Below are 57,447 nucleotides of genomic sequence, written 5' to 3'. Positions count from 1 at the left end.
GGCGACATCGGCCCACGGCCTGCCACTGTCTCGCCCGCCGCCCGGTCGTCATGGCCGCAATGGCCCTCACCGCAGCAAGCGCTCGGTCTGGTCGGCGCTTTCCTGCTCGGCGCCTGCCTGTGCGGCGGAGCCGGGCTCGTGATCGGCGGCATCGCGGGCACCTACAGCTCCGACCACGGGCCTGGCCGCGACGGCTATTACCGCCGCGACGACTACTACCGCAGAGACGGCGACTTCCGTCCGCTTCCGCTTCCGCCGACGCCGGCCGCCAACACACCGGCCGCCCCGTCGCCATCGGTGAGCCCGACGCCTTCGGTGAGCCCGAAGCCAACGCCCAGCCGCGTAGCGTCGGCGAGCCCGTCGCCGTCACCCAGCCCGTCCTGAGCACTTGCGCGCTGCACGGTCTTCGCGGACTATCTGAGGATTGACATATCTGCGCGGGGAGGCCCTCATGCCAGCAAATGTTCTGCACCAGCCAAGAGTCGCGTTCGACGCGGCCCGCACGTTAGTAGATGTCTGCGCTGCTGACGACATCTTTGCCTGGTACGGAGATCAGCTCGCCGCCGTGCTCGGACCGTCCTACCAGCGCGACCTGCTCGCCACCCGCACCGAGCTCACGCGCTCGCAGCGGGTAGACATTCGCAACATCGAAACGGGGAAATGGCGGGTAAAGCTCGAGGACGTACTTCGCACCAGGGCAGATATCGCCGAAAGGCTCCATCACCTCACACAGTCCGCCACCACGCGACTCGCGCGTGAATGAGCTAGCTGGCACAACGAAATTTGTAGTTTCGTGGATCAAACCCTAATGAGTGCAACGCCTGTCAGGATCGTGGCTATCTCTAGCCTGCCAATCGACAGTCGTGTAGCGTCCTGGCGTTGTGAGCCCTATCGATTCCAGGTATTCACCGGACCCGGAAACAGGTCCTGGCAGACACCGTCGGCGAATGCGGTGGGCTGCACCGATCGCGATAGTGGCCGGGTTGGCGATGGTGCTGGCAGCCGGCATCGGCGCGGCGAATCTGGACTCGCTTCAGTCCACTGGCGAACAACCGTCAGACTCGGCCATCACGGCGACGGAAGCAATGGAAACACCAGGTGGCGAGCCCAGCGAGACACCTGTCGCCTCCGCTGGCCCGTCCGGGACGCCGCTGGCGACGCAGACTCCCTCCTGCGCCTTCGCGGTCAGCGCAGGGGTGTGCCCGATCGCGCCGCCGATGGCCGCGGCGGCCGGAAAGAAGTGGAAGATAAGCCTTGCCGAGGAGTTCTCGGGCACCTCCTACGACAAGACCAAGCTCTCGCCGTGTTTTGACTGGAACAACGGCGATTGCACATCGACCTTCAACAACGGCCGTGAGCACTACCAGCCGTCCCAGGTCGTGGTCTCCAACGGCACCGCGAAGCTGATCGCCGCCCCACTCAACCCGCCCTTCGCCTCGAAGTCCTGCCAGAACGGGTCCTGCACCTACAAGGCCGGGATGCTGTCGACCGCTCGGGCGAGGGCGAACGATGGGCCTTACCTGTTCTCCTTCACCTACGGCTATGTCGAGTCGCGGTTCAAATTCCCAGCCACGCAAGGGTTCTTCACCGCTTTCTGGATGCTGCCGACCGACCGCACCTACACCTATCGCTCAGAGATCGACATTCTCGAGCTGCTCGGCGATGATCCAACCACGATGTTCATGACCTACCACTACAACAACCGCACGGAATCGCATCACGTCAACAGCGGCAAGTTCAAGAACGGCGCGTGCGCGACCAAGGACTACTCGAAGCAGTTCGTCCGGATGGGCATGGACTGGCAGCCCGATCACATCGCGTGGTACATCGACGGCGTCAAGTGTGCTCAGTTCACCGGCGCCGCGAATATCGAGAACGGGCCGATGCAGCTCATCCTGCACATGATGGTGGACAACGACTGGCAGCGCCGGTGGAACGTCGGCCTCACCGATCCGACCCTCACCCGCCAGCTCGAGGTCGACTACATCCGCGTCTACCAGCAGGAATAGGTGGCGACGTCACTGACCGAGCAGCTGCGTCAGGCCTCGCCCCAGCTCGTGTTGTGCACCCGGCCGTAACCGGTAGTACACGTAATAACTCTGCCGATGGCAGTCCACCCAGCCGGCCTCCAGCAGCAGTTTGAGGTGCTTGGAAATGGCGGCATCGGTGAGCTTGATGAGTCCCGCCAGCTCCTGCGTCGAGCGCGGCCGCTCGGCAAGCAGTTGCAGGATCTGCAATCTGGTCGGATCACCGGCCGAGCGCAGGAACCGCAGCACCTCGAAGGGCGGCGAGGGCGGCTGGCCCTCCTCGTGCACCTGCGGCAGCGAGTAAATGATCGTCAGCGTCTGGCGCTCCTGCCGCTGCGCCAGCGCCACCAGCTCCGGCCAGACAAAGTGGGAGGGCATCAGTACCACAGAATCATCTCCTGCCAAGGCGAGACGGAGCTCTGGCCGATCGGTCTTGCCGGGCGGGCGCATCAGATATTCGCCGTTGTTGCAGGTGATGTGTGGCGATACCCGGTCCAGAGGCAGACCGGCGGCCACCGCTTGATCGAGACGCGCCTGCATCCCGGGCCACTGCGGGGCGAGGCACACGTTCCAATAGTCGTCGAGGAAATCCGCGAACCCGTCGCGGAAACCGGCCGGGTCCTTGATGAGGGCACGAAGCTGCGGGTGATCGGGCAGTCGCGACAATGCCAGGCGATCACCGAGTCCATTTCGCAGCAGCGCCGCGTGGGCAAGCTCCTCGGCGAAGTCTTGCGCCGGCGCCCGCCGCAACGCGGCCAGATCATCGGCCCAGGTCGCCGGGCGCTCCAGCCACACCTGGCGCAGGGCCAGCGGACGATCCTTTGACCAGAAGGCGAATCGGTCGGCCTGCCGCTTCAACGCCGATGACATGCGGGCGCGGGTGCGCAGCGCCCACGAGACATGCAACGGATGACGCTTGACCGCCTGCAGCACATGCAGGCTGCGCAGCACCTCCTGCCCTGGTGAATAGCAGTGGCGCACTTCGGTTTCGGCCGCCAGCCGCACCCGCATTGCCATGGCCCGATGTCCGTTCAGCTGTCCGGCTAAGAAGTTTCTTCAGGCACCACGGTAAACGTACGTTCGCGCTCATGACTATCGACCGGCGCACGCTACTCCTAGCTCTACCAGCGGTTTTGGCGGGATGCACCACTCCTGTGAGTTCGCTGCCAGACTCCTGGGCATTCCTTGGCACCTTCTCCGGTACGGTGCTGGTGGCCCGGCCGCAAGAGGCCGTCCTCAAACGGGCCTACGGCCTGGCCGACCGCGCCCGCAACGCCCCGAACACCGTCGACACCAAATTCAACATCGCCTCGATGGGCAAGATGTTCACCGGGGTGGCCGTCGCTCAGCTCACCCAGTCCTTTGGCGACAGCGCCGCGCGCTACGTCCCCGGGCTCGCCCCGGAGATCACCCTCCATCATCTGCTGACCCACACCTCAGGGCTGGCCGAGGCGCTGGGACCGGAATTGCCCACGGTCGCCCAAATCGTGGCCCAGCGGCCGGTGTCCAAACCGGGTAGCAGCTTCGCCTACAGCAACGCGGGATTCATCGTGCTGGGAGCGGTGATCGAGAAGATCAGCGGGATGCCTTATGCCGCTTATGTTCGCTCGCATGTGCTGGAACCCGCCGGGATGACCGCCACCGGCATCGAGGCTTACCGGCCGCGGGACGTCGCCGGGATGGCGCTCGGCTACCTGCCCGACGGCGGTGACAGCGGCGATCGTGTGCACGTGGCGAACCCGTCCGGTGGCGCCTACTCCACCGTGTCCGACATGTATTCCTTCGCCACCGCACTTCAATCGGGCAAGCTGCTGCCTGCGCCGCTCGTCGAAATGGTCACGGCCGGAAAGGTGGACGCCAACCGGCCGGGCGGGCCGCCGATGGACAGGTACGCCTACGGATTCAGCGATCAGACCGTCAACGGCATCCGGATAGTCGGCCACAACGGGGGCACTCCCGGTTATGAAGCACAGCTCGATATCTACCCGCAGCGCGAACAGGTCGCCGTCCTTCTGTCCAATGTAGATAGAGGGGTGATGCCGGTGGCCAGGCAAGCGCAGGACTTGCTGACCGGCTCCCGCTGAGCTAGCCGAGGAACCCGGCGGTGCGCATCTTCGCCGCCACCTCCACGAGATACCGGCTCGCTTCCGCCTTGGTGGTGATGGCCTCCGCCCTGTCGGCGATCTGGGAACTGGCCTGCGGTTCGAGGCGTCTCTCCTGGATCGCCGCCAGCTGCACGAAACCACGAAGCGCCGCGTCCACCGGCTCCCGGGCGTCGGCCGGGTCGAAGTCGATCCGGCCGACACCGCACTCGAAACCCGACTCCGCGGGAGACGGCAACGTGCGCGGCGTATCGCGGGGTTGCCTGGCCGACAACAGGTGCAGGAAGTCGTTCGCGGCGGCGTCGCGGTCCGTGAGCGACGGCAGACCGAACAGACGCTCCACAGTGGACAGCAGCGAGGTGTGGTCGTACTCGGTGTGGTCGATGAGGTTACAGCCTCGGCCATCGAGAGCCGCGCGCACATCTGGCACCCAGGGCGAAACGACGACGGCAGGAACCCTGGTGCCGAGCAGCTCGAAGGTGAAGCCGTTGCCGTTGTTGCCAGGAATTTCCACATCCCCGGGTGGGACTGCCGCAGGCGGCGGCACGTGGTCGTAGAAGCCGCCGTGCTCGTCGTAGGTCACCACCAACAGGCTGGACTCCCAGAGCGGGGACTGGCGGATCGCCTCGTAGGTCTGCTTGACCAAAGCCTCGCCCCGCGTCACGTCGTCCTTGGGATGTTGGCTGTTGCCGCACTGGAAATCACCGAGCGGACGTTCGAGCACCCCGTAGTTGGGTTCGATGAAGACGTAAGCGGCATCGAAGTCGCTGTCGCGCAGATCGTCGGCGAAGTAGTCGAACTTTCGGTAGTGCGTGCGCATCGTCTCCAGCGTCATCACCGACAGGGCGGAAACCTGCGGCAGCGGATCGCCGCAGTAGACCCGCCATTGCAGGCCCGCCCTGTCCAGCGCCTCGAAAATCGAGCCGTTCTCGAACTGGTAGCCGCCGAACTGCGACCGGACGATCTCCATCCCGGTCGGGCTGCGATCCAGGCCACCGGAGGTCGCGGCGTGCAGGAAGAAACGATTCGGCCAGGTCGGCCCGGGCATCGAGGAGAACCAGCGATCGCAGACCGCGAACTCGCGCGCCAGCGTGCCCAGCACCGGCAGCTGCTGCGGGGTGTAGCACGCCATCACCACACCCGGGTCGGCGACCCCTTCGGCACTTTTCTCCGCCACCGCCTCACCGCCGTAACTGTCGACGTATCCACCGAGGGTCAGCGGCGGGTACTTACCCGACTTGTCCACGACCGCGGTGGAGGTGAGCTGGAGCTGGACGTCGGCATATTCGTGCGGCGGATCCACCGGCAACACATAGGGGGCGTTGGCCCGCACCGAGTAAGTGACTCCATTGTAGACATTTGTTTCGTCGGTCGGGCCGTCAGCCGTTGTCGGCGAACCGGTTTGCGCATCGACGCCAGCGCCAAGCACCAAGCCAAGCATGTGGTCGAAGGAACGATTCTCAAGAACCAGCACGAATACATGCTTGATCTTGCTGGCGGGGCCGGACTGATCCTGCGACATGCGATCAGCGTGGACCATCAACCATGATCTATCAATAGCGATCGCGTCTGGAACGCGGGCACGCCATAACCGTACCGGACCTGGTGCCACCGCACATCAGGCAGAAGATGGTTTCTATAGGGCGATTCCTGGCATACCGTGCGCCCCATGATGTATGAAGCAGTTCCGCTGATCCCCCGGTCGGTACTGTTCGCCGATCGTCGGTACGCCCGCCCGCGAATCTCTCCGGACGGCTCCAAATTGGCCTACCTGGCCCCGCACGGCGGGTTGCCCAACGTGCACGTAGGTCCGCTGGCCGACCCGGCCTCGGCGCGCCCACTCACCAGCGGTCGCGGGATCGGCCGGTACGGGTTCTGCCACGACGACCAGACCCTGTTCTATCTTCGCGACACCGACGGCGACGAGAACTGGCGGCTGTGGCTGGTCGACCTGGCCAGCGGCGAACAGCGCTGCGCGACGCCCTTCGATCAGGTTTCGGTGCGGGTGCTGGGGCACGACCGGTCCCGCCCCACCGAAATGTTGCTGGGCATCAACAAGGACAACCCGCAGTGGCACGATGTCTACCGGCTGAACCTGACCGACGGATCGCTCACCAAGGAGCAGCACAACCCCGGCTACGCCCGCTGGCTGGTGGACACCGACCTGGCTGTGCGCGGAGCTGTCGCCGTGACCGAGGCGGGCGGTCATCAGATCTTCCTGCGCGACGGGCCTTCCGGCGACCTCACCCGATGGCTGGCGGTGCCACCGGAGGACGCCATGTCGGTCGGGATCAGCTTCTCTCGCGACGGCCAGACCATCTACCTGATCTCCTCGTTGGACGCCAACGCCATCCGGTTGGTGGCGATCGATGTAGCCAGCGGCGAAAGGACCGTGCTCGCGGAGGACCCCGCATTCGACATCAGCCACATCGAGTGGGATTGCCGAACCGAGCGGCCACAAGCGGTGGTGTTCAACAAGGAACGCGAGGAGTGGGTGTTCCTGGATCCGGTTTTCGCCACCGAGTTCGGCTGGCTGCGCAAGCGGCTCGGCGCGGACTGCGAAATCGGGCTCAGCCGCACCGCCCGTGACGACGGAATCTGGCTGGTGTCAGCACTTCCGTGTGACGGGCCGGTCAGCTACTACTCGTACCAGCGAAGCACCGCCCAACTCACCTTCCTCTTCCACAGCCGGCCGGAGCTCAACGAGTACCAGCTGGCGCGGATGGAACCGTTCGAATACACCGCCCGCGACGGCTTACGGGTACCGGGTTACGTCAGCTACCCGCCCAATGTGCCGGCCCGGGACCTGCCCGCAGTGGTCCACGTCCACGGTGGCCCGTGGGAACGGCACGAGTGGGGGTACGACATCGAAGCCCAGTGGCTGGCCAACCGCGGCTACGCCTGCGTTCAGGTGAACTTCCGCGGCTCGACCGGATACGGCAAGGCGTTCGTCAACGCGGGCGACAAAGAGTGGGGCCGGGCCATGCACACCGACCTGCTCGACGCGATCGGCCACCTCGCCGCCTGGGGCATCATCGATCCGAGCCGGGTCGGCATCATGGGTGGCTCATTCGGCGGCTACGCCGCGCTGGTGGGCGCGGCCTTCACCCCTGAGGTGTTCCGCTGCGCGATCGACCTGTGTGGACCGGCGAACCTGTTGACCTTCCTGCCCGCGATGGTTCCCTACCGGCGGCCGATCACCCGGCTGATCTACACCCGGGTGGGCGACCCGAACACCGAGGAGGAGATGCTCAGGCAGCGCTCGCCGCTGTCGGCGGCCGACCGGATCAGGATTCCGGTGCTGGTCGCGCATGGCGAGAACGATGTGTTTGTCAGGCAGCACGAGGCCGAGCAAATCGTCGCGGCGTTGCGCCACAACGGTGTCCCCCACGAATATCTGCTTTTCCCGCACGAGGGTCATGGCCTGGACGTGCCGGAGAACCGGCTGCGCTATTACGCGGCCGCCGAACGGCTCCTGGCCGAACAGCTCGGCGGCCGGCTAGAGCCCTGAGGAGGCAGGGCTGCCGTGGCTGAGGTCAATCAGCCATGGCGTCGGCCTTGGCGGAAGGCACAGCAGAGGGCGCCGCCCAGCCGGACGAGACGGCCAAGGCCGCGGCCTGTTGTATCGCGGCGCCGATCGCCGCGTCACGCAGATCCGGGGTGACGTCCATCGGCTGAGCGCTGATGAACTCCACATCGGTCACCCCGACGAAACCGAAGATCGATCGCAGGTAAGGTTCGTGGAAGTTGTAGCCCTGCAGGTGGCTGCCCGGCGAATAGTCCCCGCCGTGCGAAGTCACGCACAGCATGCGTTTCCCGGTGACCATCGGCACGACCTGGCCCACTTCGTTGTAGCGGAACAGGTAACCCGGCTGCACGATGCAGTCGATGTAGTACTTCAAGGCGTAGGGGATGCTCAGATTCCACATCGGAGCGGAAATCAGATAGGCGTCGGCTGCAAGGAAATGCGCGATCAGCGACTCGATCTGCCGCCACGATTCCTCATGGCTCTTGTCGATCGGCTGTCCGACCATGAGTGTGTATTTTGCCTCGATGTTGTCGCCGGCGATGGCGGGCAGGTCGTAGTCGTACAGGTCCACGACGTCCACGGTGACATCGTTGCGGGCCGCCCGTAGCTCGTTGACAAAAGTCTCGGAGACGCGAAGGGTGTTGGATTGCCCGGTTCGCGGCGTCGCGATGATGTGAAGCAGCCTCATTTAGCCCTCGAAACTGGTAGAAGATCAAACATGCTAGCTTTCGCTTTTAAGGCGTGTCACCGCACAAGCGTCCACCGGCTGAGGTCTAAACGAGGTGGGTGGGGAGTCGATTCGCGGACGTCGCCCATCCGATACTCGGCTCTTTCGACCCGCAGGCCGGTGCACACCGGTTCGGAGGGATGAGGGACATTCGCATGTGGACAGATAGATTGGCGGGTCGATGTTCGAGGAATTCGAAATGAGGTTTGCGCCCACGGATCAAGATCCCCGCGGCTTAACACCGGCGTCATCCGGCGGTGATCCGGAGCTGGATCGCCTGTTGGTGCGCCGATGACAAGACGGTGGCCATTTACGAACCGGCCTACGCCGAGGCTTTCGATACCGAGGCGGGCGTCGCGCAGTTCCACAACCGCCTCCTGCTGGAGGAGGATTCCGAGATCCTGTGCCCGGAGGACTTCGAGCAATGGCGTGACGCCAGCGGTGTGGCGGAGCTGCCCTTCGGCAAATGCGCCGGTCTCACCGTGCCGCTGTTCCTCGGCGGCACCGAGGAAGCCGGCAACCTGTCGCTGACCGACACCGAGGTCTACTGGTCGATGACCGCCCAGATGCGATCGGTTCTCGACGAATAGGCAAGTTGTGTGCAGAAGTACGCGGAACGCCAAGCGCCCCCGGGCCAGACTGGGCAGCGGGAGGAGCGACATGGCTAGATTACGCAAACCCTTGGTACCCGACGGGCCGGTCCGGCTCTACTTCGAACGGCTGCACGCCATGCATTTGGCCGCAGGGCAGCCCAGTGTGCGGCAACTGCAGCGGGCCACGCGCAGCGCGCGCCGGCCCACCGGGATCAATCCCACCACGATTCACGACGCTTTCGTCAAGCCGCGTCTGCGGGAGTGGGAAGTGGTACAGGAGATCGCACGCCAGCTCGGCGGCGATCTCCATGAGCTCTTCCTGTTGTGGCGTCAGGCGCGCGACGTGCAGCTCAGATACTGCAACCCCGAGCCGCGGGGCACCGCCCACACGTAGCGGCCTGACGCCGCTTGTCACATCTGGTTCACGGCGTTCTGCAGAGCCTTGTCGATGTCCTTCGGGTCGACGCCGAGCTCCTCGGCGCTTTCCTTCTCGGCCCGGGTCACCGCGTTCTGCACAGCCTTCTCGACGGTGCTTTCCCCGACGACGACCAGACCGGCCTGACCGGGATCGATGAAGTCGCCTAGTTCCTTGACCTCCGAGCGGGACATGCCCTTGGCCAGGTGGCCGCTGACGCCGCCGATCGCGCCGCCGACAGCGGCGGTGGCGAGGATCGCCGGCGGGAAGAGCAGGCCGACCGCCGCACCGGCGGCGACGCCCCACCACGCGCCGTGACGGGTGGCTGTCTCGTCCTTGTTGACGTGCACCTTGCCCTTGGCGTCCTTGGTGACGATGGCCGCGTCATACGACCCGACCAGGCCGCTGGAGCGCAGATCCTTCACGACCTCGTAGTCGGCCTCGGCCGACTCCTTGTCCGAATACGTGGCGACATAGATAAAAGTGGTAGCGGTGGCGCTCATGTGTGTTTTCTCCCCGTGTGTAAACGGCCGTCCACGGGCCGTGTCTGCTGTCCATCCTGGCGGCTTCGCTCGATCGATGTGGCGGGATCATGAAAATCGCACCGGCCGCGACTCGATCGGCATCCGCCGATGTTGACTAGGGCAAATATGCTGCGCCCATGAATGTGGTACGGCTCGCTCCCGGCTGCGCGGACAGGGATCTCTTGGTATCACAGGTCTATCGGCTCTCCGGCGCCGTGGGCGATTGCGAGGTGGGCGCCATCCTGCCGGACGCGTCCACCCGGCGCCCGGTCGAGCACGGGGACCGTGAGTCCTACCGAGCGACCACGGCTACCCCCTCGCCCGCCCTCGTCGAGGTGATCCGTCCGCCCGCGCCCATGCTCAACGCCGCGACACACCACCACCGCGGGCAGTCCACCGCCAAAGGCCGCCGCCGCGCCCGGGAAAGCCTTGCCGGCGCGGCGCTGGATCACGGTGCCGAGTTCCTTTTCGCGCACAGCAGCCCGGCCGATGGGCTGACCAGCACGGTCTACCCCGGCACGACGCTGCGGCCCGGCCTTCATGTCGACAACCGGGACAACAAGCCGCTGCGTACCCGGCTGCGCAGCCGAAGGCGCATGGGGCTCAACCTCGGCCCCGGTAGCCGCTGGCTACTGGTCTGCTTTCCCGACATCCTGACCATCGCGCAAACCCTGGGCCGCGATCAGGATCGGGTTCCTGGCAACGACGAGTTCGGTGAGTTCGTCGACAGCCGCCGCCACGACGTCACCTGCGTGTGGATTCCGGTGCAGCCCGGCGAGGCCTACGTCGCGCCGACCGACCTCGTGGGTCACGACGGCGGGACGTTGGGGTCCCAAGAGTCGACCATCTACTTCTTCCTGGGCTCCTGGGCGCGCGCCGCCTAGGTTTCTGTGTCTAGTCCCAGCTGATGGTTGACGATAGATCTTGGATGGAGGTGGTGGCCGTTACCGAGCGTCGCTCATGCGGGACTGCGAACGCACGCTCACGCCGATATCCAAGCGCAAGCGGGAACCCCGACACCTCCCGTCGAGGCGTGAGTTCCCCGGACCCGGCCCGGCTCGAACGGGCTGCCACCCCCACCATGCGACGGGCAGGACGCACCCTTACCGGGTAGATGCGCCTTGGGCGGGCTCACAGAGATCATATGTAGAGCGGATTGTGAAAGCGACAGAGTTCTGAAGCCCCCAGCGTCCGCTCATGCCGCTGGGTTGCCGGCGTCGACGAGCCAGTCGAGCCGGGTCTTGAGGATGTTCGTGGCTATGCCGAGCTCGTTGCGGAAGTCGTTGTACCGGGTCCCACCACTTCGAGCGCGCGGGCGGCCGAGCACACCTGCGAGTCGTAGGTCTTGCCGAGCATGGGCGCCACTTCACCCAGCCGCGCTTGCATCATGAAAGCGCACGACCGCAAGCATTGGCGGCGTGTCCGCAGGACCGGTCGGTCCCGGGGTGAGACGCTGCGGGCATGTCAGAGGAGAGCCGCGCAACGACGCGGGCCGGCCTGAGCCGGGCCGCCGCTTCGGTCGGGGAGTTTCACGCCCACTTCGGCCTGCGCCGCCAAGCCCTCCCCACCGCCGACATCGAGCCCGGCCTGGCCGCGCTGCGGGTCAGCCTGCTGGAGGAAGAGGTTGGCGAGTTCGCCGACGCGACCGCCGCCCGCGACATCGTGGAGATCGCCGACGCGCTGGCCGACATCGTGTACGTGGCCTACGGCGCGGCCATCACCTATGGCATCGACCTCGACGCGGTACTCGAAGAGGTGCACCGGTCGAATATGACCAAGCTCGGCGACGACGGCAAGCCGATCTACCGCGCGGATGGAAAGGTCATCAAATCGGCGAACTTCCGCCCGCCGGACATTCGCCAGGTGCTGCATGACCAGCAGCCGCTGCCCGTCGACGAGTTCGGCCTATCCGCCATCGACGCCTGAGAGATCGGGGATCCCCAGCGCGATCGCCCTTTCCCGGCGACCGGCCCAGACGCTTTCCCGCATCTCGATCATCTCGTGGTGCACCGACAGCCGTTGTGCCTCGGTGAGCCGATCCACGTAGAGCACGCCGTCGAGGTGGTCGGCCTCGTGCGCAAGGCAGCGGGCGAAGAACCCGGTCCCCTCGATCACCACCGCCTCGCCGCTGCTGTCCACGCCGCGCGCGATCGTCTTGTCGTTGCGCGCCAAGGCATGTCGTGGCCCAGGCACCGACAGGCAACCCTCGCCGGCCTCCACCGGGCTGCGCAGCTTCGCGTCAATGGGATCGAGCACCGGGTTGAGAATATGGCCCACATGGCGCTCGCCCTCGTCGTCGAGGCAGTCGTAGACGAAAAGCCTGAGGTCGACGCCCACCTGGTTGGCGGCCAGCCCGGCTCCTTTCGCGACATACATCGTGGCGAACATATCGGAAATGAGCTGTGTCAGCTCGGCTGTGCCGAAATCGGCAGCCGCCCGGCACGGCCGATGCAGGATTTCCTCGCCCACCACGGTGATCCGCAGGGCGCGGCCGGTGGCCGCCTCGGGCGCGAAAGCGGGGAATCCGTCGACGGGCCGGCCCATGAGCCGAACACTTCGCTGCTGGGACATCTGGGGTGCCTCGGGGTGAGAAGTCTGCTGGCACGGAAATCCTATACACCGCGCACACTAAGCGGTCATGAGATCGATCAGTATCATCATCAGTCATGCAGACGTTCGCTGACTTCCGCGGGGACAGGGCGGTCAGCGCGCCGCTGACCTGGGGGCAATACGCCATTTGGAAGGCGATCGTCGCGCTGGCGCCCGGTGACGCCGTCCTCAACCAGCAACGGCTGCTGACCGTGCCCAACCGGGCCGAATGCGCCGTGGCCGACGCGGCCGGCGCGATCGGTGCGCTGATCAGCCGGCACGAATCGCTGCGCACCCGGATCCGCGATGACAAAGGCGAACTGCGGCAGGAGGTGGCATCGGCCGGGCGGCTGCCATTGACCGTCGTCGACTGCGACCGGCTCGACGTGTTCGCCACCGCCGATGCCCTGGTCCACCAGCTGGCGCAGCCCCGGTTCGACTACGCGGCGGGATGGCCGCTGCGTGTCGGGCTGGTGGTGGCCGACGGGCGCGTGCGGCACATCGCCCTGGTGGCCAGCCACGCGGCGATGGACGCCTACGCCGCCGATGTGGTGCTGCGCGAGCTGCGAGTGCTTCTGCTTCGTGGTGGCATCGCCGCCGCGCCCGAGCTGCAGCCGGTGGACCTCGCTCAGCGTGAACGCGAGTCCGGCGCCCGGCTGACCGACCGTGCCATCGCCTACTGGCTCGATCGATACGCCGGGCTGCCGGCCAGCATGTTCGAACCGGTCGGGCCCGCTGAGTCGCCGCGGTACCAGAAGGCATCGCTGATCTCGGCCGCGGCCGAGGCGGCCGTGCGCATCTGTGCTGCCCGGCACCAGACCAGCACGTCGACGGTGCTGCTGACGGCGACCGCCGGGCTGATGGCGGCGTGGACAGGGCATCGCAGTTGCGGCCTGCTGACCATCTCGGGCAACCGCCTGCAGCCGGGCCACCAGGGCCTGGTCGCCCCGACCAATCAGCTCGGACTCGTGGCGCTGCAGGTCGAACCGCGCGAGAGCTTCGCGCAGCTGTTGCCGCGCGCCTGGCAGGCGGCGCTTCAGGGATACCGGCACGCCTACTGCGATCCGGTGGCGCTCAACGAGGCGCTGGAGGCCGCCGGCCGCTCACATGGCGCGGAAATGCAGCCACACTGCCTTTTCAACGACGTGAGGCAGAGCGCCGACACCGATCTGGCCGGTGTCGTACCAGACAAATCCTTGGTCATCGCCACCCGCGGCGACTCGACGCTGACCTGGCCGGAACGCTTCGAGCGCTTCAACTGGCGGTTTTTCCTCGAGGTGCAGAACGCGCCGGGCGCACTCAACCTGCGCCTGGCCGCCGACACCGAATGTCTGCCCTCCGCTGAGGTGGAACGGTTCCTGCGCGCGATGGACCGGCTGCTGGTGGACGCGGCCCTGGGCGACGTGCACTTCGCCGACTGCGTGCGGCATGCCGCCTAGCGCGGTCAGCTCCCCTGGCTCGGGATGTCGGGCGGCGGCGGGCGGCGGCCGGCATCCTGACGCCGCATCAACTCCTCGAAAACCTTTCTGTTTTTGAGTACCTCGTCCAGTATCTGGCGCTCGTGACGCACCACCTCGTCGAGGAAGGCACGATAGCGCTTGGTCGGCAGGACGGTGGCCAGGATGGCGTTGCTCAGCCGTCCCACCGCTTTCTCGGTGGCCCCGAAGTAGGCGATGAGCCGTCCGATGACGAGGGAGAGGATCACCACCCCGAAACAGAAGGCGATCGCCTCGGACAGCAGGTTGGCCAGGACCGGATGTGCTTGCAGCAGCGCCAGATTGTCCCGCTCCAACATGGACGACCAGACCAGCAGCCCCACCCCGACCGCCACCAGGGTGACAGCCAGGGTGGCCGGAAACCGGGACGTGTCGCGCGGCTGATCCGCCGGGCCATCATCCACATCAGACATCACGAGTCTCCCCACACAGAAGCGATGCTTATCGATCCGTACGGTACCCGATCATCGGAGGATCTCCACCAGCAGCACCCAGGCGTTGACCAGACCAGCCAGCAGGCCCACGAACACGACCGGCGCCACCCAGTAGAGGCCACCGCCCGCCTCGGCGAGGAAGGTGATACCGGCGACCACCAAAAGCAGCGAGATCGCCGCGGCGGGGAAGGCGCGGCTCAACAGCCAGCTACCGGCCATCTCCTGCGGGGATCGCGCGGCGGGCCGGCTCAGCCAGAGCAGCGGGGCGCCGCCGCACACGCCGATCAGGATCAGCTCCGACCCCAGCGCCCGCTTTGGCTGGTCTGGAATCAGCAGCAGCACGGAAACCAGAAGCGGCATCACCAACATGATCAGCGTTTGGACGGCGCGGCCGGGCAGATTCGCGAACGTCAGGATCCGCTGCACATTGATCGAAACCGCTACGAACAGCAGGCCGCTCAAGGCTGCGGCGGCGCCCGCCACGGCCACGGCGAAGTCACTCCACGCGGCCGCGTCGTAGCCCGTCATGCCCATGATCTTAGAAGCGGGCGGGCCAGGCCCTTCTGGCGACACACCGGCTCGGCCGCCCAGCGCGGGCCGCCGAGCCGGGTGTGCCTGTCATCAGGTGGCTGTGCAGGAAAGCGTGGGTATCGGATTCGCGCTGTTGTTCCAAGACCCAAGGAACCCGAAGGTTTTGGTGCCGTTGGGCGCGATCGCCCCGTTGTAGCCCATGTTCGTCACCGCCACGTTGGCGCCGGATCCCACCGAATTGCCGTCCCACAGCGAGTTGATGGTTTGCCCCGCGGTGAAAGTCCATGCCACACGCCAGCCTGTGGTGGCCGCCGCACCGGAGTTTCGCACCGTGACGGTGGCTTGGAAACCGCCGCCCCACTGCCCGGTGATCGCGTAACTGGCCGCGCAGGAACGGCTGCCACTGGACGGACTGGGCGACGGGCTCGGCGACACCGACGGGCTCGGCGAAGGTGACGGCGAGGGCGAAGGTGAGGCCGGCTGCGACGGGCTGGCCGTCGATCCGCCGCTCGTGGTGTAGCTGACCTGCGTGTAGGCGGGCCCACAGGACGAGCCGCAGGAGGCGGGGATGGTGAATTGGTAAACCCTGCCGCCGTTGATCAGCTGATCGGCCGCGTTGCGCACCCGGATCTGGAACTGGTTGGTGCCCTGCGTCGTCCCGCCGATGATGTAGGACTGTCCCATGTCCGAGTTCATGGCCGCGGTCACCCACGCTCCATTTTGGAGGAACTCAACACCGTGGATGCCATTGGCAAGATGCGACACGGAGATGGCCGGCCACCACACCTGTGCGCCGCTGAGGAAGCCGATGTTGATGTCGCCGGAATAGTTGGGCGCCGAGATGAACTGCCACGTCATGCGCCGGTTGTTGTAATGGTTGGGCAGCATGTCGGCTACCGGAACACCGTTGCGGGCAAACAGGTTCAGCGAATTTTTAGACAGATCTATATGGTACGGGTCGTCGCGGCACCAGGCATTCGAGTCCCCGCAACTGTCCGCGACCACCATGTCGAGAGTGGCCCCCTTGTAGGCGTCGGACACCCACGACCCGTTGCGGCAGAACGCTTGCCCCGGCGCACCGTCGTTGGTGCCGGTGCAGAAGTCGCCGACGCTGACCCTTACCCAGCGACCGCAGTTGAGCCCGTTGTTCCACATGCCGCGCTTGCTCAGGTTCGCACCGGTCAGCGGCCGCGGGTAGAACGTGTAGTCGTTGGGCGTGTCGTAGACGTTGAGGGCGATGAAGTTCTGTGAGTCCAGGTTGGCCTGCGGCATACCGCATCCGCCGTAGGGCTGGCCCAGACCGTCGAAGTAGGTACTGTTTCCGGTGACCGGGGCGGGTGTCTCGAAGGAGCTGAGCGCGTTGGCAGCCAACTGCATACCGGCCAGCAACGCGCCGACGGTCGCCGTGGCGAGCACCGCCATCAGCGCACGATGCCGGCGCCGAGGTTGTCCCATGGTTGTTCCTTTCCAGCCTTGAGCGCACCCGGCGGGAACAACCAATAAGGGAGCCGACAGGGCGCGCGATGTCGATGCATCAGCGGCGTGCGGTCAAGCTCCCAGAGCCCATTCTTCCTAGCGCATCATCTCCTGTCAATCCGCCTGGGCCGCGATCACGACCAGCACGATGGATCCCATCCGGCCAGATAGGTCTCGGGCGTGTACAGCGCGGCATCGCTGGCGGAAAGCTGCGGCCGGTCCGGCGTGACGGTGGCCCCCGCTCCCCGGTTGCGGTATTCGAAGTAACGCGCGTCGCGCCACGGCCATACCCCGAAGTCGGTCCACGGCGCCGCCTGCAGATGCTCACCCAGATGCGAGTCACGAATGACGACCTGCGCCACCGCGTCGGGATCGTTGCTCGGATGCCACGGCCGTCCTAAATAGACAGTGCCGGGAGCAGCGACGGCGGTGAAGCGGCACTTGGTGAACAGGAACCCGTAGGGGTTGGCAAGCGACGTGCTCGCCGCGGTGATGTAGCCGTTGTTGGTGGTGGAGCCGCGATCCAGCGAGTGGATGTGGCAGTGTTCGAGCACCGCGGTGCCCCGGCCGAAGATGAAATCGACATCGCCTTCGACGTAACAATGCCGAAGCGAGGCTCGGCTGAAGGTGGTCACGTTGGGGCTGTTGAGGTACAACGTGTCCTGGTTGGCGAGGAAGCGGACATGGCTGAAGCTGAGCCGGTCGCCCCGGGCGAGCACCGCGACCGCCTGCCGGTTGGTGATCTCAGGATGGGCCGCTTCATCGAAGGAATTGCTCAGCGTCAGGTTGCGCACCACCAAGTCCGACGCATCGATGGTGACCGAGGCGCTGCCGGAGGTGCCCCACGTGCCGCCGGCCGGATTGGGTGTCCCGTTGGCCCGGTCGTCGGTGATGATCACATCGGCCGGATTCCTGCCCAGGCCCACCAGCACCAGGTGCGACCGGTCCGCCGGGATGACCACCCTGCCGTGGTAGAGCCCCGGCTTCACCAGAATGGCGAAGGGCTCGCTGTTGCCCGCCGGCACAGCGTCGACGGCCGCCTGAATTGTTGTCACATCGCCGCTTCCGTCGGCCGCGACCACAATGCGCCGCCGCTGGTCGGCCGAGGCGACGCCGGGAAAGGCGAGCACGCCGAGGGCTGCCAAACCGGATCCGAGCACACTTCGCCGGCCAAATCGCCGAGCCAGGGGGAAAGCGCTTTCCATCATGCCCGCGAGCCTAGGTATCAATACCTACGCAAGTCAATGGAATGCAACAAACCTGCAAACGCTCCGCAACCTCCCGCGCCCCGCACAGCGGTGATCGTCAACCCACGGCGACACGATCACCGCGGCGCGGGGGGCGCGGGCGGCAATCCACGGCGGCACGCCCGCCGCCGTGGCTTCATGGATTCAGTGATTGTGCGGCGAGCGGAAAGCAAGCACGCCCGCGATCGCTTATTTTGATCAGCCGCCCATGCGGGGCAGGTTGTCCCACGGGCTGCGCCCGTTCTTCTTGGCCGGGCCTTTGGCCTGCTCGACACGACCGAAACGCTCGTGGTGGAAATCAAGCTGCTCGTTCTGCTCCGCGCGGGAGATGCGGCTCCAGGCAAGCTCGTTGACAGCCCACCAGCTTCCGTCGGTCTTGGCGAACGTGGTCATGGTGGCCGACATGGGCGTCACCAGGCCCTCGCGCCATCTCGCGATCATCGCTTCGTGCGACATCTCCGTCAAGTTAGCCGTATCCGACAATGAATGATTACTTGGCAATTGCATGGCGGGGGCTCCTCATAACATGGCAGGCCCTTCGAACTATGCCCTACTTAGCCGGGTACAGGCAAAATTTCTGCGAATCGATACAGAACCGAATCCGGAATCAGTCGGTGGGGTCAAGGGCACGTCTGCGCACGTAGACGACCCGCTGGAAGAGCTGGCGACCTGGCCAGTCGCTCGCCGAACCGATGATCGTCAATAGCGCCGGGGCGAGCAATGAGCGCACGATGAATGCGTCGATCACGATACCGACCGACAGGGCGAAGGCCAGTTCCTGGAACGGGCGCAGCGGAACCAGGACCAGAAGGCCGAAGCTGATCGCCAAAGTGATGGCCGCGGTGCGGATGGCGCGCGCCGACTGCGGCAGTGTCATCGCCAGAGCCTCCCGCAGCGGCCGGGTGCGGGCTTCCTTCCAGGCCGGGCCGATGCCGAAAATGTTGTAGTCCGAGCCCAGCGCGACCAGCAGAACCGCCGCCGCGAACGGCACGTAGAAGGTGAGACCGTCGCCGCCGAGCACGTCTTGGAACAGCCACGTGGTCAGGCCGAGCGTGGCGGCGATGGCGAGCACGCTGCAGGCCAGCAACGCGACCGGCGCGATCAGCGCCCGCATGAACAGGATCAGGAACAGCAGGTTGGCCAGCAGCGCCGCGATCGCGATCCGGCCAAGATCACTCGTGGTCTGGTCCACCACGACCTTGGCGAGGGCGGTGTCGCCGCCGAAGCTCGTCTGCACCTGCGCCAGACCGGCCGACTTCAGCATGCCCGGCAGGTCGTCCTGCAGCCGGGACAGGGTGTTAACGGCCGACGCGCCGAGCGGCTCATCGGAGAGGACCAGCAGGTAGCGCACGGCCGATCCGTCCTTCGCATCGAAGACGTTCAGCCCTTCGGGCAGCGCCTCGGTGCCCGGCCCGAGGACGGCGGCCACCCCCGGAACACGGCCGAGCGACTCCTGCAACGCGGTCAGCTCGGCCTGGCGCGAAGCCACCCCGTCTCCCTGTACCAAGAGCTCGGTCGGCGACAAGATGCCCCGCGCGAATCCGGTCTGCGCCTCAGTCGCCGCCTTGCGCGTGGGATGGCCGGCCGGCAGCGACTCGACGAACGACACCCCGAGAGTCAAATCGCGTATCGGCAGCGCGGCCGCGATGAGCCCGCCGGTACAGACGATCAACACGATGAACGCGAAGAAAGGCATCGTGATCAGGCGGGCCCAGCGGCCCCCGGTCCTGCTCTCGGCTTCGGCGGCCGGGTCGGCCGGCTTGATCGCCCAGCGCCGGGCCGGCGCCCACAGCGCCGCCGAGCCCAAAATGGCCAGCAGCGCGGGCACCAGCGTCACCGCGACCAGCATGCCGATCAGCACGGCCAGCGCCATCCCCGGCCCGAAGGCCCGGAAGGCCGGCGATTGCGCGACTATCAGCGCGCCGGTCCCGGCCGCCGCGGTCGCCCCGGCGGTGGCGATGATCGGCGTGAAGCGTGCGGTGGCCTCTCGCGCGGCGTCGAGCCGGCCTGCCCCGGCGGCCAGCCGGCCGCGTACCGCGGAAAGATAGAAAACCACATAATCGGTGACCACTCCCAGCAGGAGAGCAATCAGAAGCGGCTGTGTCTCCTGAGGAACCGGCACCCCCATCCGGTCGGCCAAAGCGCCGCCGATGTGCAGGGTCAGCAGAATGGCGACCCCAGCAACACTCAAAGCAAGCAACGGCGCGACCAGAGAGCGAAAAGCAATCGCGACAATGAAGAAGACCGCCGCGACCGTGGCCACCTCCAGCAAAGTCAGCGATGACAGCAGAATGCGCCCCTGCTCGACGCGGGCCGGAACAGAGCCGGTCACGCCGACGACGGCATCGTCGGCGTCATAGTGGGTCTCGACGAATTTCTGGGCCGCGGCAAGCTGTTTGGCGAAAGTGACATCCGGCGGCGTGAACAGCAACGTGATTACGGTCGTGCCGTCCTCGCGGGAGCCCGGGAAAAGGCCCATGGTGTTGGTCACCGGCACCGCCGCGACGATGGGCGCGACATCCGGGAAGGCTCCCTCGCTGACCGCCCGGGCCCGGGCCAGAGCCTCGGTCTGGGTTGCCATGGGCAGGCCTTCCGGGTTGCGCTGCACGATGGCGACCCGGCTCAGCAACGGAAAGCCGAATTTGTCGAACGAGCGGATTTCGCTTTGCACCGCGGCGTTGTCGGTCGACACCAGCTTTTCCAAATCACTGCCGCTGTTGCCCGGTGCGGGAAGGAAAAGCATCGAGGCCGCCGCGGCCGCGATCCAGAAAGCCACCACCGGCCAGCGCAGCCACACCACCACTCGCGCGTAGGCGGCCAGAAGCGCGCTGGGATGCCAGCGGCTACGAGGTGGCTCCTGCTCGCTCATCTCGCTTCGCCCGACGCCAAAACCATGAAACCGCAATGCATCGCAGATCCTCCCGATTCAGCCCCACCCAGGCTTACCCGAGGTCCACATTCGGCAAACAGTGGGGCCGCAGGCGTCAGCGCGCTGACTCGCCGGGGGCGCGCCAGAACAGGTTGGCCAGGCCAGGCCCGAATAGGCTGGCCACCAACAGGAAGATCAGGTACTGCCACGGCCACGCCGCGAACACGGTGACCGGCACACCCCACACAGCGAAGCCGGGCGCGGGAAAGTGTGTGTAGGCCCAGAACCGGTTGACCGCATTCTGGCCTTCCACAAACAACGACACGAGCACCGAGCTGACCGCCACCGCCGCCAAGGGCATCCAATAAGCCCTGCGCGCGCTGCCGATCAGCGAGGGCAGGCCGCGCGCATGCAAGCCCCACTCGGCGAGCAGCACGGCTCCCACGAAGGCCAGCAGGACATAGCCGAAAGGCGGCGCGTTTGGCAGCGGCTTGGTGACAGCGAAGACGTAGCCGCCGCGTTCGGAGTACCAGGCCAGGTAGCGCCAGCCCGCAACGCCCAGCAGCAGGGCGCCGGCGACGCCGAGAAGCGCGATGGCGACCCAGCTCGGTGGCCCGCCGAGGGCGCGGCTGCGCGGCTGCGCCATCCAGTCCAGGAACGCTTTGGCGGCAAGGTAGCTCTCCACGATGGCAGCCCAGTAGAAAACGAATCCAGGCAACAGGACCAGCCAGTAGAACCATTGTGTCCAATAAGGATAGACCCAGAGCTTGCCCAGCCATTGGGCCATGAGCTCCATCGCCAGCCCGGCGGCGGCCGCGGCCACCAGCACCCGCACCAGACCACGCGGGCCAGCGCTCACCAGACCCGACAGGCAGGGCGCCCCAAGCCTTTCGCAGACACCTTCGCCGAAGAGGATGAGCCCCAGCGCGGAGAGCGCCGCGGCGCCGCCGAGCAGATTGCCGGGCACGATCGGGTACCCCTGGAAGAACACCTCGGGGTCGGTGAACATGTGGCGCGGAAACAGCAGCTGGACATACGACCCGGCCAGCAGGAGCAGCCCCAGGCACATCTTCGCGTTCATACCCTTGCCAACGCTAGCCGGAAATCGGCCGGCCCGCCCACGGATCGGCGCTCATGGCGAGCAGGCGGCATCGTCCTGGGGACAGATGCCGCCTGCGCCAGGTGTTACGGAGCCGGGTATTGCGTGATGTAGATCGGGACACCGATCTTGGTGGTGTCCGCCGGATCGCCCACGCCGTTGACGACGTGATCGATGATTCCCGCGCTGAGGTTGACCGTCATGATGTGACTCAGCTTGATGCCGGGCCCCTGCGGGACCTCGAAGCCGTTTTCGGTGTGGATATCCGGGTTGTTGCGGTTGAACACGTACACGCCCGCGCCGTAGAGGGTGTGGCTGCGAACGCGGTCGCCTACCTTGTACCCGGCGAAGCCCTCCACGGTGCCGTTCATCCAGTCGGCCTGGGTGGGCGGATCGTAGGGAAGCTCGTTCTGGTAAAGGACCGTGGTGCCGTGTTCGCCGTTCCAGACCGTGTTGTATTTCTGGAAATGCTCCACGAATAGGCCCAGGGCGGTCACGTGGTCGCCGTTGATGATCGCGCCGTAGTTTCCGGTGTTGGTGTTCCAGCGTTCGGTGTCGGTCAGGTCGTCCACACCGTGGTCACCGCGCCACACCCAGGTGTGATCGATGAGCACGTGATCGCTGTTGACCTCCAGCGCGGTCTCGGTCTTGCCGATGTGCGGCCCACCCACGCGGAAGTACACATCGGACAGGGTGGTCGGGTTGCTCGGCAAGCCCGGAAGCAAGCCGTGCCGCCGGCCAACCCGCAGCAGCACAGGCGACTTCTCCAGGCCCGCATCGATGGTGAGCCCGGCGACGATGATGCCGGGTACGTTGGCCACGTCCAGCGGCGTGGAGCCGTGGACCGCGGTCAGCGTGGGGTGACCCAGGCCGAGCACGACCGTGTTGGGACGCCACACCTCAATGCTGCGGCCGATGTCGTAGACGCCGGGGGTGAACAGCAGATGCTTGCCGCGGGCGAGCTGCAGGTTGATCAGGTGCACCGAGTCTGTCGGCTTGGCGACGAAGAAGTCGCTCAACGGGATGGTGCGCCCCGGGGTCAGCCCCCCGGCCCAGGTGATCCCGCGGGTGTTGGTCTGTGCCGAGGGAACCCGGACCTGGTACCTGCCCTGCGCGTCCACGAAAAGGAAAGGCTTCTCGCGGCTGACCGGGGTGGTTTCCAGTGTGGTGTAGGGCGGCGTGGGGAAGGCCGTGGCGTCGGGCGCGCCGACGACACCGGCGAAGACCTGGTTCCACACCCCGTTGGACCAGCCCGCGACCTCGCTGTTACGGGTCAGCCACTGCTGCTGTGACCCGTTGATGGTGAAGGGCAGCCGCGAATCGGCGATGAAACCGCCACTGGCGTATTGCGGACCGGCCGTGCAGTAGTCCATCAGGGACAGGTTGGCCCCGGTGATGTTGAGACGGCGCATCGACACCGCCTGGGACACGGCCCAGAAGTTGGCCGAGGCGCGGCAGCCGTCCTGCCCCGCCGAGTTGATGTTGATGGTCAGGTTGGACAGGGTGCGCCAGAAGTTGACCAGCGCCAGGCAGTTACTGGTGCCGCCGTTCTCCAGGCACCGGTTGTAGACCTCGACCTTGCCGTTGATCACGACGTCGGTGGGCGAGGCGCCCAGACCCGCGATCTCGGTGTAGTAGCCGACCTTGATCTGGAGAGGGCTCTCCAAGGTGCCGTAGGTGCCCGGTTTGAACAGGAAGGCGTAGCGCTGGGTGCCCATCTCGTTGTCGACCTGCGCCGCGTGCGTCTGGTCGAGGGTTGCCTGAATCGCGCTGACCGGCATGCCCGGGTCGAAGACGGTGACGTTCACGCCCAGGTCCGCCGGGCCGGAGCTCGGCGGAGCAGCGGAGGCGAAGGTGCCGGTCGTGGTGGCGGCGGTCAGCAGCGCGACGCCGAACACGAGCATCCGGCCGAGCTGCCCCTTGGTGGGACGGGGGGTAATCATGCGGTAGGTCCTCTCTCCGCCTGGCGGAGCGGTACGTGAGCAGAAACGTTGCTGTGGAACGGGAGAGCGCTCTCCCGACAAGTCCGCTTTGTGGCGAAATCATGAAAGGATGGGATGACGTATTTCTACCCTGCGAATCGACTTCGCGCTATGTCGATTTCACCAACCTAGTAGTCGATGTCGGCGTCAGCGAGCGATCCGCCTCCGCTTGCACCTCGTCCAGGTCGTCGGCGATCTCCGCACCGGTTACCGCGTTGGGCAGGTCATCCTCCATTCGCGACAGCGGCCGGTAGCGCAAGCCCGCCGCGCCGATCACGGCCAGCGCCGCCCCGCAGATCACTAGCAGCAAACCCATGCCGCGCCCCGCGCCTTCGCCGAGCACGGCGCCGGCCGAATCGGCGAGGGGACCATTGGCTGCCAGCAACGGGGTGAACGCCTCGGCAAGGTATGGCGCGGTGACGAACGCCAGCGGTGTCATCGCCACCGCCATCATCTGGTTCATCGCCAGCACCCTGCCCTGCAGCTCCAGACCCACCTTGAGCTGGATCATGGCGATCCAGTGGGCGTTGACCATGCTGAGGCTCGCGTACCAGAGCGCCGCCCCAACAGCGATCACCGGGATCGACGGGCGCAGGCCCATCACGGCCACCCCTACGCCCATGCCGATGACGAAGCCGACCATGCCCAGGGCGCGGCGGCGCGTGCCACCCCACGCCACCATCACCGCGCTGCCCAATGCCGCGCCCAGCCCGCTGGCCGCGGTGACCACGCCCAGGCCGGTGGCGCTGTCGAAGGCCAGCACCATCGGTGTCGAGACGACCAGCGCCAGCATGAACAGATAGTTCACCACGGTGAAGTAGACAATCATGATCTTCAGCGGGCGGCGGCGCATCAGATACCGCCAGCCACCGGCCACCGCGCGGGCGAAGGTCTCGTCGCGACGGCGGAAAAGCTTGTCGGGAAAGCGAACCAGCAGCAGGGTCAGCAGACCGATGCTGAACGAGGCGACGTCCAGGCCGATGACGAAGGGCAGCCCGAAGCTGACCACGAGGACGCCGCCGGCCATCGGGGCCAGGAACAGGCCGACCCCGGTACCCAGCTGAGCAAGGGCATTCGCTTGGGTGAGAAAGGGTTTGGGCACGAGCTGCCCGACGGCGGCGAGATACGCGGGCCGATGGAATGCGGTGACCGCCGAGCCCAGCCCGGCAATGAGCGCGACCAGCCACAGGTCCAGCCGGTCCAGGGCCAGCGCGATGGACAGCGCTAGCATCGCCAGCGCGGACACCCCATCACATGCAATCATGATCCGTCGCCGGTCGAACCTGTCCGCCACCGCACCGCCCAGCGGCAGCAGCGCGATGGTGGGCAGCAACGCCAGCATGGTGACCAAGGCGTAGTCGAACATCGCGCCCTGGCGCTGATACGCCCAGACACCGAGGGCGAAGGAGCCGATGGCCGACCCGATAAGGGAAATCGTCTGTCCAAAGGCGACGGTGTAGAAGGCGCGAAGCCCGCGCTGCACGGCCGCGGCATCCTGCGCGACCGTGTGGAAAGGCCCGCGGCGCTCGATGATGGCCGCAAGCTGATCCGCCTGATGCTTGACGAAGTAATGCCCGGCGCGCGCGATGGTGGCCAATTGCAGCCGATCGCTGAAAGCACCCCACTCCAGGAAGCGTTCGCGGTAAAGCTCGGTGCCCCTGTCCCGCTCGCCGACCACGCAAAGGATCGGAGCGCGCAGGCGGCCCTGCCCGTCGGCCAGCCGGGCGGTGAACCAGGCTTCGGCCTGCCGGGCGTCGTGGCGCAGGCTGTGCATCATCTGGTTGGCCTCGGCGTCGTCGAGGTCCTCCATTCCGCCCAGCAGCCGCAGAATGTCGCGATAGGTGCGATCCGAGATGCGCCGATCCGTGGGCAGAATCCGGCTCACCAGCGCCGAAACGCGGCCCGGCAGGCGTGCCGCCGGGAACGCCCCGCCCAGCACCACACAATCCAGGGTGACCTCGCGCGACTCCAACTCGGCCGCCAGCGCCACCGCGGTCGCGGTGCCGACGCAGTGACCGTAAACGATAAGCGGCCCTGGCTTTGCCGAAACAATTTCGTCGGCGAGCAGGCTGACCAGATTCTCCAACGGCAGCAACGCTTCGTCCGGCCGGGCCGGATCGTGACCGGGAAGCTCGGCCGCCAGGGTACACACCCGGTCGCCGAGAGCCTGCGCGAGCGGCCGGTAGGCGGCGGCAGACCCACCGCCGTAAGGGATGCAGACCACGGTCAGCTCGGCGTCGCGGCTTCCGCCAAGTCTGTGCAGCAGGTGACCGCCGGAGCCGGAACCGTCCAGCATGGCAGCCAGCTCACGCACCGTGGGGCTGGTGAACAGATCCACCACGCGCAATCCCGGATCGATTTCGCGCACCGCCCGAACCGCTTGAAACGAGTCACCGCCCAGGGCGAAGAAGTCGTCATCGGCGCCGATGTCGGTGACTCCTAGCAGGCGCTGCCACACCTGTGCCACGAGCAGCTCCCCGGGCGTGCTCGGCGGCCCGCCGCGACCCTGTTCGGCCTCGGTTTGCGAGGCCTGCAGAGCGGCACGGTCCAGCTTGCCGTTCGGGTTCATCGGCAGATTCGGCATCGCTATCAACGAGGAGGGCACCATGTAGTCGGGCAGCCTGCGGCGCAAGGCCGCGCGGACGGCCGCGGTGTCAACACTTTCCGGGCTCACCCAGGCCACCAGACGCCGCTGATGGGCCACCCCGGCCGGCAGAACGGCCGCGTCGGCCACCCCGGGGCAGGCCCGCAACGCCGCCACCACCTCTTGCAGCTCGACCCGGAAGCCGCGCACCTTGACCTGATCGTCGCCGCGGCCCAGGAAACGCACCGAGCCGTCACGGCCGATGCTCACCCTGTCCCCGGTGCGGTAACAGCGCACGTTGCCGTGCACCGGATCCGGTACGAACCGCGCGGCGGTCAGATCGTCCCGCCCCGCATAGCCACGGGCCACGCTCGGGCCGCCCAGCCAAAGCTCGCCCGGCACCCCCGCCGGAAGCGGACGCCCCGCGCCATCCACCACGTAACAGTCCACATTGGGCAATGGCGTGCCCAGCGGGAGCGAACCCGCGTCGGCGTCGCCGTCGGCCACCTCGTACATGAACACCGCCACCGTCGTCTCGGTGGGGCCGTACGAGTTCTGGATCGCCAGCTCCGGCCGCACCGCCCGCACCCGTGCCACCAGATCCCACGGGCACGGCTCGCCCGCGACGATGAGCAGCCGCCGTGGCAGCAGCGCGGCCAGGTTCCCGTGCGCGGCAAGCATTTGCAGATGACTCGGCACACACTTGAGCACATCGATCGGGTTCTGCTCCACATAGCGGGTCAGCGCCACCGGGTCGGCGGCCACCTCCCGGTCGATCAGGTGCAGCGTTCCTCCGGTGAGCAGCGCCCCGAACACGTTGGTCAGCCCCAGATCGGCCGCGATCGTCGACACGAGCGCGAAGGAGCGCCCGCCGGCCGCCGGCTCGCCCAGCCTCTCCAGGGCATGGTGCAGATAGCCAACCAGCTGTCCATGCTCGACCTGCACTCCCTTGGGTGCCCCGGTGGAGCCCGACGTGAAGATGACGTAGACCAGATCGGCGCCGGACACCGCCACCTCCGGCCGGTGCTCCGGCCCGGGCCCATCGATCTGCACCACTGGGCACGCGCCGAAAAGCTCGGCGGCTTCGGTGACCAGAGCAGCGGCGCTAGCCACGGAAAGCATCGCCGCGATGCGCTCGCTCGGATAGGCCGGATCCAGTGGCACATAGGCGCAGCCGGCCTTCAGCACGCCAAGCAGCGCGACGATGAGCGAAGTGCGCCGCTCGGCCAGCACCCCGATCGTGTCGCCGGGGCCGAGCCCGGCCGCGCCGAGCCGGTGCGCCAGCCGGTTCGCGGCCCGGTCCAGCTCCGCGTAGGTCAGCTGCCCGTCCGCGGCCACCACCGCCACCCGCTGCGGGACCAGGTCGGCCTGCCGTTCCACCAGCACGTGCAGCGGTTCGGTGGCCACCGCCCGGCGCGGGCCGGACAGCAGCGGGCCGGACACGGGTGCCAGGGCGATGTCGGCGAGGGGCACGCCGGGGCGGGCGAGCATCCCGTCGAGCACGTTGCGGTACCAGCGGGCGATCTGCCGCGCCGTAGCGGGCCCGAAGAGCGCCTCCCGCGCCACCAACACTCCGCGCAGTCCTTCGGCGCCATGGTCGGCGACGTTGAAGCTGAGGTCGAACTTGGCCACCGGCGTCTCCGGCTCCTCCAGCGCCGCTCGCAAGCCGGGAAACCGCGGCACGGCAACGGAATCGTGCACGTTGAACAGCACTTGAAAAAGTGGTGTCACCCCCGGGATCCGCTCCGGCGCGACCGCTTCGAGCACCTCGGCGAAGTGCGCACCGCCATGCGCGAAAGCGTCGAGCGCGCCCTGCCGGGTGCGCTCGAACAGCTCGCCCACGGTGGCCTCCGGAGGCACCTCTGCCCGCACCACCAGCGTGTTGACGAAGGAGCCGAGCATCTTCTCGGTTCCGGCGTGATGGCGGCCCGCTTCCGGCACCCCGATGGCGATGTCGGTGGACCCGGAAAGCTTGCCCAGCAAGGCCTGTGCCGCGCCCAGCAGCACCATGAAGGTGGTGCTGCCATTGGCCGAGGCGTAGTCGCGAACCCGGCCGGTCAGGTCGGCTGGGAATTCGAGCGGCACCTGAACGGCGGACCAGCCTGCCGCCTTGTCCCGCACCCGGTCACCGGGCAGGTCAACCGCGGTCGGCAGGCCTGCCAGCCGCTCCCGCCACCAGAGCAGGTCCGGCTCCGCGCGGGAAGGCCCGCGCCAGGCCACGTAGTCGGCATATTGCGGTGCAGGCGCGAGCTGCGCAACCGCCCCGCCAGCGCGCGAGGTGTAGGCGGTGGCCAGCTCGTCGAGGAACAGCCCGATCGACCACGCATCCATTGCGATGTGGTGAAAGGTGAACAGCAGCAGGTGTTCCGCGACGCCCGTCCGCCACAGGTGCGCCCGCATCGGCGGCTGCGACGCCAGATCGAAGGGCTGCCACGCGACCTGTGCCACCGGCTCGGCCGGATCGATGATCAGGCTGACCGGCGCGCCCGCAAGCACGGCAAGGGTTCCCTCGCCGGTGATGACGCTGCGGAGAACCTCGTGGCGAGCCACCACATCGTGCACCGCCGCACCCAGCGCGGGCACCGCCAGCTCCCCGCTCAGGCGCAGGCCCACCGGCACGTTGTAGGCCGGGCTGCCCGGATCGATCTGCCAGGAAAGCCACATCGCCCGCTGGGCGGCCGAAAGCCGGGCCGGGCAAGCCGGGTCGGGCCGGCCCGGGATCGCCTCGCCCGCCTTGGCCAGGCGGCTGGTCAGCAGCGCCTTTACCCGCGCCTCCCGGTCGAGCAGAGTCATCGCGCCGCCTCCTCGTCGAGGAGCCGCTGCTCCACCGTGGCGGAGAACTGGGCCAGGTTCGGCTGGTCGAAGAGCAGCCGAACAGCCACTTCGATGTCGGCCAGCTCACGCAGCCGCCCGATGACCCGCGTGGCCGACAGCGATTGACCGCCGAGGGCGAAGAAGTCGTCATTGGCGTAAACCTCGGGCACCGCAAGGACTTCGGCCCAGATCCCGGCCACGAACTCCTGCATCGCGGTGCTCACCGGCGTGCGTTCGCGATCGGCCGAATCAGGTTCCGGCAACGCCCTGCGATCGACCTTGCCACTGCTGGTGGTCGGCAGCCGGGTCAGGCTCACCCACCGCTGCGGCACCATGTACGAGGGCAGCCGTTCGGCGAGAAACTCTTGCGCGGCGGGCACATCCGGCTCCGAGTGCCAGACCACGTAACCGACCAGCTGGGTCTCCCCGGCCGGGCGCGACACGGTCACGGCCGCGTCGGCGATCTTCGGATGCTCGCGCAGCACCGACTCCACCTCGCCCAGCTCGACCCGGTGGCCGCGCACCTTGACCTGATGATCCCGCCGCCCGAGGTAGTCCAGCACTCCCCCGGACAGCCAGCGCACCAGATCACCGGTGTGATAGTGGTTGTCGCGGAAGGCCTGCGCGGTGACCGCGGGAAGGTTGCGGTAGCCACGGGACACGGCCGGTCCGCCGATCAGCAACTCGCCGGTGACCCCCGGTGGGACAAGGCGTCCCGCTTGGTCGATGACTTTTATCTGGTACCCGGAAGGGGGTCTGCCAATCGGCACAGAGGTCGCCTCGTCGCCCTGGGTAAGGTGCATGGTGGCGATGATGGCGGTCTCCGTTGGGCCATAGCCGTTCCACAGCTGCGCGACCCGGCCGGTCAGGTAACGCGACAGGGCCGGCTCCAGCGCCTCACCCGCCGCCATGACCCGCAGGCCGTCCCGGCCCGCCCACCCGGCCGCGTGCAGCAGCCGAAGCCCGGTCGGCGGCGTAAACAGCACCGTGGCCCCCACCTGCTCGATCCGGCGCGCCAGCGCGTGCCCGTCCAGCGCGGTGGCCGAGTCGACGAGAACACATTGCGCGCCAAGGGCCAGCGGCAGCCAGATGCCCAGATGGCCAACGTCGAAGGAGATCGGAGAGAGGCAAAGCACCACGTCACCCGGGCCGACCCGGATCAGCTCGCGCATGGCGGTCAGGTTCACCCCCAGATTGGCATGGCTGACCTCCACCCCCTTGGGCCGGCCGGTGGATCCCGACGTGTAGAGCACGTAACAGATTTCGTCGGTTCCCGGCACGGGCGTCACCCGTTCCGCCACGCCGTCGAGGGCGAAGATGTCGAGCACCCGCAGGCCGTCCCGGCCCGGGAAGGAGACTGTGCCGTCGGTCAGCAGCAGCCGCACCGCGCAGTCGTCCATCTGGTAGGCCAGCCGCTCGGCCGGATGGTCCGGGTCGAGCGGCACGAACGCGCCTCCGGCCCGCCAGACGCCGAGCAGGACAGCGGGAAGCAGCCGCTGCCGGGGCATTCCCACGCCGACGATCTCCCCGCGGCGCAGCCCGGCCGCGGTCAGCGCCGCGGCCACCTTGCCCGAGAACGCTTCCAGCTCCGCATAGGTGAGCTCGCCGTCCGCCGCCACGACGGCGATGGCCTGCGGGTCACGCGACGTCTGCGAAAGCACCGACCGCACCGGATCGAGCGCGGATCCGCTGGACTGCGTGGTGCCCCAACGCGTGATCAGCTCGCGCTCCTGATCGCTCAGCAGGGCTATGGAGCCCACGGACCGGTACGGGTTCTCCAATGCCGCGTCGAGCACCCTCATCAGACGCGCCGCGAACGCTTCCGCGTCCGCCGAGCCGAAGCGCGCGGGCGGATACTCCACGGCCAGCTCCGGCCCATCGGCGGTGTCGTTGACGAAAACCGATAGGACTTGCGGGTTCCCGCCACCCCGGATCTCGCCGACCAGTTCCACGTGCACGCCGTCGGCGGACGCCCGCACCGGGACGTCCGGTGGTTGCATACTGAGCATCACCGGCAGTGCCGGCTGCCCCGGCTCGCGGGCCACCGGCGCCATCATCTGCTCAAAGCTCAGATCGGTGTGGCTCAAGCCTTCCGCGGTCAGCCGGGTCAGCTCGCGCGCCAGATCGGCGAAGGCACGGCCAGGTTCTACCTGGCAACGCAGCGGCAGCACGCCCAGCAGCGGCCCGACAAGAGCCTCGGCGCCGGGCTCGTCGCGACGGGCGTAAGGTGCGCTGAGCAGGGTGTCCGCACGCCCGGTCAGGCCGTTGACCACGACCGCCAACGCGGCCAGGTAAACCGCGAACGGGCTGACCCCGATCTCGCTCGCCATCCGGGCGACCGACTGTCCATATTCGACAGTCAACGCCCGGCTATGGCGACCGTACAACATTGACTCGTCCGCAGCCGAGGGAGTCGCGGGAAGGTCGTGTGGCGCGGCAGCTTCGGCAAGCCTGTCCCGCCAGTAGGCCACGTCGCTGGCACTGACCTGCTGACTCTCTTCCGCTACGGCCAGATCGCCTACCTGCCAACGGTTCCCGGCGGACATGGGGGTGTCCCCGCGCAACGCTGCCGCCACATCCGATGCGAGCTCACGCATCAGCACGCCCACCGACCATCCGTCGAAGACGAGGTGATCGGTGGCCACGATGAGGTCGAGTCCGTCGCCGCTGCGCGTCATCACCGCCCGCAACGCGGGTTCGCTGCCATCCAGCGAGAACGGCTGCATGGCAGCGGAGGCTTCGGTCAGCTCAACCGTGCAGGCGTCTTGCACCGTCGCGGTCAGAGCGCCGTCGGCCGTGCGCGCGTAGGCGCAGCGGAATACCTCGTGCCGGGCGACCACCGCATTGAGCGCCTGCTGAACGGGCCAGGCCCCGGTGACCCCGGACAGCCGCAGCCGCACCGCGATAGTGGTCGCCTCCGGCCCGGACAGCTCACGGATCGTCCAGAACTCGCGCTGCGCGGCCGTCAGCGGGTAGACACGGCGGCCGTGCTGGCGTACCGGTCGCACCCCATCCGGCACGGTGTGCGTGCCGGAGTCGGAACGAGCGGTGATCAGGCTGGCCAGTTCAGCGACGGTTGGGTGGGTCTGCACGTCAAGCGGCGAGAGCGCCACGTCGAAGGCGACCCGGGCCAGCGCGGCGATGCGGGCCGCGGTCAGCGAGTGCCCGCCCACCTCACCGAACCGGTCAAGCACCCCGAATCCGCTGTGCCCCAGCGCATTCGCCGATATCCGGAACAGCTCACCCTCCACCGCCGAGCGGGGCGCGACGGCATCGCGCGTTCGCGGAGCGGGAATGGGCAGCGCCGCGAGCGCCGTGCGGTCGGCCTTTCCGGTGGGCAGGACCGGGATCTGGCCAAGCAACAGAATCCGCGCCGGAACCATGTATTCGGGCAGTTGCCGGGCCAGATGGGCACGCAGCTCCGGCTCATCGGGCCCGCTGTCGCATTCGGCGTAACCGACCAGCGAAGCGGCGCCCTCATCGTCGGTTCTGGCCAGCACCACCGCGTTGCGCACCAGGGGATGCGCGACCAGGGTGGCTTCCACCTCGCCCAGCTCGACCCGGAATCCGCGCACCTTTACCTGATGGTCGACCCGTCCGTGGTAATAGACCAGGCCGCCCTCGACGCTGACAAGGTCGCCGGTTCGATACGCCCGGCCCATACCGGCCAGTTCGACGAAGGCAGCCTCGGTCAGCTCCGGCCGGCGCAGGTAGCCGCGGGTCACTCCGGCCCCGCCCACCCACAGCTCGCCGACCGTGCCCTCCACCACTGGCGCCCCATCGGCATCGCGCACGCTTAGGGTGGCCCCATCGATGGGCCCGCCCAGCGGCACCATTCCGGTCTCGTCGCGCGGCACCTCATAAGCGGTGGCGTAGGTGGTGCATTCCGTTGGCCCGTAAAGGTTCAGCACCCGCGTCACGCCTGGGTTGGCGTAGACCCGCTCGACCAGCGCTCGGCTGGCGGCCTCACCGCTCAGATTGACCGTGCGCACCGAGGGCGGCAGTGGCTGGGCAAGCAGGGCCGCCATGGCCGAGGGCACCGCGCAGATGGTGGTGACCCGGTCCCGGGCCGGCGCCTCGGGCAGCGCGAGCAGGTTGTCGATCTGCACCACAGTCCCGCCGCTGAGCAGGGCCGGGTAGATCTCCGCTATCGAGAAGTCGAACGCCATCGACCCGGAGAACAGCGCGCCGCCCAGTTCGGCCGCGTCGTAGTTGGCCAGCAGCCAGTCGATGAGGTTGTGGGTGTTGCGGTGCTCTATCACCACGCCCTTGGGCCGGCCGGTCGAGCCGGAGGTGTAGATGATGTAGGCCGCATCGTCGGCCCTGCCCTCGCCGTCAAGATTGTCCTCGAGCCCGCCCGGCGCGTGGGCGGCGATGACAGCCACTTCGGCAAGCCACGGCAAGGGTTCGGCCGACTCGGCCACCACGTGGCGCAGCTGCGAGTCGGCGGCCATCAGGGCCAGCCGCTCCGCCGGATATGCCGGATCCAGCGGGACATATGCGCCGCCCGCTTTCAGCACGCCGAGCAGGGCGGCGACGAGCCACTCAGTGCGGTGCATATAGACACCAATCAGGTCGCCGCGGCGCGCGCCCTGTGCCCGCAATCGCCAGGCGATGGCATTGGCTGCCCGGTTGAGCTGGTCGTAGGTAATCTCGGTCGCGCCATGGATGAGCGCGATCGCAGCGGGTGTCTTGCGAACTTGTAGTTCGAACGCTTTATGAATCAGCCAGTCGCCGGCCGGGGTTCCTGCCATCTACCTCATCCTGTCGTCACATCCCCCGTGACGGATCTAGACAATCAAATATATTCAAGCGGCGCGATCGTGCCATCGATGTCAATTCCTTGCAAAAAGATCCGGCCACAAAGCGGGCAAATGAGGATTACCGGCCGAGCCGGCGGCGATCGGGGAGACTTTGAGGTATTCATTTATTCGTTCTTTCCGAAGTCCCCTTTCGCCTGCTAGCGTACCGTCATTCATCGATGACACCATGTGTCCAATGAAGAGGGGTTATCCATGCTGAGCTTCTCTGGCCAGGTAGGCACCACTGCGACAGGTGGCCTCACCGTGACCGTCGCTCCAGGCGCCTCGACCACGTGTGGCGGCGGAAACTGCTGCTGCACAAGCTGCTGCTCCTGGTAGTCAGCGGCACCAGCGGAAACCCGGTGGCGGCGCATTGGCGACGCCACCGTCTCTATGCCTAAGACCGGGAGCGCGATGGCCTACCAGCGATCCAAGCAAGAAGTCGAGCAGGCTCTTGGAGAGCACAGCTACCTACGCGCGGCCGGCGGCTTCGCGATGCAGCACACGATCGTCTCGATCTACACGTCGTCCACTGTGGTCAATCCGCCCGACGCCGTGGTACGAGGCAGATGGGCGGCCGCCGATGACGACTTCGCCGGTGAACAACTGCTGCTGAACTATCGCAGCGACAACACCAGGCTCGGCTTCCAGCTTGGCATCGGCCGTTTCTACGAGCCCGACGCGGTGCTGTCCTCATGCCACGCCGACCTGGAAGAGGATCTTCGCGACGCCATCGAGCTGCCCAAGCCGAAGGCGATCAAGGTGGGCCTGACCGCCGCGGTCACCGCCCGGCGCAGCACCCGCGGCTTCTCCGGCAAACCGGTCGAACTCGCCGATCTCGCGTCAATTCTGTTTCACTGCCAAGGGATTTCCGGCGAGCTTCCCTACGGCAACCCGGCCGCGCCGCACGGCATCATCAAGCTGCGAAACGCGCCTTCGGGCGGCGGCCTCTACCCGGTCTCGCTGTTCGTGCACGCCTTCGCGGTGAACGGCATCGCGCCGGCCACCTACCAGTTCCTGCCGCACGCCAATGCGCTGTGCAGAGTGCTGGATGAGCCACAGGCCGAGACGTTGCGCTCGCCCGACCTGGAGATAACGAAGTCCGCCTTCGCATTGACCTTCGTCTACAACCTGTACCACAATTCGCGCAAATACGGTGACAGCGGTGTCGTCTTCGGACTCATCGAGGTCGGCGCGATCCTGCAGAACCTGCATCTGGCCCGGACAGCACTCGGCCTGGCCGGATGCGATCAAGGCAGCTATGACAAGCAGACCCTCGAGCGCACCCTGGGGCTCGACGGGCACACCCGCCACGTCGTGCATGTCACGGTCGTCGGTCAGGAGGAGTAGTGGCTTACGTTCTGGCGAGCACGACCCGCATCATCGAGGACAGCGCGGGCCGGGTGCGCATCCGCACCGGCGTGTGGAACTTCGAAGAAGCGGTGATCGATGTCAGCGCCGAGCCCCCGGCGGTCGGCAAGACGGTCAAGGCCGCGCTGCGGGCCTTGGCCTCGGGCCCGATGCAGCTGGCCGATCATCTCGACCCCGGCCTGTTGCCCATCGAGAAAGCCAATGTCGAGCGGCTGTTCATCGACCTGTCCGGCGCCGGCATGGTGGCGCAGGCCGGTGAGGCGGCAAGCCAGGACCAGGTGACCGCGGCTCTGCTGGGCCGGCTGGTCACCCCCTATCCGACCGGCGGCGGCGCGCCTACGGGCGAGGTGCTGTTTCTGACCGACTCCTCGGCCGCTGTCCCGCACGCAAAGCTGCTGGCGGAGGGGATGCGGCTGCGGCTGACCGTGGTCGAGCAGACCGAGGCGCTGACCCGGGCCGATCTGACCTCACGTATCGACGGCTTGGCCACCGAGCAGGCCATCGCCGACCTGCGGCCGGCCTTCCTGAGCGCGGCCTGCATCGTCACGTGTTTCCAGCGGCCTTGGCTTCCGTTGCTGCGCAACCTCAACCGGCTCATCGAGGGCCACGATGTGCCGTGGGTGAGCGCCTTCATCGACGGGCCGTTCGTGTCGATGGTCGGGCTGAAGTCCCCACACACGGGCTGCTTCGAGTGTTTCGAGCAGCGGGCGCTGGCCCGGCTGGAGGACCACGTCACCTATCACGATTTCGCCCGCTCCCCCGCGGGCCGGGCCACCGAGCGCGACACCGACGCGCCGATGATGGCGATGCTGACCGCGATGGCGATCACCGAGGGCTACCTGCACGCGGCCACCGGGTCGTCGCGCTTCGCCGGCCGGGCCCTGTCGATCCACCTGCCGACCTGGGAGATCCAGACCCAGGATCTGTTGCGGATGCCCAACTGCCCGGCTTGCGGCAAGGTGTCCCGGCAGCGGCTCAAGGAGATCAACTTCAACAGCCGGGCCGCCGTCGACCGGATCGTCGCCCAGGTGCTGCGGTGAGTGGCGCCCGCTTCTATCCCCCGATGCCGCACCTGATGCGCCGCTACCGGCATCTGGGCGGCAACCAGACCGGCATCATGCCCGGCTTCTTCGTGTCGGTCGCTGACATTCCCGGCGAGCCGCAGATGCGGGCGATGACCGCGACCATGCCGCACTACCACCGCCAGATCATGAACGACCCGCATCTTCAGGTGCAGTACCACCTGAGCGGCTACGGCCTGTACAACGAAGAGGCCATGATCAAATTGATGGGCGAGAGCGTCGAACGCTATGCGGCGATGACCGCGATCCGCATGTTCGACGCCGATTTCCGTTACGCGACAAGGCGTGAGCTGAGCCAGGAGGGGCCGTGCCTGCCCTTGGAGCTGCTCGGCATCCTCGATGCCGGCCAGCAGGAGGCGCTGGCCGGGCGGCTGCACCGCTACAGCGCCCGCTCCCCCGGCGAGGACGACGTGATCGCCTGGGTGAGCTGCCCGTCGCTGGTGCGGCCCGGCGAGCAGGTGTGGGTGCCCGCCCAACTGTTCTTCCTTGGTTTCACCACCGATCCTGCGCGCGGCGATGTCCTTTTCACCCCTTCGTTTTCCACCGGCACCGCGGCGCACGTGAGCCTGGAGCGCGCATTGCGCAACGCGCTGATCGAAGCGGTGCAGATCGACTCGTTCATCCTCAACTGGTACACCGACACGCCCGCCCCGGCCGTGATTGTCGACGACGCCGATGCGGCGCGGGTGCTCGCCACCCTGAAGCTGGGACCCGATTCCGAATATGAGGTCAAGGCGAGCTATCTGACCCGTCCCGAGCTGCCCCTGCCCACCATCGGGGTGTTCCTGACCCGCAAGGCGGAAGCGTTGCCGCTCATCAGCTTCGGGGTGCAGGGCGACGGCGATCCGCGGGCGGCCCTGCTGCGCGGCGCCATGGAGAGCGCCGCCATTCTCGGGCTGGGCATGTACAGCACCATTTTCGACACCACCTCCGTGCACGCCGCGGTCAACACCTCGCCCTACCTGGATCTGGACACCAACGTGCTGTTCTACGCCAGCCCGCAGGACGCGCAGACCAAGAAGGACATTGTGGCGCAACGGTTCTCCGGGTCGGTAAAGCTCAGCGAGATCCCGGCTCTGGGCGGCGAGTCCGACACGCTCGCCGAGCTGATCCGCATGGTGGCCGGGGTCAGCCAGTGGGCGTGCTATCTGGACATCACCCCGCCGGAGCTGGCCGACACCGACTGGAAAGTGGTCCGCACCCTCATCCCCGAGCTGCTCAGCATGTGCCTGCCGGGTATGCCGCCGAAGGCGCACCCGCGCATGATCCGCTACGGCGGGGTGAGCAATGCCCATCCGCACCCTCTGCCTTAGCCTACTCGTGCTGGTGAGCACGGCCTTTCCCGCACAGGCGTTCCGGCTCACCTTCGCCCAGGCCGCTCGGGAACAGGCCGGCGGCACCAGCCGGGGCATTCGGCCCGACCTGGGCTTCGCGCTTGCTGTTCTGATGGTCGCGGGTCTGGCCATCGCGGTGTCGCCGGTCGAGGGCCTGTTCCGCCTGGCCATCGAACCCCGCTGGTATCTGTATGCGGCCGCAGCCGGTTTAATAGCACCATTTTTTGAGTACCTGATCGGCCTCATCGCCCTGCGCAAGCTCGTCCCGCTGCGGCTGCACGAACGCGCCGGGACAGGTGCCGTCGCCGTGCTCGCCGTGCTGGTCGCCGCGATCGCCGAGGAGATGGTGTTCCGCGGCATCTTCCTGCCCGTGCTGTCGGAGCTGGTGCCGGTGATGGTGGCGGTGGGCATCACCTCGGTCATCTACGGCCTCAACCATCTCTACTTCGGATGGCTGGCCGTGGTCCAGAAGACCCTGACCGGCGTGGGCTTCTGCCTGCTGTTCGTCTGGAGCGGCTACAGCGTTCTGGTACCCATCGCCGCGCACGCCATCCAGAATCTGGTGGCGCAGCTGCTACCCAGGCGGAAACCATGATCGGTATCCCGAGGGCGTTGCTGTTCGCCGTGGCGGCGATCGGCCTCACCGCGGCCTGGCTGGCCGCCTACCGGCTGCCCTTCGCCGACCCGCGCACCCGGCAGCGGGTACGTCTGGCCATTTCCTCGCTGACCGGGCTGCCCGCCCGCTACGTGTTCTCGATTCTGGGCACCGTCATCTATCTGGTCCTCGGTGGGGCCGCCGCCTACGCCCTGCTCCGGGTGGGCCGGCTGAACCCGGTCGACCTGCTGGCCTGGCGCATCTCGGGCGAGGGCGCCGCGCTGACCCTGCTGGCCGGGATAGGCGCCAGCGCGCTCACCGCCTTCGCCATGTCCGTGCTGCATGCGCTGCCGGGCCGGGCCGATGTGCCCACGACCGTGGCCGATGTGCGGTGGATACAGGAAATCGTGGTTCTGCCGCGCCCTTGGCGCTCACTGATTCCCGGCATCAGCGGCGCGCTGGAGGAGTTCTACTTCCGCGGGGTGATGCTCTTCGGCCTGCTGGCCACCGGCTTCCCGGTCTGGGCGGCGCTGGTCTTCACCGGTGCGGTCTTCACCGCGGGCCAGGTGGCGCTGACCGAAAGCCGGATGCAGGCTACCGTGTTGGCCATATCGAGCATCGTGCTCTCTGTCGTCTGTGGACTGCTCACGGTCGTCGAGGGCTCGGTGTTACCGGCGATCCTCATTCACGCGTCGTTTGCCGGCTACTACACGAACATGTCAGTTCGCCGCACAGCCGTCGCGGCGAACCCACCCAGGTGAAGGAGGCCGGGTGATTCAGGCAGCACAGGTAACCGTCCGATATGGACAGCTGGTCGCGGTCGATCACGTCGATCTGAGCGTGGCCCAGGGCGAGGTGGTCGGCGTGGTCGGGCCCAACGGGGCCGGCAAGACCACCCTGCTGGAATGCATCGAGGGCCTGCGCCGGCCCGACTCCGGGCAGATCACCGTCGACGGCCTGCACCCGCAGTCGGACCGCGCCGCGATGGCGCTGCGTGCCGGGGTTCAGTTGCAGCACACCGCTTTCCCGCCGCGTACCACGGTGGAGGACATCTGCAAACTTTTCGCCGGCTTCTATCCGAAGGGGGCCGGCTACGCCGAGCTGCTTGAGCGCTTCGGGCTCAGCGAGCACCGCCGCCAGCTGGTCGTCAAGCTCTCCGGTGGCCAGCAGCAACGGCTTTCGCTCGCGCTCGCGCTGCTGGGCGAGCCCAAGGTGGTCTTCCTCGACGAGCTCACCACCGGCCTGGATCCGGCGGCCCGGCGGGTCATCTGGGAAGAACTGCGCCAGCGCAACGAGGCGGGGCTGACGATCCTGCTCACCTCGCATCACATGGACGAGATCGAATTCCTCTGCGATCACGTCGCGGTGCTGGTCAAAGGACAGATCATGGCCCGCGGCACGCCCGCCCAGCTGGTGGCGTCGCACTCACGGGAGTCGCTGGAGATCTCCGGGGACCACGGCTCGGTGCGGCCCGCGCTGGAGGCGATATCGGGGGTTCAGCTCACCACCACCGGCAAGCGCCTGCTCGTCCAGCTCGACGACCCGGCGTTGCGGGCGAAAGTCGACGAGATCCTCGCCCGGCACGAAAGCGCCGCGGTCCGGCCGCTCAACCCCTCGCTCGAGGACGCCTACCTGAACCTGACCGGGGAGCAAGCCCATGTTCTTTGATGTGGTCGCTTTCGAGACCAAGCGGATGCTTCGCAACTTCCCGTCGCTGTTTTTCGGGCTGGCCTTCCCGGTGATGGTCCTCGCGATTTTCGGTGGCATCTATGGCAACGAGCCGTCGGACTTCTGGGACGGACGCGGCACCGTCGACATGTCCGTGCCCGCTTACGTCGGCCTGGTGGTCGCCGTCGCCGGGTTGATGAGCTTTCCGCTGGGCATGGTGGAGTACAGGTCGCGCGGATTCCTGCGCCGCCTCAAGGCCACCCCGGCCCGGCCCGGCCTTTTCCTTGCCGCACAGGTGATTGTCAACGCCGTCATCAGCGTGCTCGGGGTCGGCTTGCTGGTGGGCGTCGGGGTGGTCGCCTTCGACCTGCACGCCCCCGCGCATCCGTTGGCCTTCGCCGGCATCGCTTTGCTGTCCGCGGCCGCCATGTTCGGCCTGGGCATGGTGATCGCTTCGCTCGCGTCCACCGAGCAGACCGCGCTGGTCATCGCCAACCTCGTCTACTTCCCGATGATCTTCCTGACCGGCGCCACGGTGCCGCTGGCGCTGATGCCCGATGCCATGCGCGCCATCAGCGACGCGCTGCCCCTGTCCTACGCGGTCGAGGCGCTGCAATGGGCGTGGGTCGGCGGCGGTGAGTCGATCACGGTGGCCCTCTATGTGCTCGGCGGCACGGTCGCTGTCAGCGCCGCGATCGCCGCTTGGCTGTTCCGCTGGGAGTAGGACTTCGTGGACATTCTTGACGCGGTTCAGGCGACGGCCTACCTGGCCGCCGCCGGCCGCGCCGAGGCCGATCCCTTTGCGGGCCTGTTTCTTGAGGCGATGGACGACTCCTCGCGGGCTTTGGCGGCCAGTGGGCGTGGCGAGGTTTTGGCCCGTACCCGTCTGCTGGATGTCATGCTCTTGGATCTTTTGCGGGTCGCGCCGGGCAGCGCCGTTGTCAACGTGGGGGCGGGTCTGTGCGCTCGCCCCTATCGCCTTGATCTTTCGGCGTGCCGCGAGACCATCGAGATCGATGCGTTGCCGGTTTTACAATTCAAGGACAGCATCCTTTCTGGGTACCAGGCCAGCTGCCCTCTTCGCCGGATACCAGGCGACGCAAGGAGTCTGCCGCCACTTCCCGCACCCGCGATAGTCCTCACCGAGGGCCTGCTCGTCTACCTGACCCATGACGAGATCGCCGCTCTCGCCACCGCCCTGGCCGCCCTGCCCGGCCCGGTCGACTGGCTGGCCGACATCGTCTCCACCGACTCCGCTGCGGCGATGAAAACCCTTGCTGCACAGGCAAATTCACCGCTCACACTGTCCGGTTTAGACTCGCTGCGGGTCTTCGAGGGCGCTGGATGGACGGTGCACGACTACCGCGCCCTACCGGTCAACCGCCCACCCGGCCGGCCTTCTCCGCCGGGCAAAGCCAGCCACCGCATTGTCGACGGTGTCATCCACCTTCGCCTATCCCACTAGGAGGTCACCATGTTCCGACGCGCCATCCTCGCCACCGCCTTGGCTTTGGGCATCGCCGTTACCGGCGCCGCGCCCGCCCAAGCCATCCCGCCCGGCGACTCGCTGCTCGTCATCGCCTACTACAGCAACCCGAGCAAGACCACCCTGATCGGCCAGCAGTGGGCCGGATGCGGCCAGCCCAGCGGAAGCTGGGGCGCCACCTCCGGCTACCGCAACATCTTCTTCACCCCCTGCTAAACCGCCCCCCAGCGGTCAAACACCTACCCAGGCCCCACCCGGGCTCACCTCCGGGGCCTGGGCCAATACTTGGGGCGTCTGCAAGAAACTCTCTTCGAACCCGAATGATCAGGATCTACCGGTCTTGCGTCCTACCGATATCACGTCTCGCAAGAGTTGGCGAAGGTCCTCAGATACCCAAATCTCGCCGCGGTAGCCTAGTTCGCGCCGAAGTCTGTGCAGAGAGACGATGGTATACAGCATGCCAGGCGCTGAGCTGGCAAGGCATGTGCCGATGACGAGCGTGGGTAGACGATCAGCAAAGGTAGCTAATCTCCCGCTCGCGACGTCGATGACGAAAGTGGCCGCGACGGCGACGATAGGAAAAGTAGCGAAAGCACGCACGCTTCGTACTATTGTCCAACTCTGCGGCCGACGAAGTGTCGGACCCCGTGTCTATGTTGGGCCTATGGGCGCGGGGGCGGTCGAGAGCTTGGTCGATCGGCTGGTGGCTGCCAATCGGGCGGCGGCTGTGGCGCAGGCCCGTGTGTTGGGGTTGGTGCTGAAGGTGGTCAACGCCGCACCGGATCCTCGGTATGGCGTGGACGAGGTAGCGTTCGCCCTGTCCTGGACCAAGCGGGCGGCTGCGGCGCAGGAAGGCCTGGCCCGGCAGCTGGTCGACGGATTGCCGGAGGTGTTCGCCGCCTTGGCCGACGGGTATATAGACGTTCCCAAGGCTCGGGTGTTCGCCGACGTCCTGGAAAACCTCGATCCCGTGGTGGCGCAACAGGTCGCGGCGCAGGTCCTGCCGGTCGCGCCTGAGAAGACCACCACCCAGCTGCGCGACCGGCTGCACCGGCGGGCGCTGGCCGCCGACCCCGAACACGCCCGCAAACGGCGGGAGCGGGCGCGCACCGAGCGGCGGGTGGTCCTGCAGCCCGCCGCTGACGGCACCGCCTCGCTCAGCGCACTCGGATTGTGCCCCGCCCGCGCGGCGGCCGCCTTCGCGCGGATCGCCCGAATTGCTAAGGCGCGCAAGGCCAGCGGGGCGCCGGAGACCATGGACCAGCTCCGCGCCGATGTGCTGCTCGATCTGCTCGAAGGCGTCGACGCCCCGGCCGGCCGGGGCGTGATCGACTTGACGGTGGGGTTGGAGACGCTGGCCGGGCTGGATGAGAACCCGGCGCTGCTGGCCGGTTTCGGCCCGGTGGGTGCCGACATCGCCCGGCAGTGGGTGCACGACAACCCCGGTTACCAATGGCGGGCCCAGATCATCGACCCCGACACCGGCGAGCTGCTCTGGCAGGGCCTCACCCGAGCACGGCCCTGTCCTCCGGCCCAGGACCCGCAGGCGCGGTTTGCCAACGCGGCGATGGCCCGGTGGATTCGGGCGCGCGACAAGACTTGCCGGGGCCCCGGGGTGCCGGGTCCCCGCCAAACGATGCGACCTCGACCACACCATCAGATACGCCGACGGCGGCCTGACCACCCACGACGACCTCGCCGCGCTGTGCGGGCGGCACCACCCGATGAAAGATGAGGGCGGCTGGCGGCTACGCCAGCCATCACCCGGCCGCTTCGTGTGGATCAGCCCACTCGGCCGGATCTACCACATCGGCCCTGAACCGCCTTAACCCCTGGGTTTGGTTGGCAGGACCGTGCGGCCATCCTTCGTCGGGGTCGGAGATCCGGTCTCTCGGCCTTGCTTCGCGGTCTGGCATGACGGCAGATGTATCGACCGGATCTGGCGGAATGCCCGATGAATTCGCCGCTCGGCTGAGGGCACTCCCCGATCGCGGGCATGTTGGCGCGGCAGATCAACGATGCGCCGTGACCCTCCGAGCTCGACCGCTGGCTCACCGGCGAAGCAGCCTGAGCCGCACCGCCGTGCTAAGCCTGGGTTTTCGTGAAGGTGGCGGCGATCCGGGTGACCTGGCCGATGTGGGCTCGTTCGTGGAGGGCCAGGCGTTCGGCGTAGGAAAGCACGGTGAGGTGCGACAGCTTGCCCGCGCCGGTCACCTTCGCCGCGCGGGCCCAAGCGTTGGGCGGCAACGGTTGCAGCGTGGCCAGCAGCTCGGCCCGCTGCTTGGTGAAGGCCTTCAGCGAAGGCGCGAACTGCAGCTGGGGAAAGTCCGTCTTGCGGATATACGTGCGCGGGCTGATGGCCCGGATGGTGGGCTCGTCCTGGGCGAGGATCAGCGCGATGGCGCCGCCCCAAACGTCGGCACACGAACGCAGGTGGGCAAGCACCTCACCGGCCGACCACTCGTCGCTTTCCGGGCTGGCGCACAGCTGGGCCGGGGTCAGCCCAGCGGTCAGCGCGGCGAGCCGCTTCGGGGTCTCGGCGAGCAGGTCGAGCGCCTGCTCGATGCTCAGAGAGCTCATAGGCCCCACGGTAACTACGCGCCGAGGCGGGCGCATCCGGTCGGTCAGGCGGGTGCCAGCACGGTGACCGGGTGGGCGACGACGGCGTCGAAGAGGTAGCCGAGGGTGTTGTGGGGGCTCTGTTCGGGTTGGGTCACGCCGCGCACGTCGGTGGCGCGGGCGCGCAACGTGTATTCGCCTGGTGTGACGGCTTTCCAGGGCAAGCTCCAGCGCTGCCAGCCACCGGCGTGGCTCGGACCGATTCGGTTGGCTCGGCGCCAGGTCGCACCGCCGTCGGTGCTGATCTCGACGTCGCGGATCGGGCCGTTGGCCGACCAGGACCGCCCGGTCAGCACATGGTCGCCGACGGCCAGAGCGGCGGCCCAGGGAATTTCGAAGGCGCTCTTGATGACCTGGCGGTTGATCGGCTCGCCCTCGGCCGGGTAACCCGGCCCGAAAAGGCGGTAGAACTGGGTGTTCCACGGTGAGAAGAGCGGTGTCGAAGAAACCTCGATGCGGCCCAGCCATTTGATGGCCGAGATGCCGATCCAGCCGGGCACGATCACCCGCACCGGGAAGCCGTGGTCGGGCGGCAGCGGCTGGCCGTTCATCTCGTAGGCCAGCAGAACATCGTGCAACGCCTTGGCCACCGGAAGGGACCGGCGCACATGGCCCAGGTTGACCCCGCCCGTGCCCCATTCCGCGTCAAGCCCCTCGGGCATCACATCAACCGCATCGTGGCGCAGGCCGGCACGACGCAGCACAGTGGACAGCCGCACCCCGCGCCAGCGCGCCACCCCCACCGCGCCGAGCTTCCACGGGGTGCCGCTGACCGTCTGGCCTTGCTGCGTGGTGTAAAAACCGCGTCCGTTGCCCGCGCATTCGATGGTGGCGTCATAGGTGGTGCTGGGCAGCCGGCGCAACTGCCGATAGCTGAAGGACACCGGGTTGCCGCGCAGGCCGGTGCCGAAGAGCTCCAGCCGCCAGGTGTCGGCGTCGATGGCTGGGGTGGCGGTGTGGTTGCGCACGAAGAACCGGTCGATCGGGGTGTGGTATCCCTGACCGGCCATGGCTTCCCAGCGCATCTCGGCATTGGTGCCGTGCAGGTAGAACAGCTCGGGCGGCAGGGGTTTGACGATCGGCCCTGCCGCCGCGGGCGCGGCTGCTGGCAGGGCAGCCGCGCCGCTGAGTGCCGCAGTGGCCACAGCACCCAGTTGCAGCAGACGCCTCCTGGACAGGCCGCGGTCGTCTGCCTGACCGGCCAGCCATTGGCCCAGCCGAATCCCGTCAAAGGTGGTTTCGTCGAGGGGCGACATGGCTTTTACGTTATACCCATAATGCCTATGGGTCTAGTAGGCATTGTCACGCGATGTAGGAAACATTGAGCAGCACCGCTGGGTTGGGCACCCCGACGTTGCCGTCGTAGCAGCTGACCAGCAGGTGCTCGTCACCCATGTTCTGCCACCAGGACTGGATGGTGCAGTACATCGGCGGGGTGCCCATGATGCTCGCCATCGCATGTCCCTTGGCGTGCCCCGCGTTGGGGAAGACGACCTCATAGGTCCCGGGGACGATCTCGGTGGCGGTGGGTGCGCCGCCGTAGCTGTTGGTCCAGCCGCGCATCACCGGCAACGCTCCGGAAAGGTCGACGGTGGCGGTGGTACGCGCCCCAGAACCACCGAGCATCGGCGTCTTGCGGGCGTAGGTGAGGGTGAAGCGGGTGTCCACGCCAAAGCCGGTGTCGTCGTAGCAGCGCACCTCGATCAGCGACGGATCGGCCACCAGCGCGGGATCGAGTGCCTGGCAATGCCTTGCCGCAGAAGCATATGGCGTGATCCGCAGGTAGCCGGCCGCCCACCCCGGGTCGGTTTTGAAAGCGCCGAGGTCGACCTGATAGCTGCCGACAGCGCTGCGGAAAACGGTGATCGGCAGTCCGGCCGAGTCGTAGGAATAGGCCGGAGACGGCGTGTGCCCGGCCACGCCGGGGACAGGGTTGTCGTTCCACAGGTACCCGAAATTGACCCCGGCCGGCTTGCGGTTGGTGAAGTTCACGACGAAGCGGCTGTCGATCAGGGCGCCGGCGTTGTTGTAACAGCGCACGTTGACGACCTGATCACCGCCCATCGGAGCCCACGACGCGACCGTGCACAGGCTGTTGCTCAGGTAGGCGCTGACATGGGCCACCCCGCCCGGGGCAGCCAGGCCGAAGAACTTCACCTGATAGGTGCCGACGGCCGGGCGCAGGATCTGGATGGGCAGGCCCGCCGAGTTGAACTCGTACCCGGTGGCCGGGAAGTAGGCCGGATTGGCCGGCTGGTTGCCCCAGGCGAAACCGGCGACCACGGGGTCGGCGGCCTGCGCCGCAACGGGTGCCGCGGCCACCATGACCGCGGTGACAAGAATGGCGATGAGTCTCATACCGGCATGAGCGGCGAACCCGGCCAGCGCCAACAACTATTGGCGCATCAGCGATGTCGGCTTGGTGACAGCGTGCTGTCGCTGGACTCCCGCACCACCAGCTCGGGCTCGAAAAGCACCTGCCGATGGCGATGCAGCTCGCCGTCGCTGATCTCGCCGACGAGCAGCTCGGCCGCTGTCCGGCCCAGCAACTCGCGCGGCTGGGCCACCGACGACAGCGGCACCGCAGCCGCGCCCGCGTATTCAATGTCGTCGTAGCCGACGATGGCGATGTCGCCGGGAACCTTCAGCCCGCGGCGGGTCATCTCCTGCAGCACACCGAGGGCGAGCAGGTCGTTGGCGCAGAACACGGCGGTGGGCCGGCGCGACGGGGCGGCGTCGGCGACCTGCTCGCCCGCCTTACGCCCGTAAGCCGTGGTCAGCGCGGGCATCTCGAACAGTTGCAGCTTCGCCTGGGGTGTCTCGGCCACGATCGCCGCCGCGCCGGCGTGCCTGTCGGCGACCTGGGCGATGCCCATCGGGCCACCCACATAGGCGATGCGCCGGTGGCCGCGTTCCAGCAGATGGGTCGCAGCGAGCCGGCCACCGAGCACGTCATCGACCGCCACCGAGCACCGGTTGCGGGTGCGGGCGCCCCGGTCGACCAGGATCACCGGGATGCCGTGGCGGATCAGCAGATCGAGCCGGGCGTTGGAGCCGTCGTCGACCGGTGTGATCAGCACGCCGCGGACCCGCTGCTCCTCAAGGTGGTCAAGGTGGCGGCGTTCCCGGGCCGGGTCCTCGTCGCTGTTGCAGACGATCACCATCGAGCCGGAGTCGTCGAGGGCTGCCTCCGCACCGCGTACCACATCCGTGAAGAACGGATTGGACACGTCCAGGACGACCACGGCCACGGTGCGGCTGTGCCCGGCCCGCAGCTGGCGGGCGGAGTCGTTGCGCACGTATCCCAGCGTGCTGATCGCTTCCAGCACCCGCTGCCTGGTGGCGGGGGCCACGAGATCGGGCCGGTTGAGCACGTTGCTGACGGTTCCGATCGACACCCCGGCCCGGCGGGCAACCTCTTTGATGCTGTTGGTTGCCATGGCTCCTCGGATTGACGAACGTGCCGGTCACCCCCGGTGGGCTCCCCGGCAAGTTCACGATATTCGACAGTTGAAACGAGTCAAGAAGCGGTAGCGCTCCCACAGGGCCGAATTCTGCGATCCAGCAGCCTAGGTCGTCTCGGTAAAGAACGTTTCAATTGACATTTGCGCAGGTAAACACGATCACGCCTGGCATCGATACCGTTATCTTCATCGCGGCATGGCGACCGCGACCGGTACCAAGCAATGGCTGGATTTCGTTGATACAGAACGATGGTCTTGACAGCGAAGGCAGGCGGGCATACGTTCGGCTGTCAAACGGGCTCATTCGAATCGTTTCAGAGGAGATGGGATGCGCCGAAATCGTCGCCCGGGCGTATCGGCTCGGGTTCTCGCTCTGGTGGCACTGGGCTGCATGCTCGGTGCGACCGCTGCCTGCAAATCAGACGCCGCCGAGCCGGGCGGCAATGTCACGATCCGCTTCGACTGGTGGGGCAACCCCGACCGAGCTGAGGTTACCGAGAAAGCGGTTTCCCTGTTCGAGCAGAAGAACCCCACGATCAAGGTCGACACGTCCTACGCGGAGTTCAACGCCTACTTCCAGAAGCTCGTCACCCAGGTAGCGGGCGGCGGTGCGCCGGATGTCTTCCAGATGGACTACCGCTACGTCCGTGAATACGCCGACCGCAATCAGCTGGCCCCGCTCGACAACGGGCCGGCCAAAGTGGACACCTCCAACATCACCCCGCAGCTGCTGTCCGGCGGCACGGTCAACGGCAAGCTCTTCGGCATCCCACCCACCCAGAACACCCAGGTCTTCAGCTACGACTTCGCGCAGTGGCAAAGCTCGGGCGCCACCGCTCCAAGCGAGGGCTGGACATGGGCCAACATGCAGGCCGCAACGCAGAAAATCAGCGATTCCACCGGCGGCAAGGTGCGCGGGGTGGGCGATTTCGGCGGCATCGAGGACTGGTTCGAGGTGTGGCTTCGCCAGCAGGGCAAAGCCATCTACACGCCGGAGGGCAAACTGGGCTACACGGCGGCCGACGTCGAAAAGTGGTGGCAGATGACCGACGGCTGGCGGCGCAGTGGCGCGTCCACCCCGGCCGAGCTGACCACCAAAATGGACGGTTCCCAGGCCAACGACCCGGTGGCGCAGAAGCTCGCCTCCAGCGGCTTCGGCTACGACAGCGGGTTCACCGCGAAAAGCTGGGAGATTCTGGGCCGCGAGTTCAAGCTGTCCGGCTTCCCCAGCGACAGCGGCAAGCTCGGTCAATATGTCAAGCCGGCAATGATGTTCAGCATCGCCCAAAGCTCGACCAAGAAAGAGGCGGCCGCCAAGCTCATCAACTTCCTGATCAATGATCCGGAAGCGGGCAAGATCCTGGGCATGTCGCGGGGGCTTCCCGCCAACGCCAAGGTGCGCGAGCAGGTCGGGTCGACGCTGACCGGCCCACCACAGGTCGCCTTCCAATACGAGCAGACGATCCAGCCCAAGCTGGAGCAGGCGCCACCCCCGCCGCCCAAGGGCGCGGGCACGGTCAAGTCCACCTTCCAGCGCATCTACGACGACGTCATCTTCGCCCGGCTGACCATTCCCCAGGCCGCGGCGAAGTTCATCGGCGAAGCGCAGCAAGCGATTTCCAGCTGAGCAGATGACAGCACTGAGACAACGCACCAGGACGAGGTACGGCGATCGCCCCGGCATCGCCTACCTCTTCCTGTCGCCCTGGATGGCCGGAGCCCTTCTGCTCACCGTGGGCCCGATGCTCGCCTCGCTCTACCTGTCCTTCACCAACTACGACCTGTTCACCACCCCGCGGTGGATCGGCCTGGCCAACTATCGGCGGTTGCTGCTCGACGATCCCCGCTTCCTCACCGCGGTGTGGGTGACCGTCAAATACGTGGCGCTGTCGACGCCGCTCAAACTCGTTGCCGCGCTTGCGGTCGCGATGCTGCTCAACCGGGCCAGCCGCGCCCAGGGCTTCTACCGATCGGCCTTCTATGCCCCCTCACTGCTCGGCGCCAGCGTCGCGGTGGCGCTGGTGTGGCGGGTCATCTTCGACACCAACGGGATCGTCGACCAGTCACTGTCCACTTTGGGCATCCACACCGGAGGGTGGGTCGCCTCGCCGCGCTATGCGCTGCTGGTCATCGTGGCGCTCGCGGTGTGGCAGTTCGGCGCTCCGATGGTGATCTTTCTGGCCGGGCTCAAACAGATCCCGGCCGAGCTCTACGACGCGGCGGCCGTCGACGGCGCGGGCTGGTGGCGCACCTTCCGCTCGGTGACCCTGCCCATGCTCTCGCCGGTCATCTTCTTCAATCTGGTGCTGGAGACCATCCACGCCTTCCAGGCGTTCACCGGCGCGTTCGTGGTCAGCGGCGGCCGGGGCGGGCCCACCGACTCCACCCTCTTCTACACCCTTTACCTGTACCAGAAAGGCTTCACCGAATACCGCATGGGTTACGCATCGGCGATGGCCTGGCTGCTGGTGATCGCCATCGCGGCCATCACCGCCCTGCTGTTCCGCACCGCGCGCATGTGGGTGTTCTACGCCGGGGAGGACGGGCGATGACCGCGTCCCGCGGCTGGCGCCGCTTCGCCTGGCACGCGGTGTGCCTAGCCATGTTGGCCGCCCTGCTCTACCCGATCGTGTGGCTGGTGTCCTCCTCGTTCAAGCCCGCCAACGAAATCCTGTCCAGCCTCAGCCTCCTGCCGCAGAAGGTGATCGGCAGCAACTACAGCGAGGTCTTCGAGGGCGCGGCCGGCATCAGCGTCTGGCGCTTCCTGACCAACTCGCTGATCGTCTCGCTCGGTTCGGTGCTGGGCAACGTGGCCTCGTGCGCGCTGGCCGCCTATGCCTTCGCGTGGCTGCGATTCCGCCTGCGCGGGGTGCTGTTCGCATTCATGATCGGCACCATCATGCTGCCGATCCACGTCCTGCTCATCCCGCAGTACACCATTTTCCAGCGCCTCGGCCTGGTCGACACGTTCTGGCCGCTGGTGCTGCCCAAGCTGCTCGCCACCGACGCCTTCTTCGTCTTCCTGATCGTCCAGTTCATGCGCGCTCTGCCGCGCGAGCTGGGTGACGCCGCACGCATCGACGGCTGCGGCCCGGTCCAGACGTTTCGTCACATCGTGCTGCCGCTGACGAAACCGGCCCTGGTCACCACCGCCATCTTCACGTTCATCTGGAGCTGGAACGACTTCCTCAGCCAGCTGATCTACCTCAACACCCCCGACAACTACACCCTGCCGCTGGCCCTTCGCCTTTTCATCGATCAGACCAGCCAGACCTCCTACGGCGCGATGATGGCGATGTCGGTGCTCACGCTGTTGCCGATCGGGCTGTTCTTCTTTGCTTTCCAGCGGTTCCTGGTTGAGGGAGTGGCAACAACAGGGATGAACGGATGACCGGCGGACGCTTCGCGCTTTTCGCCGACTGCCTGCTGCTCGGCCTGTTCACCGCGCTGGCCGCGATCCCGATCGTCACCGCCTACCCCGCCTTCGTCACCGCCTGCACGATGCTGCGCGACGGGTCTGCGGTGGGGCCGCGCACCTACCTGAGCCGCTTTCGGGCCGTCGCGGGCTCCGCTCCTTTCCTTTGGTGGGGACCATCCTGCGCCCTCGCCGTCACGGCAGTGGACATCGTCGCGATCAGCGCCGGCGTCCCCGGCGCAAAACCGTTGGCAGCGCTGCTCTCCCTTGCCGCCGCCACCGCGGCCGTGATCGCGCTGCGGCTAGCCGGGGGGTGGCAGCCAGACCGGCGCTGGCGCACAGAATTGGCGGCCGCGGCCCGCGGGGCCGGCCACGACCTGGGTGGCTCCGCACTGCTGCTGCTCGCCGCCGCCTGCGCCGTCGGGATCGTCGCCCTGGTGCCCATCACCGCCCTTCTTGTCGCCGGCCCGCTCGCTGTCGCCGCCGTGGCAATCGAGTCCAGGCCCCGCTCCGCCGGTCGCCGGTCGCCTGCCAATGCTGTCGCCGCCGTGGCAATAGAGTTCAGACATCCCGCCACCGCGAAAGCGGCCGCTGAGAGGAACGGGCATGTCTGAGCTACACGCGTCCATGACGTTTGAAACGTCCTTTGTGGTTGGTGAGGTGAACCCACGGCTGTTCGGCTCCTTCGTCGAGCACCTGGGGCGCTGCGTCTACACCGGCCTTTACGAGCCCGGCCATCCCGCAGCCGACGAGCACGGCCTGCGCACCGACGTCCTCGCCCTGGTACGCGAGCTAGGGGTGACCATGGTGCGCTACCCCGGCGGCAACTTCGTCTCCGGGTACAGGTGGGAGGACGGCGTCGGCCCGGTGGCGCAGCGGCCCCGGCGGCTCGAGCCGGCCTGGAAATCGGTGGAGACCAACGAGTTCGGGCTGGCCGAGTTCATGCGGTTCGTGCGCGAGGTGCAGGCCGAGCCGATGCTCGCCGTCAACCTCGGCACCCGGGGCCTTCAGGAAGCATGTGACCTCTTGGAATATTGCAACTTTCCGGAAGGCACCGCTCTTTCCGACCTGCGCCGGGCCCACGGCGCGGCCGACCCCTACGGCGTGCGGCTGTGGTGCCTTGGCAACGAGATGGACGGCTTCTGGCAGATCGGGCACAAGCCCGCCCCCGAATACGGGCGCCTGGCCACGCAGACCGCGCGGGCCATGCGCATGATCGACGAGGATCTCCGGCTGATCGTGTGCGGCAGCTCCGGTTCGTCCATGCCCACCTTCGGCAGCTGGGAACGCGAAGTCCTGGAACACGCCTACGACGCCGTGGACTACATCTCCTGCCACGCCTATTACGAGGAGCGCGACGGCGACGTCGGCAGTTTCCTCGCCAGCGCCACCGACATGGAGCATTTCATCGACGCCGTGGTGGCGACCTGCGACCACGTCGGGGCCACCCTGCGCTCCCCGAAGCGGATCGAGATCTCCTTCGACGAGTGGAACGTGTGGTACATGAACCGCCCCAAGGACATCGACCCTCCGCAGTGGACGGTCGCGCCGCGGCTGCTCGAAGACGTCTACACGGTGACCGATGCGGTGGTGGTGGGCAGCCTCCTGATCAGCCTGCTGCGCCGCTGCGACCGGGTCACCGCGGCCTGCCTGGCCCAGCTCGTCAACGTCATCGGCCCCATCATGACCGAGCCGGGCGGCGCAGCGTGGCGGCAGACCACCTTCTATCCGTTCGCCCAGGCCGCCCGTTACGGCCGGGGAAAGGTGCTGCAAACCGCCATCGACTCACCGGCTTACGAGACCGCCAAGTACGGCGACGTGCCGCTGCTGCATGCGACCGCCGTCCAGGCGGAGGACGGCACAGTCACGGTCTTCGCGGTGAACCGCGACCTGACCCGGCCGCTGCGGCTGAGCATCGACATTCCAGCGCTGAAGGTGCTGGAACATCTGGTGCTCGCCGACCCGGACAGGCACGCCACCAACACCGCCGAGCACCCGGACAGGGTCACCCCCCGTCCCCACCACGCCACCGAGCTGCCACCGATGTCCTGGAACATGATCAGGCTTGGCTGAGGAGGAACACTGTGCGCCGCGTCTGCTTCACCCTTCAAGTGCGCCCGGAGCGCCTGGATGAATACCGGAAACGGCATGCGGCCGTGTGGCCGGAGATGCTCGCCGCCCTTCGTGACGCCGGATGGCACGACTATTCGCTTTTTCTGCGCGATGATGGCCTGCTCGTCGGCTACTTCCTGACCGAGGACCTGCAGGCGTGCCTGGAAGCCATGGAACACACCGACGTGAACCGCCGCTGGCAGGCCGAAATGGCGCCGTTCTTCGCCGACCTGCCGGGAGGGCGGCCCGACCGTGGTTTCCAAGTCCTGGATGAGGTGTTCAACCTGGACGATCAGCTGGGAGGGGCGACATGACTCACCTTGCCAAGCAGGCGCTGCGCGCGCAGCGCATCGAGACGGCCTCCTGGGCCTACGGCAACTCGGGAACACGGTTCAAAGTGTTCCCGCAGGAGGGCGTGCCGCGCGATCCCTACGAAAAGATCGCCGACGCGGCCACCGTGCACCGGTTCACCGGTGTCGCGCCCACGGTCGCGCTGCACATCCCGTGGGACAGGGTCGCCGACTATGCCAAGCTGTCCGACGCCGCCGCCGAGCTGGGCATCGCGCTGGGCACCATCAACACCAACGTGTTCCAGGACAACGACTACAAGCTCGGCAGCGTCACCAACCCCGATCCGGCGATCCGCCGCAAAGCCATCGGGCACCTGCTGGAATGTGTCGATATCCTGGATCAGACCGGGTCGCGCGATCTCAAGCTGTGGTTCTCCGACGGCACCAACTATCCCGGCCAGGACGACGTGCGGGTGCGCCAGGATCGGCTGGCGCAGGCGCTGCGCGAAACCTACGACCGGCTCGGCGCCCATCAGCGGATGCTGTTGGAGTACAAGCTTTTCGAGCCCGCCTTCTACATGACTGACGTGCCCGACTGGGGCACTGCCTACCTTCACTGCGCCCGGCTGGGCGACCGGGCACAGGTGGTCATCGACACCGGGCATCACGCACCTGGTACCAACATAGAATTCATCGTCGCTGTCCTGCTGCAGGCCGGCAAACTCGGCGGCTTCGACTTCAACTCCCGCTTCTATGCCGACGACGACCTCATGGTGGGCGCGGCCGACCCGTTCCAGCTGTTTCGCATCATGCATGAGATCGTGCTGGCCGATGCCCTGAATGCCAACGCGGGCATAGCTTTCATGCTCGACCAGTGCCACAACATCGAGCCGAAGATCCCGGCGGTCATCCGGTCTGTGATGAATGTTCAGGAGGCTACCGCCAAGGCGCTCCTGGTCGACCAGCCTGCCCTGCGCGCGGCGCAGGACAGCGGCGATGTCCTGGAGGCGAATGCGGTGTTGATGGATGCGTTCCACACCGACGTGCGGCCGATGCTGCGGGAGCTTCGCGAGGACATGGGTCTTGACCCGGATCCGATGGCGGCCTATCGCCGGTCGGGCTATTTCGAGAAGGTCCGCGCCGAACGGGCCGACGGCCAAGCCGCCGGGTGGGGCGCTTAGGTGACGTCGACGTCGTCGAGGCTGACGAACATCACCCGATGCCCGAATTGGATCTGTGCGTAGGAGGCCCCGCCCGCCCGCACTGTCCACCCGCCGGTGCGGGCCCCGCTGGCGTCAGTCGTCATGATGAATTCGAACCCATCGATGATGGCACTGACGGCGTAGCCCTGCCCGGCCTGAAGCAAGTAAGGCAAAACCACCGGGAGGTCGGGCAGCGGCCAGCCGTAGACGGGAATCGTTGCCCTTCCCGTCTTGGGCCGCGCGACCCTTCCGGAACCGGGCAAAGCGTTCGGCGACGATGCCGGATTGGCAAACCAAGCCTTCCTTCCCAGGTACCAGATAGCCGTCCAATCGCCACGGACCTCAGCAACGACATACCGCTGCCCGGCCGTCGCGTGGGCGCCCTGATCCGAGATGTTCATGGTGCTGGCGCCACCGTCGGGGTCGAGGACGAGGTCGTTGACCAACGGCGCATCGGCCTGCGGAAGGCTGCGCAGAAGAACCGCCGACGACCCGTGTTTGGGGCACACCCGGGTCGGGGCGGTGCAGCCGGTGAAGGCGGGCTGAGTGGTCGCATAGTCGGGCGCGATCGTGATCAGGTTGCCCGCCTCGGCGCGCAGCGGCGCATCAAGCAGCTCGAAGTAATGTGCCCAATCCCAGAAGGGACCCGGATCGGTGTGCATCCGCCGCACCCACTGCGGCGTCATCCCGGGAACGTTGTCGTGGCCCAGGATGTGCTGGCGATCCAGCGGGATGCCGAACTGCCTCGCGAGATGGCGCACCAACGTGGCCGAGGCCCTGTACATCGCCTCGGTATAGAAGCCGGGCTCCCCCGCGTATCCCTCATGTTCGATGCCGATGGAGTGCCAGCTGATGAAGTGATTGCCGGTGTGCCAGCCGATGTCCTTGAGCCCCAAGTGCTGCGCGACCCTGCCGTCGCCCGACCGGATCGAGTAGTGCCAGCTGTTGGGCTCGCTCGGGTTCTGCGCGGTGGCGATGGTGCTTTCGTAGGAACTTTCGGTGCCGTGGATGACGATGTATTTGATCCTCGGCTGGGCGGGGCGGTTGGCCGGCGCATATTTGTATTCGCCCGGCCTGCCGAGCACCGGCCCGAAAACGGCGGGAAGCCATACACAGTCCAACGTGGAGGGACAGTTCAAACCGTCGGCGCGAGCGGGCTTTCCTGCCCCGCGGGCGGCGATCGACTCCGGCGACTCGCGCGGTGTTGGTGGCGGCGGCGCGCTGGCCGTCAAGACGGCGAGCAAAATCGCCAGCAGCAGCACACCCCGCTTCATGGACCGGAGTGTAGCGCCGCCGCCTATCCGCTGCGCATCATCGATCCGTAGAAGACCGCGCTGTCCAGGTCGAGAGAAGACTCCTCGCGCGGATCGGAGTCGGGCCAGGGGCGGCGCTCGATGCCGAACTCCAACCCGAGCCGTACGGCCACCGCGTAGGCGATCTCGCACACATCGGCCAGGACGATCACTTCTCCGCGCAGACCAAGCTGCGCGTCCAGCTCGCGGGCCACCGAGTTACGCACCCAGGCCAGCGCAGCCGGGATCTCCTCGTCGTCATCCCACTCGGTGAAACCGCCCATGCCGCTTACGTTCTGCCTGAACTCGGCCGCCGTCAATCCAGCTGTTACATCTCTCACACGACGGCCTGAAGGGAGAGATCCCCTCAGGCCGTCCTGTCATTGCATCAGCGAACGTAGATATTTGGTTGTGGTGGGGTGCTCATGCCGTTGCCGAGGAAGAAACTCGGGTGTGGCGGCTGGTTGTAGGCGGTGTTCTGCCAGGCGAGCGCGACCCGGTACATCGGGTCGTGCGCGAGGGTGAAAATCCTTGTGGTGGTTGGGGTTGTGGTGGTGTAGATGCGTAGCGCGGTGCTGTCGCTGGTGCGCCAGATGACCTCTTCGCGCCAGTCACCGAGGATGTCACCGGACAGGGCCGGGGTGGCTTTGGTGCCGTTGTTGGAGGCCACCCCGCTCGCGGTGAGCAGGCGGGTGTCGCCGCCGGTGCCGTACTTGTCGATGCGGGTCTGATCCAGCAGCTCCCGCACCGGGTCGGCGTCCCACCAGATCAGGAAGTTGGTGGAGCTGGGTTTGCGGCCGAGGTTGGCGTTGTTGGTGGCGCTGCGCAGACCGTCCACCGACGACGACCAGAATTCAGCACCCGCGTTGCCGGCGTAGATGTCCCCGGCGACGCCGCGGCCGTTGTCGCAGGCGCAGCTGGGCGCGGTCTGGATCAGCGCGCCTGTCCGGGCGTCGGCGACATAGTGCGCCGCGTGGGCGCCGTCCTCGGTCGGTTTGAAGAACTCCAGACCGGCACGGCTGGGGATCAGGTCGCCGACGTGCAGAGCATCGCCGTGACCCTGGCCGGTGGAGTACATGAAGGTGCCGTTGTCGTTGATGGCCGCCGAGCCGTAGATGATCTCGTCGCGGCCATCGGCGTCGACGTCGCCGACGGACAGCTGGTGGTTGCCCTGGCCGAAAGCGCCGCCGCTGCTGCCCGAATCGTAGGTCCAGCGGCGGGTCAGCGAACCGTTGCGGAAGTCCCACGCCGCGATCACGGCACGGGTGTAATAGCCGCGTGCCATGATCAGGCTCGGGCGTTGCCCGTCCAGATAGGCCGTTCCGGCCAGGAACCGGTCCACCCGGTTGCCGTAGCTGTCACCCCATGCCGAGACGGTGCCGCGCGGCGGGTCGTAGTTGACCGTCGAGCGGATGGCGCCGGTGAGCCCGTCGAACATGGTCAGGAATTCGGGGCCGGAAAGGATGTAGCCGCTTGAGTTGCGGAAGTCGGCGTTCGCGTCGCCGATGACCTGGTTGGTACCGGAGCGGGTGGCATCCGCGGTCTTCATCGCGACCTCGGCCCGCCCGTCACCGTCGTAGTCGTAGACCTGGAACTGCGTGTAGTGCGCCCCGGCTCGAATGTTGCGACCGAGATCGATGCGCCACAGCCGCTGGCCGCCCAGCCGGTAGGCGTCGA

The 57,447-nt window shown here is 67.1% G+C and carries 50 protein-coding genes (1 of these 50 only partly in view); 27 read left to right on the top strand and 23 right to left on the bottom strand.

Features of this window, described 5'->3' with window-relative positions:
* From Rhe02_RS05135 to Rhe02_RS05125, 3 genes are all read left to right on the top strand, one after another.
* Positions 1–384: the 3' portion of a hypothetical protein gene (locus tag Rhe02_RS05135; protein ID WP_203906901.1), read on the top strand. 42 nt of this gene lie to the left of the window's left edge; 384 of the gene's 426 nt are visible here — the last part of the coding sequence; its start codon lies off the left edge, out of view; its stop codon occupies positions 382–384.
* A 67-nt stretch (positions 385–451) separates the two neighbouring features.
* Complete coding sequence (locus Rhe02_RS05130) at positions 452–763, top strand: hypothetical protein (RefSeq protein ID WP_203906900.1); 312 nt, start codon at positions 452–454, stop codon at positions 761–763.
* Between the two features lie 184 nt (positions 764–947).
* Positions 948–2,009 (top strand): glycoside hydrolase family 16 protein, encoded by a 1,062-nt coding sequence (locus tag Rhe02_RS05125; RefSeq protein ID WP_203906899.1) that lies wholly within the window; start codon positions 948–950, stop codon positions 2,007–2,009.
* A gap of 9 nt (positions 2,010–2,018) precedes the next feature.
* Here Rhe02_RS05125 and Rhe02_RS05120 read toward each other — a convergent pair whose 3' ends face one another.
* The gene (locus Rhe02_RS05120; protein WP_203906898.1) at positions 2,019–3,044 is read right to left on the bottom strand and encodes an ArsR/SmtB family transcription factor; all 1,026 of its coding nucleotides are present in this window, start codon (positions 3,042–3,044) and stop codon (positions 2,019–2,021) included.
* A 137-nt stretch (positions 3,045–3,181) separates the two neighbouring features.
* Between Rhe02_RS05120 and Rhe02_RS05115 the strand changes: the two genes are divergently transcribed.
* A complete protein-coding gene (locus tag Rhe02_RS05115) occupies positions 3,182–4,111 on the top strand; it encodes a serine hydrolase domain-containing protein (RefSeq protein ID WP_203906897.1) in 930 nt (309 codons plus the stop codon).
* Position 4,112: 1 nt separating this feature from the next.
* Here the strand turns inward: Rhe02_RS05115 and Rhe02_RS05110 are convergent, their stop codons facing one another.
* Positions 4,113–5,651: an alkaline phosphatase family protein gene (locus Rhe02_RS05110; RefSeq protein WP_203906896.1), complete on the bottom strand. Its 1,539-nt coding sequence runs from the start codon at positions 5,649–5,651 to the stop codon at positions 4,113–4,115.
* Positions 5,652–5,798: 147 nt separating this feature from the next.
* Here Rhe02_RS05110 and Rhe02_RS05105 point away from each other — a divergent pair, with 147 nt between their 5' ends.
* Complete coding sequence (locus Rhe02_RS05105) at positions 5,799–7,640, top strand: S9 family peptidase (protein WP_239123379.1); 1,842 nt, start codon at positions 5,799–5,801, stop codon at positions 7,638–7,640.
* Between the two features lie 25 nt (positions 7,641–7,665).
* On the opposite strand, the gene Rhe02_RS05100 is transcribed toward Rhe02_RS05105, so the two are convergent.
* A complete protein-coding gene (locus Rhe02_RS05100) occupies positions 7,666–8,346 on the bottom strand; it encodes an FMN-dependent NADH-azoreductase (protein WP_203906895.1) in 681 nt (226 codons plus the stop codon).
* 296 nt (positions 8,347–8,642) lie between these two features.
* Here Rhe02_RS05100 and Rhe02_RS05095 point away from each other — a divergent pair, with 296 nt between their 5' ends.
* Positions 8,643–8,975 carry a T6SS immunity protein Tdi1 domain-containing protein gene (locus Rhe02_RS05095; RefSeq protein ID WP_203906894.1) on the top strand — a complete coding sequence of 111 codons (333 nt, stop codon included), beginning with the start codon at positions 8,643–8,645 and terminating at the stop codon, positions 8,973–8,975.
* 70 nt (positions 8,976–9,045) lie between these two features.
* Positions 9,046–9,372, top strand: a complete 327-nt coding sequence (locus Rhe02_RS05090) for a hypothetical protein (protein WP_203906893.1) — start codon at positions 9,046–9,048, stop codon at positions 9,370–9,372.
* 17 nt (positions 9,373–9,389) lie between these two features.
* Here Rhe02_RS05090 and Rhe02_RS05085 read toward each other — a convergent pair whose 3' ends face one another.
* Entirely contained in the window at positions 9,390–9,896 is a 507-nt protein-coding gene (locus tag Rhe02_RS05085) for a DUF1269 domain-containing protein (RefSeq protein WP_203906892.1), read from the bottom strand.
* A 158-nt stretch (positions 9,897–10,054) separates the two neighbouring features.
* Between Rhe02_RS05085 and Rhe02_RS05080 the strand changes: the two genes are divergently transcribed.
* Positions 10,055–10,801: a hypothetical protein gene (locus Rhe02_RS05080; protein WP_203906891.1), complete on the top strand. Its 747-nt coding sequence runs from the start codon at positions 10,055–10,057 to the stop codon at positions 10,799–10,801.
* Between the two features lie 311 nt (positions 10,802–11,112).
* Here the strand turns inward: Rhe02_RS05080 and Rhe02_RS50470 are convergent, their stop codons facing one another.
* A complete protein-coding gene (locus Rhe02_RS50470) occupies positions 11,113–11,244 on the bottom strand; it encodes a hypothetical protein (RefSeq protein WP_275412592.1) in 132 nt (43 codons plus the stop codon).
* Between the two features lie 134 nt (positions 11,245–11,378).
* Here Rhe02_RS50470 and Rhe02_RS05075 point away from each other — a divergent pair, with 134 nt between their 5' ends.
* A complete protein-coding gene (locus Rhe02_RS05075) occupies positions 11,379–11,843 on the top strand; it encodes a pyrophosphohydrolase domain-containing protein (RefSeq protein WP_203906890.1) in 465 nt (154 codons plus the stop codon).
* Here Rhe02_RS05075 and def read toward each other — a convergent pair.
* Positions 11,823–12,488, bottom strand: a complete 666-nt coding sequence (gene def, locus Rhe02_RS05070; protein ID WP_203906889.1) for a peptide deformylase — start codon at positions 12,486–12,488, stop codon at positions 11,823–11,825. The genes Rhe02_RS05075 and def overlap by 21 nt on opposite strands.
* A gap of 95 nt (positions 12,489–12,583) precedes the next feature.
* On the opposite strand from def, the gene Rhe02_RS05065 reads away from it, so the two are divergent.
* Complete coding sequence (locus Rhe02_RS05065; protein WP_203906888.1) at positions 12,584–13,945, top strand: condensation domain-containing protein; 1,362 nt, start codon at positions 12,584–12,586, stop codon at positions 13,943–13,945.
* A 5-nt stretch (positions 13,946–13,950) separates the two neighbouring features.
* Here Rhe02_RS05065 and Rhe02_RS05060 read toward each other — a convergent pair whose 3' ends face one another.
* From Rhe02_RS05060 to Rhe02_RS05015, 10 genes are all read right to left on the bottom strand, one after another.
* Positions 13,951–14,415, bottom strand: coding sequence for a hypothetical protein (locus tag Rhe02_RS05060; protein ID WP_203906887.1), 465 nt, complete (start codon positions 14,413–14,415; stop codon positions 13,951–13,953).
* Between the two features lie 51 nt (positions 14,416–14,466).
* Positions 14,467–14,964: a hypothetical protein gene (locus Rhe02_RS05055; RefSeq protein WP_203906886.1), complete on the bottom strand. Its 498-nt coding sequence runs from the start codon at positions 14,962–14,964 to the stop codon at positions 14,467–14,469.
* Between the two features lie 93 nt (positions 14,965–15,057).
* A complete protein-coding gene (locus Rhe02_RS05050) occupies positions 15,058–16,422 on the bottom strand; it encodes a cellulose binding domain-containing protein (protein WP_203906885.1) in 1,365 nt (454 codons plus the stop codon).
* Between the two features lie 155 nt (positions 16,423–16,577).
* Positions 16,578–17,651 carry a pectinesterase family protein gene (locus Rhe02_RS05045; RefSeq protein WP_239123377.1) on the bottom strand — a complete coding sequence of 358 codons (1,074 nt, stop codon included), beginning with the start codon at positions 17,649–17,651 and terminating at the stop codon, positions 16,578–16,580.
* Between the two features lie 237 nt (positions 17,652–17,888).
* The gene (locus tag Rhe02_RS05040) at positions 17,889–18,146 is read right to left on the bottom strand and encodes a hypothetical protein (RefSeq protein ID WP_203906884.1); all 258 of its coding nucleotides are present in this window, start codon (positions 18,144–18,146) and stop codon (positions 17,889–17,891) included.
* Between the two features lie 151 nt (positions 18,147–18,297).
* On the bottom strand, positions 18,298–20,559 hold the full coding sequence (locus Rhe02_RS05035) for an MMPL family transporter (RefSeq protein ID WP_203906883.1): 2,262 nt from the start codon (positions 20,557–20,559) through the stop codon (positions 18,298–18,300).
* A gap of 115 nt (positions 20,560–20,674) precedes the next feature.
* Positions 20,675–21,640, bottom strand: a complete 966-nt coding sequence (locus tag Rhe02_RS05030) for a hypothetical protein (protein WP_203906882.1) — start codon at positions 21,638–21,640, stop codon at positions 20,675–20,677.
* A 104-nt stretch (positions 21,641–21,744) separates the two neighbouring features.
* On the bottom strand, positions 21,745–23,601 hold the full coding sequence (locus Rhe02_RS05025) for a pectate lyase-like domain-containing protein (RefSeq protein ID WP_203906881.1): 1,857 nt from the start codon (positions 23,599–23,601) through the stop codon (positions 21,745–21,747).
* Between the two features lie 148 nt (positions 23,602–23,749).
* Positions 23,750–29,017: a non-ribosomal peptide synthetase/MFS transporter gene (locus Rhe02_RS05020; RefSeq protein ID WP_203906880.1), complete on the bottom strand. Its 5,268-nt coding sequence runs from the start codon at positions 29,015–29,017 to the stop codon at positions 23,750–23,752.
* A complete protein-coding gene (locus tag Rhe02_RS05015) occupies positions 29,014–33,792 on the bottom strand; it encodes a non-ribosomal peptide synthetase (RefSeq protein WP_203906879.1) in 4,779 nt (1,592 codons plus the stop codon). The genes Rhe02_RS05020 and Rhe02_RS05015 overlap by 4 nt, the downstream gene beginning before the upstream one ends.
* Before the next feature lie 441 nt (positions 33,793–34,233).
* Between Rhe02_RS05015 and Rhe02_RS05010 the strand changes: the two genes are divergently transcribed.
* The 10 genes from Rhe02_RS05010 (at position 34,234) to Rhe02_RS04965 (ending at position 43,111) form a co-directional block, all read left to right on the top strand.
* Entirely contained in the window at positions 34,234–35,190 is a 957-nt protein-coding gene (locus Rhe02_RS05010; RefSeq protein WP_203906878.1) for a SagB family peptide dehydrogenase, read from the top strand.
* Positions 35,190–36,251 carry a TOMM precursor leader peptide-binding protein gene (locus Rhe02_RS05005; RefSeq protein ID WP_203906877.1) on the top strand — a complete coding sequence of 354 codons (1,062 nt, stop codon included), beginning with the start codon at positions 35,190–35,192 and terminating at the stop codon, positions 36,249–36,251. The genes Rhe02_RS05010 and Rhe02_RS05005 overlap by 1 nt, the downstream gene beginning before the upstream one ends.
* Entirely contained in the window at positions 36,248–37,606 is a 1,359-nt protein-coding gene (locus tag Rhe02_RS05000) for a YcaO-like family protein (RefSeq protein WP_203906876.1), read from the top strand. The genes Rhe02_RS05005 and Rhe02_RS05000 overlap by 4 nt, the downstream gene beginning before the upstream one ends.
* A 13-nt stretch (positions 37,607–37,619) precedes the next feature.
* Positions 37,620–38,222, top strand: a complete 603-nt coding sequence (locus Rhe02_RS04995; RefSeq protein WP_203906875.1) for a CPBP family intramembrane glutamic endopeptidase — start codon at positions 37,620–37,622, stop codon at positions 38,220–38,222.
* The gene (locus tag Rhe02_RS04990; RefSeq protein WP_203906874.1) at positions 38,219–38,983 is read left to right on the top strand and encodes a CPBP family intramembrane glutamic endopeptidase; all 765 of its coding nucleotides are present in this window, start codon (positions 38,219–38,221) and stop codon (positions 38,981–38,983) included. Before Rhe02_RS04995 ends, Rhe02_RS04990 begins: the two co-directional genes overlap by 4 nt.
* Positions 38,984–38,993: 10 nt before the next feature.
* Positions 38,994–39,890 carry an ABC transporter ATP-binding protein gene (locus Rhe02_RS04985; RefSeq protein ID WP_203906873.1) on the top strand — a complete coding sequence of 299 codons (897 nt, stop codon included), beginning with the start codon at positions 38,994–38,996 and terminating at the stop codon, positions 39,888–39,890.
* Positions 39,880–40,614, top strand: coding sequence for an ABC transporter permease (locus tag Rhe02_RS04980; protein ID WP_203906872.1), 735 nt, complete (start codon positions 39,880–39,882; stop codon positions 40,612–40,614). Before Rhe02_RS04985 ends, Rhe02_RS04980 begins: the two co-directional genes overlap by 11 nt.
* Positions 40,615–40,620: 6 nt before the next feature.
* Positions 40,621–41,355, top strand: coding sequence for a class I SAM-dependent methyltransferase (locus tag Rhe02_RS04975; protein ID WP_203906871.1), 735 nt, complete (start codon positions 40,621–40,623; stop codon positions 41,353–41,355).
* A gap of 9 nt (positions 41,356–41,364) precedes the next feature.
* Entirely contained in the window at positions 41,365–41,592 is a 228-nt protein-coding gene (locus tag Rhe02_RS04970; RefSeq protein ID WP_203906870.1) for a DUF6289 family protein, read from the top strand.
* Positions 41,593–42,040: 448 nt separating this feature from the next.
* A complete protein-coding gene (locus Rhe02_RS04965; RefSeq protein WP_203906869.1) occupies positions 42,041–43,111 on the top strand; it encodes an HNH endonuclease in 1,071 nt (356 codons plus the stop codon).
* Between the two features lie 350 nt (positions 43,112–43,461).
* Here Rhe02_RS04965 and Rhe02_RS04960 read toward each other — a convergent pair whose 3' ends face one another.
* The 4 genes from Rhe02_RS04960 to Rhe02_RS04945 are packed head-to-tail and all read right to left on the bottom strand — an operon-like array spanning position 43,462 to position 47,435.
* Positions 43,462–43,956, bottom strand: a complete 495-nt coding sequence (locus Rhe02_RS04960) for a DinB family protein (RefSeq protein WP_203906868.1) — start codon at positions 43,954–43,956, stop codon at positions 43,462–43,464.
* Positions 43,957–44,000: 44 nt separating this feature from the next.
* Positions 44,001–45,251, bottom strand: a complete 1,251-nt coding sequence (locus Rhe02_RS04955) for a sulfite oxidase (protein WP_203906867.1) — start codon at positions 45,249–45,251, stop codon at positions 44,001–44,003.
* Between the two features lie 46 nt (positions 45,252–45,297).
* A complete protein-coding gene (locus tag Rhe02_RS04950; RefSeq protein ID WP_203906866.1) occupies positions 45,298–46,353 on the bottom strand; it encodes a hypothetical protein in 1,056 nt (351 codons plus the stop codon).
* A gap of 47 nt (positions 46,354–46,400) precedes the next feature.
* Positions 46,401–47,435, bottom strand: a complete 1,035-nt coding sequence (locus tag Rhe02_RS04945; RefSeq protein ID WP_203906865.1) for a LacI family DNA-binding transcriptional regulator — start codon at positions 47,433–47,435, stop codon at positions 46,401–46,403.
* A gap of 352 nt (positions 47,436–47,787) precedes the next feature.
* Between Rhe02_RS04945 and Rhe02_RS04940 the strand changes: the two genes are divergently transcribed.
* Genes Rhe02_RS04940 through rhaI form a run of 7 tightly spaced genes read left to right on the top strand, consistent with a single transcriptional unit; the run spans position 47,788 to position 54,457 of the window.
* Positions 47,788–49,086 carry an ABC transporter substrate-binding protein gene (locus Rhe02_RS04940; protein WP_203906864.1) on the top strand — a complete coding sequence of 433 codons (1,299 nt, stop codon included), beginning with the start codon at positions 47,788–47,790 and terminating at the stop codon, positions 49,084–49,086.
* A gap of 4 nt (positions 49,087–49,090) precedes the next feature.
* Positions 49,091–50,011, top strand: coding sequence for a carbohydrate ABC transporter permease (locus tag Rhe02_RS04935; RefSeq protein WP_203906863.1), 921 nt, complete (start codon positions 49,091–49,093; stop codon positions 50,009–50,011).
* Entirely contained in the window at positions 50,008–50,850 is an 843-nt protein-coding gene (locus Rhe02_RS04930) for a carbohydrate ABC transporter permease (protein WP_203906862.1), read from the top strand. Before Rhe02_RS04935 ends, Rhe02_RS04930 begins: the two co-directional genes overlap by 4 nt.
* Entirely contained in the window at positions 50,847–51,488 is a 642-nt protein-coding gene (locus tag Rhe02_RS04925; RefSeq protein WP_203906861.1) for a hypothetical protein, read from the top strand. The genes Rhe02_RS04930 and Rhe02_RS04925 overlap by 4 nt, the downstream gene beginning before the upstream one ends.
* Entirely contained in the window at positions 51,481–52,947 is a 1,467-nt protein-coding gene (gene arfA / locus Rhe02_RS04920; RefSeq protein ID WP_203906860.1) for an arabinosylfuranosidase ArfA, read from the top strand. Before Rhe02_RS04925 ends, arfA begins: the two co-directional genes overlap by 8 nt.
* A gap of 11 nt (positions 52,948–52,958) precedes the next feature.
* Positions 52,959–53,300: an L-rhamnose mutarotase gene (locus Rhe02_RS04915; protein ID WP_203906859.1), complete on the top strand. Its 342-nt coding sequence runs from the start codon at positions 52,959–52,961 to the stop codon at positions 53,298–53,300.
* Positions 53,297–54,457: an L-rhamnose isomerase gene (gene rhaI, locus Rhe02_RS04910; RefSeq protein WP_203906858.1), complete on the top strand. Its 1,161-nt coding sequence runs from the start codon at positions 53,297–53,299 to the stop codon at positions 54,455–54,457. Before Rhe02_RS04915 ends, rhaI begins: the two co-directional genes overlap by 4 nt.
* Here the strand turns inward: rhaI and Rhe02_RS04905 are convergent.
* The 3 genes from Rhe02_RS04905 to Rhe02_RS04895 all read right to left on the bottom strand — a co-directional run.
* A complete protein-coding gene (locus tag Rhe02_RS04905; protein ID WP_203906857.1) occupies positions 54,454–55,752 on the bottom strand; it encodes an N-acetylmuramoyl-L-alanine amidase in 1,299 nt (432 codons plus the stop codon). The genes rhaI and Rhe02_RS04905 overlap by 4 nt on opposite strands.
* A gap of 23 nt (positions 55,753–55,775) precedes the next feature.
* Positions 55,776–56,054, bottom strand: a complete 279-nt coding sequence (locus tag Rhe02_RS04900; protein WP_203906856.1) for a hypothetical protein — start codon at positions 56,052–56,054, stop codon at positions 55,776–55,778.
* Positions 56,055–56,158: 104 nt separating this feature from the next.
* Positions 56,159–57,447: rhamnogalacturonan lyase (locus Rhe02_RS04895; protein WP_203906855.1), on the bottom strand; the 1,289-nt coding region annotated here is incomplete at its 5' end.

Source organism: Rhizocola hellebori, assembly GCF_016862955.1.
In the GTDB taxonomy this organism is placed as follows: Bacteria; Actinomycetota; Actinomycetes; order Mycobacteriales; family Micromonosporaceae; genus Rhizocola; species Rhizocola hellebori.
This window is presented reverse-complemented; position numbering and strand designations above follow the sequence as displayed.

Excerpts from the sequence above, each read along its gene's own strand:
- Rhe02_RS05045 (WP_239123377.1), bottom strand. The coding sequence starts at position 17,651 with ATGATGGAAAGCGCTTTCCCCCTGGCTCGGCGATTTGGCCGGCGAAGT.
- Rhe02_RS04955 (WP_203906867.1), bottom strand. The coding sequence starts at position 45,251 with ATGTCGCCCCTCGACGAAACCACCTTTGACGGGATTCGGCTGGGCCAA.
- Rhe02_RS04970 (WP_203906870.1), top strand. The coding sequence starts at position 41,365 with ATGTTCCGACGCGCCATCCTCGCCACCGCCTTGGCTTTGGGCATCGCC.
- Rhe02_RS05025 (WP_203906881.1), bottom strand. The coding sequence starts at position 23,601 with ATGATTACCCCCCGTCCCACCAAGGGGCAGCTCGGCCGGATGCTCGTG.
- Rhe02_RS05060 (WP_203906887.1), bottom strand. The coding sequence starts at position 14,415 with ATGTCTGATGTGGATGATGGCCCGGCGGATCAGCCGCGCGACACGTCC.
- Rhe02_RS04900 (WP_203906856.1), bottom strand. The coding sequence starts at position 56,054 with ATGGGCGGTTTCACCGAGTGGGATGACGACGAGGAGATCCCGGCTGCG.
- Rhe02_RS05110 (WP_203906896.1), bottom strand. The coding sequence starts at position 5,651 with ATGTCGCAGGATCAGTCCGGCCCCGCCAGCAAGATCAAGCATGTATTC.
- Rhe02_RS04940 (WP_203906864.1), top strand. The coding sequence starts at position 47,788 with ATGCGCCGAAATCGTCGCCCGGGCGTATCGGCTCGGGTTCTCGCTCTG.
- Rhe02_RS04935 (WP_203906863.1), top strand. The coding sequence starts at position 49,091 with ATGACAGCACTGAGACAACGCACCAGGACGAGGTACGGCGATCGCCCC.
- Rhe02_RS04945 (WP_203906865.1), bottom strand. The coding sequence starts at position 47,435 with ATGGCAACCAACAGCATCAAAGAGGTTGCCCGCCGGGCCGGGGTGTCG.
- Rhe02_RS05130 (WP_203906900.1), top strand. The coding sequence starts at position 452 with ATGCCAGCAAATGTTCTGCACCAGCCAAGAGTCGCGTTCGACGCGGCC.
- Rhe02_RS05075 (WP_203906890.1), top strand. The coding sequence starts at position 11,379 with ATGTCAGAGGAGAGCCGCGCAACGACGCGGGCCGGCCTGAGCCGGGCC.
- Rhe02_RS05050 (WP_203906885.1), bottom strand. The coding sequence starts at position 16,422 with ATGGGACAACCTCGGCGCCGGCATCGTGCGCTGATGGCGGTGCTCGCC.
- Rhe02_RS05100 (WP_203906895.1), bottom strand. The coding sequence starts at position 8,346 with ATGAGGCTGCTTCACATCATCGCGACGCCGCGAACCGGGCAATCCAAC.
- Rhe02_RS05020 (WP_203906880.1), bottom strand. The coding sequence starts at position 29,017 with ATGACTCTGCTCGACCGGGAGGCGCGGGTAAAGGCGCTGCTGACCAGC.
- Rhe02_RS04950 (WP_203906866.1), bottom strand. The coding sequence starts at position 46,353 with ATGAGACTCATCGCCATTCTTGTCACCGCGGTCATGGTGGCCGCGGCA.
- Rhe02_RS05125 (WP_203906899.1), top strand. The coding sequence starts at position 948 with ATGCGGTGGGCTGCACCGATCGCGATAGTGGCCGGGTTGGCGATGGTG.
- Rhe02_RS05030 (WP_203906882.1), bottom strand. The coding sequence starts at position 21,640 with ATGAACGCGAAGATGTGCCTGGGGCTGCTCCTGCTGGCCGGGTCGTAT.
- arfA (WP_203906860.1), top strand. The coding sequence starts at position 51,481 with ATGTCTGAGCTACACGCGTCCATGACGTTTGAAACGTCCTTTGTGGTT.
- Rhe02_RS05105 (WP_239123379.1), top strand. The coding sequence starts at position 5,799 with ATGATGTATGAAGCAGTTCCGCTGATCCCCCGGTCGGTACTGTTCGCC.
- Rhe02_RS04980 (WP_203906872.1), top strand. The coding sequence starts at position 39,880 with ATGTTCTTTGATGTGGTCGCTTTCGAGACCAAGCGGATGCTTCGCAAC.
- Rhe02_RS05080 (WP_203906891.1), top strand. The coding sequence starts at position 10,055 with ATGAATGTGGTACGGCTCGCTCCCGGCTGCGCGGACAGGGATCTCTTG.
- Rhe02_RS05040 (WP_203906884.1), bottom strand. The coding sequence starts at position 18,146 with ATGTCGCACGAAGCGATGATCGCGAGATGGCGCGAGGGCCTGGTGACG.
- Rhe02_RS05010 (WP_203906878.1), top strand. The coding sequence starts at position 34,234 with ATGCCTAAGACCGGGAGCGCGATGGCCTACCAGCGATCCAAGCAAGAA.
- Rhe02_RS05085 (WP_203906892.1), bottom strand. The coding sequence starts at position 9,896 with ATGAGCGCCACCGCTACCACTTTTATCTATGTCGCCACGTATTCGGAC.
- Rhe02_RS04965 (WP_203906869.1), top strand. The coding sequence starts at position 42,041 with ATGGGCGCGGGGGCGGTCGAGAGCTTGGTCGATCGGCTGGTGGCTGCC.
- Rhe02_RS05065 (WP_203906888.1), top strand. The coding sequence starts at position 12,584 with ATGCAGACGTTCGCTGACTTCCGCGGGGACAGGGCGGTCAGCGCGCCG.
- Rhe02_RS05055 (WP_203906886.1), bottom strand. The coding sequence starts at position 14,964 with ATGACGGGCTACGACGCGGCCGCGTGGAGTGACTTCGCCGTGGCCGTG.
- Rhe02_RS05120 (WP_203906898.1), bottom strand. The coding sequence starts at position 3,044 with ATGGCAATGCGGGTGCGGCTGGCGGCCGAAACCGAAGTGCGCCACTGC.
- Rhe02_RS04930 (WP_203906862.1), top strand. The coding sequence starts at position 50,008 with ATGACCGCGTCCCGCGGCTGGCGCCGCTTCGCCTGGCACGCGGTGTGC.
- Rhe02_RS04925 (WP_203906861.1), top strand. The coding sequence starts at position 50,847 with ATGACCGGCGGACGCTTCGCGCTTTTCGCCGACTGCCTGCTGCTCGGC.
- Rhe02_RS04905 (WP_203906857.1), bottom strand. The coding sequence starts at position 55,752 with ATGAAGCGGGGTGTGCTGCTGCTGGCGATTTTGCTCGCCGTCTTGACG.
- rhaI (WP_203906858.1), top strand. The coding sequence starts at position 53,297 with ATGACTCACCTTGCCAAGCAGGCGCTGCGCGCGCAGCGCATCGAGACG.
- Rhe02_RS04960 (WP_203906868.1), bottom strand. The coding sequence starts at position 43,956 with ATGAGCTCTCTGAGCATCGAGCAGGCGCTCGACCTGCTCGCCGAGACC.
- Rhe02_RS04990 (WP_203906874.1), top strand. The coding sequence starts at position 38,219 with ATGATCGGTATCCCGAGGGCGTTGCTGTTCGCCGTGGCGGCGATCGGC.
- Rhe02_RS05035 (WP_203906883.1), bottom strand. The coding sequence starts at position 20,559 with ATGAGCGAGCAGGAGCCACCTCGTAGCCGCTGGCATCCCAGCGCGCTT.
- def (WP_203906889.1), bottom strand. The coding sequence starts at position 12,488 with ATGTCCCAGCAGCGAAGTGTTCGGCTCATGGGCCGGCCCGTCGACGGA.
- Rhe02_RS05090 (WP_203906893.1), top strand. The coding sequence starts at position 9,046 with ATGGCTAGATTACGCAAACCCTTGGTACCCGACGGGCCGGTCCGGCTC.
- Rhe02_RS05015 (WP_203906879.1), bottom strand. The coding sequence starts at position 33,792 with ATGGCAGGAACCCCGGCCGGCGACTGGCTGATTCATAAAGCGTTCGAA.